The 47,981-nt window shown below is 69.9% G+C and carries 32 protein-coding genes; 7 read left to right on the top strand and 25 right to left on the bottom strand.

The features are described from left to right. Window positions 1-218 precede the first annotated feature (218 nt). The gene (locus ABZ098_RS29425; protein ID WP_356596216.1) at window positions 219-2,342 is read right to left on the bottom strand and encodes a DNA topoisomerase IV subunit B; all 2,124 of its coding nucleotides are present in this window, start codon (window positions 2,340-2,342) and stop codon (window positions 219-221) included. A 442-nt stretch (window positions 2,343-2,784) separates the two neighbouring features. On the opposite strand from ABZ098_RS29425, the gene ABZ098_RS29420 reads away from it, so the two are divergent. Further along, the gene (locus tag ABZ098_RS29420; RefSeq protein WP_125189096.1) at window positions 2,785-3,015 is read left to right on the top strand and encodes a hypothetical protein; all 231 of its coding nucleotides are present in this window, start codon (window positions 2,785-2,787) and stop codon (window positions 3,013-3,015) included. A gap of 122 nt (window positions 3,016-3,137) precedes the next feature. On the opposite strand, the gene ABZ098_RS29415 is transcribed toward ABZ098_RS29420, so the two are convergent. The 7 genes from ABZ098_RS29415 to ABZ098_RS29385 all read right to left on the bottom strand — a co-directional run bounded on the left by ABZ098_RS29415 (window position 3,138) and on the right by ABZ098_RS29385 (window position 14,783). After that, window positions 3,138-4,001 (bottom strand): serine protease, encoded by an 864-nt coding sequence (locus ABZ098_RS29415; RefSeq protein ID WP_356596214.1) that lies wholly within the window; start codon window positions 3,999-4,001, stop codon window positions 3,138-3,140. A gap of 119 nt (window positions 4,002-4,120) precedes the next feature. After that, window positions 4,121-5,659 carry an RNA polymerase sigma factor gene (locus tag ABZ098_RS29410; protein ID WP_356596212.1) on the bottom strand — a complete coding sequence of 513 codons (1,539 nt, stop codon included), beginning with the start codon at window positions 5,657-5,659 and terminating at the stop codon, window positions 4,121-4,123. A 421-nt stretch (window positions 5,660-6,080) separates the two neighbouring features. Then, window positions 6,081-6,968, bottom strand: a complete 888-nt coding sequence (locus ABZ098_RS29405; protein ID WP_356596210.1) for an FCD domain-containing protein — start codon at window positions 6,966-6,968, stop codon at window positions 6,081-6,083. Between the two features lie 162 nt (window positions 6,969-7,130). Further along, window positions 7,131-9,290, bottom strand: a complete 2,160-nt coding sequence (locus ABZ098_RS29400; protein WP_356596208.1) for an ABC transporter ATP-binding protein — start codon at window positions 9,288-9,290, stop codon at window positions 7,131-7,133. 40 nt (window positions 9,291-9,330) lie between these two features. Further along, window positions 9,331-10,089, bottom strand: coding sequence for an NUDIX hydrolase (locus ABZ098_RS29395; RefSeq protein WP_356596206.1), 759 nt, complete (start codon window positions 10,087-10,089; stop codon window positions 9,331-9,333). A gap of 129 nt (window positions 10,090-10,218) precedes the next feature. Next, a complete protein-coding gene (locus ABZ098_RS29390; protein WP_356596204.1) occupies window positions 10,219-12,129 on the bottom strand; it encodes a glycogen debranching N-terminal domain-containing protein in 1,911 nt (636 codons plus the stop codon). A 686-nt stretch (window positions 12,130-12,815) separates the two neighbouring features. Further along, the gene (locus ABZ098_RS29385; protein WP_356596202.1) at window positions 12,816-14,783 is read right to left on the bottom strand and encodes a DUF4192 family protein; all 1,968 of its coding nucleotides are present in this window, start codon (window positions 14,781-14,783) and stop codon (window positions 12,816-12,818) included. Window positions 14,784-14,924: 141 nt separating this feature from the next. On the opposite strand from ABZ098_RS29385, the gene ABZ098_RS29380 reads away from it, so the two are divergent. Both ABZ098_RS29380 and ABZ098_RS29375 read left to right on the top strand, forming a co-directional pair. Then, window positions 14,925-17,096, top strand: coding sequence for a RecQ family ATP-dependent DNA helicase (locus ABZ098_RS29380; protein ID WP_356596200.1), 2,172 nt, complete (start codon window positions 14,925-14,927; stop codon window positions 17,094-17,096). A 296-nt stretch (window positions 17,097-17,392) separates the two neighbouring features. Further along, window positions 17,393-18,025, top strand: a complete 633-nt coding sequence (locus tag ABZ098_RS29375; RefSeq protein WP_356596198.1) for a hypothetical protein — start codon at window positions 17,393-17,395, stop codon at window positions 18,023-18,025. 418 nt (window positions 18,026-18,443) lie between these two features. On the opposite strand, the gene ABZ098_RS29370 is transcribed toward ABZ098_RS29375, so the two are convergent. From ABZ098_RS29370 to ABZ098_RS29360, 3 genes are all read right to left on the bottom strand, one after another. Further along, window positions 18,444-19,094: a hypothetical protein gene (locus ABZ098_RS29370; RefSeq protein ID WP_356596196.1), complete on the bottom strand. Its 651-nt coding sequence runs from the start codon at window positions 19,092-19,094 to the stop codon at window positions 18,444-18,446. Between the two features lie 68 nt (window positions 19,095-19,162). Continuing rightward, entirely contained in the window at window positions 19,163-19,864 is a 702-nt protein-coding gene (locus ABZ098_RS29365) for a ribonuclease HII (RefSeq protein ID WP_356596194.1), read from the bottom strand. An 82-nt stretch (window positions 19,865-19,946) separates the two neighbouring features. Next, window positions 19,947-20,570 carry a TetR/AcrR family transcriptional regulator gene (locus tag ABZ098_RS29360; RefSeq protein ID WP_356596192.1) on the bottom strand — a complete coding sequence of 208 codons (624 nt, stop codon included), beginning with the start codon at window positions 20,568-20,570 and terminating at the stop codon, window positions 19,947-19,949. 187 nt (window positions 20,571-20,757) lie between these two features. Between ABZ098_RS29360 and ABZ098_RS29355 the strand changes: the two genes are divergently transcribed. Beyond that, complete coding sequence (locus tag ABZ098_RS29355) at window positions 20,758-22,305, top strand: MFS transporter (protein ID WP_356596190.1); 1,548 nt, start codon at window positions 20,758-20,760, stop codon at window positions 22,303-22,305. Window positions 22,306-22,584: 279 nt separating this feature from the next. On the opposite strand, the gene ABZ098_RS29350 is transcribed toward ABZ098_RS29355, so the two are convergent. The 3 genes from ABZ098_RS29350 to ABZ098_RS29340 form a co-directional block, all read right to left on the bottom strand. Then, window positions 22,585-23,490, bottom strand: coding sequence for an ADP-ribosylglycohydrolase family protein (locus ABZ098_RS29350; protein ID WP_356596188.1), 906 nt, complete (start codon window positions 23,488-23,490; stop codon window positions 22,585-22,587). A 12-nt stretch (window positions 23,491-23,502) separates the two neighbouring features. Beyond that, window positions 23,503-24,162, bottom strand: coding sequence for a histidine phosphatase family protein (locus tag ABZ098_RS29345; RefSeq protein ID WP_356596186.1), 660 nt, complete (start codon window positions 24,160-24,162; stop codon window positions 23,503-23,505). A 119-nt stretch (window positions 24,163-24,281) separates the two neighbouring features. Continuing rightward, the gene (locus ABZ098_RS29340; protein WP_351990707.1) at window positions 24,282-24,887 is read right to left on the bottom strand and encodes a YdbC family protein; all 606 of its coding nucleotides are present in this window, start codon (window positions 24,885-24,887) and stop codon (window positions 24,282-24,284) included. Window positions 24,888-25,035: 148 nt separating this feature from the next. On the opposite strand from ABZ098_RS29340, the gene ABZ098_RS29335 reads away from it, so the two are divergent. Then, a complete protein-coding gene (locus ABZ098_RS29335; RefSeq protein WP_356596184.1) occupies window positions 25,036-25,560 on the top strand; it encodes a TerD family protein in 525 nt (174 codons plus the stop codon). 4 nt (window positions 25,561-25,564) lie between these two features. Here the strand turns inward: ABZ098_RS29335 and ABZ098_RS29330 are convergent, their stop codons facing one another. The 3 genes from ABZ098_RS29330 to nrdR all read right to left on the bottom strand — a co-directional run bounded on the left by ABZ098_RS29330 (window position 25,565) and on the right by nrdR (window position 30,051). Beyond that, entirely contained in the window at window positions 25,565-26,272 is a 708-nt protein-coding gene (locus ABZ098_RS29330) for a DUF6215 domain-containing protein (protein WP_356596182.1), read from the bottom strand. Between the two features lie 140 nt (window positions 26,273-26,412). Then, window positions 26,413-29,313 carry a vitamin B12-dependent ribonucleotide reductase gene (locus ABZ098_RS29325; RefSeq protein WP_356596180.1) on the bottom strand — a complete coding sequence of 967 codons (2,901 nt, stop codon included), beginning with the start codon at window positions 29,311-29,313 and terminating at the stop codon, window positions 26,413-26,415. A gap of 162 nt (window positions 29,314-29,475) precedes the next feature. Next, a complete protein-coding gene (gene nrdR, locus ABZ098_RS29320) occupies window positions 29,476-30,051 on the bottom strand; it encodes a transcriptional regulator NrdR (RefSeq protein WP_356596178.1) in 576 nt (191 codons plus the stop codon). 561 nt (window positions 30,052-30,612) lie between these two features. Here nrdR and lexA point away from each other — a divergent pair. Beyond that, window positions 30,613-31,392 carry a transcriptional repressor LexA gene (gene lexA / locus ABZ098_RS29315; protein WP_352382363.1) on the top strand — a complete coding sequence of 260 codons (780 nt, stop codon included), beginning with the start codon at window positions 30,613-30,615 and terminating at the stop codon, window positions 31,390-31,392. A 143-nt stretch (window positions 31,393-31,535) separates the two neighbouring features. Here the strand turns inward: lexA and ABZ098_RS29310 are convergent, their stop codons facing one another. From ABZ098_RS29310 to ABZ098_RS29295, 4 genes are all read right to left on the bottom strand, one after another. After that, window positions 31,536-33,554, bottom strand: coding sequence for an ATP-dependent DNA helicase (locus tag ABZ098_RS29310; RefSeq protein WP_356596176.1), 2,019 nt, complete (start codon window positions 33,552-33,554; stop codon window positions 31,536-31,538). 340 nt (window positions 33,555-33,894) lie between these two features. Continuing rightward, on the bottom strand, window positions 33,895-34,869 hold the full coding sequence (locus ABZ098_RS29305) for a GNAT family N-acetyltransferase (RefSeq protein WP_356596174.1): 975 nt from the start codon (window positions 34,867-34,869) through the stop codon (window positions 33,895-33,897). A 39-nt stretch (window positions 34,870-34,908) separates the two neighbouring features. After that, entirely contained in the window at window positions 34,909-36,900 is a 1,992-nt protein-coding gene (locus tag ABZ098_RS29300; RefSeq protein ID WP_356596172.1) for an IucA/IucC family protein, read from the bottom strand. Between the two features lie 451 nt (window positions 36,901-37,351). Then, window positions 37,352-39,007 (bottom strand): diaminobutyrate--2-oxoglutarate transaminase family protein, encoded by a 1,656-nt coding sequence (locus ABZ098_RS29295; RefSeq protein WP_356596170.1) that lies wholly within the window; start codon window positions 39,005-39,007, stop codon window positions 37,352-37,354. 396 nt (window positions 39,008-39,403) lie between these two features. On the opposite strand from ABZ098_RS29295, the gene ABZ098_RS29290 reads away from it, so the two are divergent. Further along, the gene (locus ABZ098_RS29290) at window positions 39,404-40,633 is read left to right on the top strand and encodes a hypothetical protein (protein WP_356596168.1); all 1,230 of its coding nucleotides are present in this window, start codon (window positions 39,404-39,406) and stop codon (window positions 40,631-40,633) included. Between the two features lie 122 nt (window positions 40,634-40,755). Here the strand turns inward: ABZ098_RS29290 and hflX are convergent, their stop codons facing one another. From hflX to dapF, 4 genes are all read right to left on the bottom strand, one after another. Beyond that, window positions 40,756-42,252 (bottom strand): GTPase HflX, encoded by a 1,497-nt coding sequence (hflX, locus tag ABZ098_RS29285; protein ID WP_356596166.1) that lies wholly within the window; start codon window positions 42,250-42,252, stop codon window positions 40,756-40,758. Between the two features lie 134 nt (window positions 42,253-42,386). After that, window positions 42,387-43,940 (bottom strand): M1 family metallopeptidase, encoded by a 1,554-nt coding sequence (locus tag ABZ098_RS29280; RefSeq protein WP_356596164.1) that lies wholly within the window; start codon window positions 43,938-43,940, stop codon window positions 42,387-42,389. A gap of 433 nt (window positions 43,941-44,373) precedes the next feature. Next, window positions 44,374-46,599 (bottom strand): RelA/SpoT family protein, encoded by a 2,226-nt coding sequence (locus ABZ098_RS29275; protein ID WP_356596162.1) that lies wholly within the window; start codon window positions 46,597-46,599, stop codon window positions 44,374-44,376. 287 nt (window positions 46,600-46,886) lie between these two features. After that, a complete protein-coding gene (dapF, locus tag ABZ098_RS29270; RefSeq protein WP_356596160.1) occupies window positions 46,887-47,756 on the bottom strand; it encodes a diaminopimelate epimerase in 870 nt (289 codons plus the stop codon). Window positions 47,757-47,981: the final 225 nt, after the last annotated feature.

Below are 47,981 nucleotides of genomic sequence, written 5' to 3'. Positions count from 1 at the left end.
GCTTCTGCCGTCTGCTGCCTGCCGCCTGCTGCCTGCTGCCTGCTGCCTGCTGCCTGCTGTGAACGGTCAGCCGTAACGGCCAGCCGGGCTCGGCGGGTGGGGTGACGGGTGGGGGTGACGGAACACGAAGGCCTCCGTGCGGTGAAGATTCAACACATCTCCACACGGAGGCCTCAAGCCCAGGCCGACCAAGCCCTTCGCCTGGGCTCAGCCCAGCGCTACGCGTCGATGCGCGACCGGTCCAGCGTCGCCGCTGAGCCCGAGATGAACTCCTTCCGCGGCGCCACGTCGTTGCCCATCAGCAGATCGAAGACCTGCTCGGCGGCCTCGAGATCGGCGAGGTTGATCCGTCGCAGAGTCCGGTGCCGCGGATCCATCGTCGTCTCGGCCAACTGGTCGGCGTCCATCTCGCCGAGACCCTTGTACCGCTGGATGGAGTCCTTGTACCGGACCCCCTTGCTCTGGAACTCCAGGAGCGTCTCGCGCAGCTCCCGGTCCGAGTACGTGTAGACGTACTTGTCCTGCCCCTTCTTCGGCTGGACGAGCTCGATGCGGTGCAGCGGCGGCACCGCCGCGAACACCCGGCCCGCCTCGACCATGGGGCGCATGTAGCGCTGGAACAGGGTCAGCAGCAGGCACCGGATGTGAGAGCCGTCGACGTCGGCGTCGGTCATCATGATGATCTTGCCGTAGCGGGCCGCGTCGATGTCGAAGGTCCGGCCGGACCCCGCTCCTATGACCTGGATGATCGCACCGCACTCGACGTTCTTGAGCATGTCGGTGACGGACGACTTCTGGACGTTGAGGATCTTGCCCCGGATGGGCAGCAGCGCCTGGAACTCGGAGTTCCGGGCGAGCTTCGCGGTACCGAGCGCGGAGTCGCCCTCGACGATGAACAGTTCGCTGCGGTCCACGTCGTCGCTGCGGCAGTCGGCGAGCTTGGCGGGCAGCGAGGAGGACTCCAGAGCCGTCTTGCGGCGCTGTGCGTCCTTGTGCTGGCGGGCCGCGATACGCGTGCGTGCCGCTGCGACCGCCTTCTCCATGACGACCCGGGCCTGGGCCGCGGCGTCCCGCTTCGTGGACGTCAGGAACGCCTTGAGCTCCTTGGAGATCACGGTGTTCACGATGCGGCGGGCCGCCGAGGTGCCGAGGACCTCCTTGGTCTGGCCCTCGAACTGCGGCTCGGCGAGGCGCACGGTGACGACCGCGGTCAGCCCCTCCAGGGCGTCGTCCTTGACGATGTCGTCCTCGGCGACACGCAGCAGCTTCTTGGCTCGCAGCACCTCGTTCATCGTCTTGGCGACGGCCTGCTCGAAGCCGGCGACATGAGTGCCGCCCTTGGGCGTGGCGATGATGTTGACGAACGACCTCAGGGTCGTGTCGTAGCCGGTCCCCCAGCGCATCGCGACATCCACGCCGAGTTCGCGGGTGACCTCGGTGGGCGTCATCTGGCCGTGCTCGTCGAGGACCGGAACGGTCTCCTTGAAGGTGCCCTGGCCGGAGAAGCGGAGGACGTCGTTGACCGGCTTGTCGGTGGCCAGGTACTCGCAGAACTCGCTGATTCCGCCGTCGAAGCGGAACGACTCCTCGCCCTTGCTGCCACCCTCGCCCAGGCCGTACTCGTCACGGACGACGATGGTCAGGCCGGGCACCAGGAACGCGGTCTGGCGGGCCCGCTGGTGGAGGTTCTCCAGGGAGAGCTTGGCGTCCTTGAGGAAAATCTGCCGGTCGGCCCAGTACCGCACGCGCGTGCCGGTCCGGGTCTTGGGGATCCGCTTGGCCTTGCGCAGGCCGCTCGCGGCCTCGAACTTGGCGTCGGGGCCGTTGCCCGCGAAGGCACCCGGCACGCCGCGCCGGAAGCTGATCGCGTGGGTGTTGCCGGCGCGGTCCACCTCGACGTCCAGCCGCGCGGACAGGGCGTTCACCACGGAGGCGCCCACGCCGTGCAGGCCGCCGGAGGCGGCGTAGGAGCCGCCGCCGAACTTACCGCCTGCGTGCAGCTTGGTCATGACGACCTCGACGCCGGACAGGCCCGTCTTGGGCTCGACGTCGACCGGGATGCCCCGGCCGTTGTCCCGGACCTCCACGGAGGCGTCGTCGTGGAGGATCACCTCGATGTGGTCGCAGTACCCGCCCAGGGCCTCGTCGACGGAGTTGTCGATGATCTCCCACAGGCAGTGCATCAGGCCACGGCTGTCGGTCGATCCGATGTACATACCCGGGCGCTTGCGTACGGCCTCGAGCCCCTCGAGGACGAGCAGGTGCCGCGCGGTGTAGTTGGAACCGTCCCGGTCTGCTCCTGCCAGCAGAGCTGTGGACGGCACGGACGTCTCGGCGGTCACGCGGTTCGCTCCTCGCTGAATTTCAGATGGGGCCCTTGTGGGTAAGGGCGCGGCTTCGGTAGCCGCCATGAGGGTACCGAGGCCTGGTAGAGCCGTTGTAACGCCACCCTCGTGCGGAAACACAGAGTAGTCCAGAGTCGCATACCTGTTCGATCCCTCGATGGGGTGAAGTACATATCACGTTCCCTTGGGGGCATGAACCATTTAGGCTCCGGGCACGTCCTCATGAACAACCGGCAACCCAGCCGGGAGGACAGACCTTGACCGACAGCGCGAACCCGTAAGACACACAGACACGCAATACGGCACATTCGCCGCCAAACCGGCAGCAGCCAGCCGTCCGGAAAATTTCTCTCTGGGAGAAGCCTCGAGCGGGAACGTTTTGGGGCTGGTTGGATGTTGACCCTGGTACGACAGCTCGTCGAGCTAGAGAAGAGGCGACGTGACTACTGTTCTGACCCCCGCGAGCCCGCTGACGGCCGCTGACCGCTGCGACCGCTGCGGCGCCCAGGCGTACGTGCGCGTCGTCCTGCTCAGCGGCGGAGAGCTGCTCTTCTGCGCCCACCACGGTCGCAAGTTCGAGCCGGAACTCAAGAAGATCGCCGCTGAGATACAGGACGAGACGGAGCGGCTCACGGCCGTTCCCGCATCCGTCGCAGAAGAAGAGCGCTGACACTTCGCGTCGACGACGAGCCAGCTCCGGCATAGGCCGGCACAAGGGCGGCTGCCCCTGTCCCCAGGGGCAGCCGCCCTTGCTCTTGACTCTGTGAGGTCGCTCAGCGCTCTCAGGCGCCGTCACGCGGTCCTTCGGCCTCCGCCGACCGCGTTGCGACCGTCCCGGTCCAGCGTCCGCATGACATCGGACACACGGGCATACACACCCGGTCGGCCCGCTCGCCCACAGCCGCTCCCCCAGGACACCAGCCCGATCAGCTTCCCCCGGGCGACCAGCGGCCCGCCGCTGTCTCCCTGACAGGCGTCACGGCCACCCCAGTCCTCCCCGGCGCACAGCATGCTGTCGGCCCGGAAGGTGCCGTCGGCGCCGCCCGGATAGGCCTTGCCGCAGTCCGCGTCCGCCAATACGTGCACGCTTGCCGCCCGCAGACTGCGTGCGTAGTCGCCGCCGCCCGTGACGTCACCCCAGCCGTACACCGTGGCTCCGGTTCCCGGCTCGTACGCGGCGTCGCCCGCGCCCGCCATGGCGATGACCGCGTTCTGCGGCAGCGGCTCGGCCAGGGTGAGGACCGCGAAGTCCCCGGCGTTGCTCTGCGGGTCGTAGTCAGGATTCACCCAGGCCTCACGTAGGGCGATCTCCTTGCCCTGGGCCGAGAGCAGATCCGTACGGCCCGTGATGACACGGAAGTCGCTCACTTGCTCGGGCGGGGCCCCGAGGACGTCCTCGCCCATGCAGTGAGCCGCGGTGAGCACCGTGGTCCGGTCGACGGCGACACCGCCGCAGAACTGCCCGGCGCGCGTACCTCCGAACCGGTCACGGCTGGACAGGGCCACCGTCCAGGGCGCCTTGGAGACATCGACCGGGAATCCCCCGACGACGATGCTGTCTGCGGCCACGGGGGCGGCCGACGCCAGCGGTATGGCCGCCGCCACGGCCGCCAGAACCAGCGGCCGGGCCAGCGCCCGGGCAATGGGATGACGCATGCATGCTCCTCACTCCGGGTGGTGATCGGAAACCCAGAGTCATGCAGGGCGCCTGCGCGCGCAGCACGAAGGCCCGGTTCCTGAATGGGACCGGGCCTTCGGTGTCGTACGACTACGACCTAGTCGAGGTAGTCGCGCAGCACCTGCGAACGCGAGGGGTGACGCAGCTTCGACATGGTCTTCGACTCGATCTGGCGGATGCGCTCGCGCGTGACGCCGTACACCTTGCCGATCTCGTCGAGGGTCTTCGGCTGACCGTCGGTGAGGCCGAAGCGCATGGAGACGACGCCCGCCTCGCGCTCGGACAGGGTGTCCAGGACGGAGTGCAGTTGCTCCTGGAGGAGCGTGAAGCTGACCGCGTCGGCCGGGACGACGGCCTCGGAGTCCTCGATGAGGTCACCGAACTCGCTGTCGCCGTCCTCGCCGAGCGGGGTGTGCAGCGAAATGGGCTCGCGGCCGTACTTCTGAACCTCGATGACCTTCTCGGGGGTCATGTCGAGTTCCTTGGCCAGCTCCTCCGGGGTGGGCTCGCGGCCCAGGTCCTGGAGCATCTGGCGCTGCACGCGCGCGAGCTTGTTGATGACCTCGACCATGTGCACCGGGATACGGATGGTGCGGGCCTGGTCGGCCATGGCGCGCGTGATCGCCTGACGGATCCACCAGGTGGCGTACGTCGAGAACTTGTAGCCCTTGGTGTAGTCGAACTTCTCGACCGCGCGGATCAGACCGAGGTTGCCCTCCTGGATGAGGTCCAGGAAGAGCATGCCGCGACCGGTGTAGCGCTTGGCCAGGGAGACCACCAGACGGAGGTTGGCCTCCAGGAGGTGGTTCTTGGCGCGGCGGCCGTCCTCGGCGATGATCTCGAGCTCACGCTTGAGCTTGGGGGCGAGCTTGTCGGCGTTGGCGAGCTTGTCCTCGGCGAACAGACCGGCCTCGATGCGTTTGGCGAGCTCGACCTCCTGCTCGGCGTTGAGCAGCGGGACCTTGCCGATCTGCTTGAGGTAGTCCTTGACCGGGTCGGCGGTGGCACCGGCCACGGCGACCTGCTGGGCCGGGGCGTCGTCCTCGTCGTCGTCGGAGAGGACGAAGCCCTTGTTCTCGGCCCCCTCCTCTTCCTCTTCGCCGGGCTTGATCTCTTCGAGGACCTCTTCCTCGATGGCCTCGGCGTCGTCCTTCTTGGCGGTCGTCTTCTTGGCCGCCGCCGTCTTCTTAGTGGCGACGGTCTTCTTCGCGGCCGCCTTCTTGGTGGCGACGGCCTTCTTCGCGGCGGGCTTCGTGGGCGCCTCGCCCTCGACTGCGGGCTCAGCGGCGGGAGCCGCCGGGGTGGCGGTGGCGGTGGCCTTCTTCGTGGTCACCGTCTTCGCCGCGACCGTCTTGGTGGCGGTGCGCTTGGCCGGACTCTTCGCTGCGACGCTCTTTCGGGTGCGCTTGGGCTCCGCGGCACTGACCATCAGCGTCACACCCTCTTCCTCGAGGATCTGGTTGAGGCTGCGCAGTACGTTCTTCCACTGAGTGGCCGGAATCTGGTCAGCTTCGAAGGCCCGACGCACGTCATCGCCGGCGATCTGCCCCTCAGCCTTTCCCCGCTCAATGAGAGCCATGACAGAGACGGACTCGGCGATCTCCGGCGGGAGCGTACGGGATGTGCTGGCCGACACGAACAACCTCTCGGAACGTTGGAAACGGCTTCCGGCCCCGTCCACAACGGACCGGAGCCGACCACCGGCCTGGGAGTGGCCGACGGCGCGGGCGGGGGGCCGGGAAGATGCACAGCGCCTGAAACGGCGTCCGTATTCCCTCCGCGGCTGTCACCTCTTAGGTCATCGCGCTGCTCCCGCGAGCGTTACGCCCAATCTGCGTGGCCCGAGTCACACCCCGTAAGCAAGCAAAAACGGTCAGACATGGACATACAAGGTCACCCGCCCGCCCGGACCGCGAAGGGCACCTGTCACCACGCGGCACCGTCGGACCCCGCAGGATCCCTGGAGATCCTGCGGGGTCCGACGGGGGCGGTTCGGCGGCCGAACGGTGCCGCAGGAGGGGAAGGACATCCTCGACCGCACCGCCCGCGGCGCGCGGTCAGTGTTCGCGCGGCGCCGGCACCACACGCTCCACCTCGGGATGGACGGTGAGCAGTTGCCGCATGGCCGCTTCGGCGGCCGCGGCATCGCCGGTGGCGAGAGCGTCGACGATCCGGCCGTGGTGCGCCAACGACGATTCGTTCGGCCGGTCACAGCCGGTGACCGGGCCGCCGGACACCTGGAGGGCGGCCGAGACGATCCCGGAGAGATGCTCCAGCATGCGGTTGCCCGCGAGCTGGATGAGCAGGGAGTGGAACTCGGCGTCGGCGCGGGAGAAGGTGAGCGCGTCACCCTGGCTCATGGCGTGCCCCATGATCTCGACCATGTCTCCGAGGCGCTGCTGGACGTCCTCCCGACCGTGTCCCGCGGCCAGGCGCGCGGCGAGCGGCTCGATCGTCCAGCGCAGCTCGCTGAGCTCACGGCGCTGATCGTCGCGCTGCGGTCCGAAAGCTCGCCATTCGATGATGTCCGGGTCCAGCAGGTTCCAGTCGCTGACGGGACGCACGCGCGTGCCGACGTTCGGGCGGGCACTGACCAGGCCCTTGGCCTCCAGGACACGGAGTGACTCACGGACGACGGTGCGGGAGACCTCGAAACGCTGGCCGATCTCCTCGGGGACCAGCGGCCGGTCGGCTCCCAGGTCTCCGGAGACGATCATCTGGCCGAGCTGCTGGACGAGTTGGCCGTGCAGTCCGCGCCCGCGGCTGCCCCCGGCCCGTCGGCCCACGCGGCCCAGCTCCGGGTCCGAGCCGTCCCAGACGGGGGCTCCGACTCGGCCTGCGGCGGGGGCCTCGGCGTAGGGGTAGCGGTCGAGATCGCCCGGGCCGGCCAGACCGGAGTCGGCGGAGCGGGCGGCGGTCATCATGGTGTGCGCAAGGGTACTCACGGATCCTTTGTCGGCGCCGCCCCCAACTCCCTTGAGGTCTTTGGTGAAAAGCACACGAAAGGGTGATCGCTCATCCCGTCGCAATTGACGCCTTATCGGAAACAAATGCGCTTTCATCGGGAAGTTGTGCGCAGGTCGGGACCGGAAGCGCACGAGCGGTTGTCATCGGGCCCTGCTCCGCAGGGTGGTGAGCAGATATGCGCACAGCAGAGCGGTCAGCGACAACGTCAGCGCCCCGCCCACGGGTTGGGAGATCACACGCACCACTCCGGCGAGATAGCGCTCTCCGCCGAAGGGCCACTGCAGCAGGAAGACCTCGCGCAGCCGCGCGGGTAGACCCGCCGCCGCCCTCACGGACGCCCCTTCCAACGCTTTTTGCAGGAGGGGTAGGACGAGAAGGGGCACTGCGACCACCGCGGCGAGCCCGGCCGTGGTGGAACGGAAGAGGCCGGCCGCCAGGACACCGGCCCAGGCGCACCCCACGACGAGCCCGACCCAACTCGCACCCAGCGACAACCAGTCCGCGGGAACTTCCGTGAGCTCCCGTCCGTAGACGAGATAGAGCACTTCGGCGTCGCAGCCCACCGTGAGCAAAGCCAGCCCCAGCGCGGTGACGGCTGTGACCACGAGTTTCGCGGTGAGCAGCCCCAGTCGGCGGGGGACGGTGCCGCGGTCCACGGCCAGTGCGGGGTGGCGGAACTCATCGCCGAAAGCGAGCGCGCCGAGCAGTCCGGCCCCGAGGGCGGCCGGGGGCAACGGCAGCTCTCTCGGCCAAGCGGCCAGCAGACGTGCCTGCGGAGTGTGACCGACTCGCGCCAGGAGTACGGCGGTGAGGGCGGACGTCACGAGGACGGCCGCGGCGGTGAGGAAACCGGCCCCGATCCCCGCCGCGCGCCGCAGTTCGTAGCGCAGGGGGCGCAAGGGGCTGGGGGCGGACCTGACGGAGATGGGGGGTGGGAGGGGGGGTAGGGGGGAGGGGGCCCTGGAGACGGTGGCGGGAGTCGGAGCGTCGTCACCGCGTCCCCCAGCTGGGCTGTTGTGGATGTCCGGACTGCCATGTGCCACTTGACCGCCGTGCGGGCTCTGCCCCTCAGCCGCCACCATGTCACCGTGCATGTCGGGCACCACCACATCACCGCGCATGCGCGAGCCGGTCCGCAATGGGAGCCCGTCGTGCGCATGGCCGGTCCGCGGTGGGAGGCCGTCGTGCGCATGGCCGGTCCGCGGTGGGAGGCCGTCGTGCGCATGGTCACTCTGCGACCCGGAGCCGTCATGCGCCTGGCCGCCCTTCGAGACGAGACCGTCGAGCGCTTGGTCGCCCCGCGATGCCGCTCCGGCCCTCTCGACAGCCCCCTTACGAGGAAGATCGACGGACTCCGAGCCGACGAGGGCCACCCGCGCACCTTTGATCGCTTCAGCAGCCTCCCCTGGGAACAGCCCCGCGCCGGGCCCCATGTCCCCGATCTCGTCGGCGAGTTGGTGGACCAGGATGCCGTGCCGGAATGCCGTCTCGCCGACGTCGGCACACGTACTGCCATACACGGACAGCCGGTTGCCGCCTTCCCGGACGACTTCGACGGAGCGGTGAGCCGTGCGGGCCTCCTTGGAGAGCACGGCGGCGAGGCGGGCGGCATGCGGGGTGCGGACGGCGACACGGGGGCGGAGTCTGGTGCGGGCGAACTCCTTGGCCGCCTGGTCCGCAACGAGCCTGCCTTGCTCGAGCGTGACGACGTGATCTGCGGCGCGTGCGGCCTCTTTGGGCTCGGACGTGGTGAACAGGACGGTGCCGCCCTGGGTGGCGTGCGCTCGCAGCATGCCGTGCAGCCAGTGACTCTCACGCACGGAGAGCCCGTCGGCGGGATCGTCCAGCACGAGTGTGTGCGGGTCCGGCAACAGCGCGCATGCCAGCCCCAGGCGGCGATCCATGCCACGCGACAGGGTGCCGAGCCGCTCATCGCGCAAGCTGACCAGGCCCACCACTTCGAGCACTTCGTCGGCACGCCGGACCGGGACGCCTGCCGCGGCACACAGCATGCGCAGATGGCCGCGGACCGTGCGTGCGGGATGGCCGTGCACCTCACCCATGAGTACGCCGACCTCGCGCGAGGGGTGCGCGATGCGATGCAGCGGGCGGCCTCTGAAGTAGGTGAGCCCACGGCCCTGTTGGAGTTCGAGCATCAGTCTGAGCGCTGTCGTCTTGCCCGCACCCGTCGCTCCGAGAAGCGCGGTGACGCGGCCCGCACGGGCTTCGAAGGACACGTCGTCGACCGCGGGCGGGAGGTCCTTGCGGGAATTGCTGGTCAGTCCGAACGCCTGGATCACCCGTAGCAAGATAGCGCGTTATGTCCCGATTTTGAGGGCGTCACACCTCGGGGCGCAACATCGGAGGGTTGAGAAGAGTGGCGCCGCCGGCCCGGAAGAGCTGGGCGGGGCGGCCGCCCTGTCGTGTGGTCGTCCCACCGGTCGGGACCAGGAAGCCCGGTGTGCCCGTCACCTTGCGGTGGAAGTTGCGCGGGTCCAGTGCCACGCCCCACACGGCCTCGTAGACCCGGCGCAGCTCTCCTACGGTGAACTCGGGAGGGCAGAACGCGGTGGCCAGCGACGAGTACTCGATCTTCGAGCGAGCGCGCTCCACTCCGTCCGAAAGGATCTGCGCGTGGTCGAAGGCGAGCGGCGCGACCGGTTCACCGTCCCGGACGTAGCCGCCCTGCTGCAACAGCTCTTCGACGGGCGCCCAGCGCGCGTTGCTGGCGTCACCGCCTGCCCGGGGGGCGGGCAGGTCGGGGGCGAGAGCGAGGTGGGCGACGCTCACCACCCGCATGCGGGGGTCACGCTTGGGGTCGCCGTAGGTCGCGAGCTGCTCCAGGTGTGCTCCGTTGTCCTGGACGGGGACGGCCGGGTCATGGGCGCGCAGCCCCGTCTCCTCGGCCAGCTCGCGGGCGGCGGCCTGCGCCAGGTCCTCATCAGCCCGCACGAAACCGCCGGGAAGTGCCCAGCGTCCCTGGAACGGCGGCTCGCCCCTGCGTACCGCGAGCGCGCACAGGGCGTGACGGCGCACGGTCAGTACGACCAGGTCCACGGTGACGGCGAACGGCGGAAAGGCTGACGGGTCGTAGGGCATGCGGCGATCATAGTCGTCTGCCTGACGATAAACACTCCATTCGTCGGTCGTATCGGTGGTCGAGCCACTGCCACCTGAACGGGTCCCGGCTCCCCCGCCCACCGTTGCCGAAGGGGGTGTCGTTCGAGGTCACGACCTCAGTTGCAGCCCTTCGGCGGCCTCCTCGACCATGGCGAGCCCGAGTCTGCTGACCCGTACCGAGAACGGGGCCCCGGCGATCCTGAGTCCGGTCAGACCGATCTCGCCGAGAGGCGCGCTGCGCACGGGGCGCAGTATGACCGTCCCCGCCGGGACGTCGGGACGGATGCCTGCCAGGGTGCTCAGGAGCAGGACTCCGGCCGCCGCCGCCGTGGCCGCCGGACGACAGGCCGCCGGGTGAGGAAGGGGCGCGCTCCCGTCGGTGCGTTGTTCACCCGCGTACATCTCGGGCAACCGGTGGCCGAAGGTCTCAGCGGCTGCCAGCAGACCGCGCAGGAGCGAGGCGGCCTCCTTCTCGTACCCGGCGGACGACAGGCCCGCGACTGCGATCGCCGTATCCTGGACTCTTACGGCACCAGTGCGGTGGCCGAACGGGTTGTAGCCCCCCTCTTTCGTGCCCAGTCCACGCAGCCCCCAGCCCGAGTCCATGCCCGGGCTTCCGAGCAGCCGGGCGAGCTGCTCGATCTGCACCCTGTCGAGCAGGCCGGGTGCCTGTTCCCCGCCGCCCAGCAATCCGGTGTCGAGGAGATGGACAGCGGCGGCGCCGAGGTGCGGCACGAGACGTCCGTCGGGGGCTCGCGCCGCCGCCGGCCGGCCACCGCTGCGGTCCTCGACCCAGAAGTCCTCACGGAAGGCCGTGCGCAGTTCGCGGGCCCACTGCCGCAGAGCAATCCCACCGGGTCTGTCGAACGCGTCGAGCAGCTCGGCACCGAGGACGGCCGCGCGATGCGCATGTGCCTGCGTCTCGCAGCGGACGGGACCGCCGGGCTGTGGGTCGCACAGATACGTCCCGTCCCCCACGGTTGCCCGCAACCAGCGCAGGCATCGCTCGGCTGCCGGGAGCAGTTCTTCCGTCTCCTGTGGCGAGAGCCCCCACCGGAAGGCCTCCGCGAGGAGGGTGGGGAAGAGCAGGGTCGCCTCAGTACCCGTACAACCGGCTGGAAGGTGTGCGCCCGCATCCCGGCGCGGGCCGGGGATCATGCCGGACTGCGCTGTCTGTCCACGGAGTTGGGTGCGCGCGAGGGTGTGAAGCGTCCCCGCGGCGAGCCGGGTGCCGAGCGGCAGTGCCATGCGGGCCGCTACCAGTGCGTCGGCCGGGGCCAGGCCGCAGCGCCAGGGGGCTCCGGCCGCGAGATGGGTGTCGGTGGGGTGTGCCGGGTCGCGCAGCAGCAGGGACTGGAGATCGTCGATGCTCGTGCTCAGGAGCGGCTGAACCGCGGAGTGGTCTCCCGTGGCGCGGGCGGGTGCCAGAGGGCTGGTCGCCGCGCGCCCCACAGGCCGGACCGGGCCCGCTCCCTCCGGACGCACGCGCAGCTCCAGGCCGACCGTGCCTCCGGGGGGTAGGTCAAACTCCCAGCGCAGCAGGCCTGCCGACGCGAGCGCGTCGGTGGGTGGTGGGTCGGCCGTGACCGACGCTCCGCCGGCCGCGCAGGACCAGCGCAGGCCGGAGTCGTGGACGATCGCGGGCAGCTCGAGTCCCGCTCGGCCCGACGCGATCGCACCCAGATCCGCCAGGTCAGTACCGAGTGCCACCTCCACAGGCAGTCGCAGTGGTCGAGCTGCGGCGCTGTGCAGCATGATGCGTTCGGTCCCGTCCGCGTGGCGGGTGCGCTCCACGACGAGGTCAGGGTCCGGGCCTGCGCCTTGGGAGACACGCGCGGTGGCCACGAAGCGTGCGCTGTCCGCCGCGGTCGGCCGAGCCTGGACCGCGAGTGGCTCTCGGCCGGCGACACGGATCTGACACCGGGAGAGCACACGTCGGCCCGCCCGGTAGAAGCCCTCCAGCCCCTGCCCCGTCAACTGCCCCTGATCCGTGGAGATGGCGAGGCCAGGAAGCGCCACACAGATGATGACGGAGTGTGCCGGGGGCAGTTCGGCTGGGCTTCGGGGAGCCGAGAAGGAGTTCTGTGGCGGCGCCCCGGACGGGGCGGGTGAGGGTGGGGGGGAAGGGCGGCTTGCCGTAGTGGGCGGAGTCCAACCCTGTCTCGTCGGTGTGGACGGGCGGCGTAGGGGCTCTGTCGGCGGAGACGGCTGACGGTCCCGGGTCAGCGAGGGAGTGGTGTCCTTCCGGTCCTGTTGCGGGGTCGGGTTCCGGCCCTGATATGGGGTCGGGTTCCGGCCCTGTTCCGCCGCCGTCGTGGTCTGCTGGGTGCCTCTCGGAAACCTCGGTTCAGACATCCCGGAGTCCGCGGCTCGCGGCGGCAGACCGGCGGTGCCTCTCCAGCCCGTCGTCGGCGCGCCGAGGGCGGGGCGGCCGTCGTCGGTGGAGGGCGGAGTCGGCTGATGCAAGGGACGCTTCCTCTGCGCTGTTCGCGGCTCGGGCGGCTTCGGTGCCCGGTGTGGGGCTCCTGAAGGGCATGGGCGGTGCGGCGGTGCGGTCCGGTAGGGGGTTCCGCCACTCAGGTGAACGGGAGGGGCCTGTTCAGGGTCACGCCCACGGGCCCTGAAGCCGACCGAATGGCGGCCTGAAGCCGCCACCCGGCGGCACAGGTGTGACCACCTGCGCGCGACCCGCTTCCAGCGGTCACTCATCCCTCCTCCTCGGCGGGACCGTCCACGGGCCGCGTGCCCTCGAGTCGGCGTGCGTCGTCCTTACCAGTGGTACGGCGGACGGCACCGGGGCGCGTACCGCGGGCAGACCGGGAGCGTGGGCGGGTTTCCTCGGCGCAGGGCTGTCGTCCCGCCTCATTCTCGAGTTGCGGGCGGGAATAGGCGCGGGCACCGGGACGCACGCGCTTGCGTCGGCGGGAAGTCGTGGTGGGCGGCCTCGTCGGCACAAGCGCGTCTGCACCGGACGGGCACGGCGGCAGCGCCGCCTCTTCGGTGCCGGGCGTGCAAGGCGACAGTGCGTCTTCGGTGCCGGACGGGCCCGTCGGCAGAACGCCTTCAGCACGGGGCGGAAGCACGGCCAAGGGGTTGCCGGGCAGCTCCATGACTCCGTCGGAACCGGGAGGGGACGACGCCTGACTCCCTTCAGAGCAGGGCGGGTTCGGCCGCGTCATGGCCTCGGTCGCCTTCGCGTCGCCGGACCGAACGGCCTCCGACCGCACGCATGGATCGCGCCCCTCGCGCCCCTCTCGCCCCTCGCGTTCCGCGCGCAGGCAGCGGCGGATGGATTCTGGGTCGAGTCCCTCGTTGCAGGCCTGGTGCAGGAGCCGGGCGAAGAGGTAGCTGGGATCTGCGCCCAGGGCCATGGCCAGCGCCTCCCTGGCCTCGATCTCGTCACCCGCGGACCAGGCAACCCAGCCGGCGAGGGTGAGCGGGGCTGCCGCGTGCTCGCCGTAGGGTCCGACGCACCGGCGAGCCAACGCGCGCCACAGACGCAGGGCCGGTCCGGCCTCCTCCGCCTCCATCCACTCGGCCGCGCGGTCCCGGGTGGTGCGGTCCTGCAGACCGAGGATGAGTTGCGCCGCGTCGTCGTGCCCGAGCAGTTCGTCGTCGCGCAGGTCGGCCTGGAGAGGGCCCGATACGGGCGCTGCCTCGGCGAAGCGTGTCATGGTGCGCCTGGCCAGGCGCAGCGTCTCCTCAGCCACGACGGCCCGGCTCGCCTCGTCGAGCATCCTGGGGACCATGGCCATGCCCGCTGTGTCCAGGGCGACCTCCTGCTCCAGCACGGCCGCGGTCTCCCAGGGCTGCAGCCTGGCCCGCAGCTCGCGTAGTGTGCCGCGCACCTGCAGTCCGGCGTACGTGGCCGCGGCGGCGAGCACCGATGTGCCGGGCAGACCCATGGGGAGTCCCTCCGCGGGACAGCATTCCTCGCTCGGACAGCAGTACGACCAGTAGCGACTGTCGGAAATGCACAACGCCTCGATCACGGGAACGTCGAGTCGGCCGCACTCCGTGCGCAGCAGCCCGGCGAGCGGGGCGAGCCGCTCCGTGATCTGCCTGCCCGTCTCACCCTGTCCGGGTTCCTGGCAGAGATAGGCGACCATCTGCTCGGGACGGCCGCCCCTGCGCTCGCTGCCGGTGATCAGTCCGTGGGCCAGCTGCCGGGCCACGGCCGGCCAGTCGTCCTTGTTCGCGGGGATGCCCAGCCGGGCCCGCCCACCGAACCGGCCGCGGCCGCCCCTGTCGTGCAGGGCGACCAGAACGATGCTGTCCTCGGGCCGGTATCCGAGCAGGTAGGGCAAGGCGTCGGCCAGTTCGCCCGGGGTCCGCAGGGTGACCTGGTGTTCGGCGCCATGCGCGTCGAATCCGACCCGGTCGCCGAGGCCCGAGCCGTCGCTGCCCCGCCCGTCGCTGCCCCGCCCGTCCTTACTCCGTCCGCCGCCGTTCCGTCCGCAGCTGCTCCGCCCTTCGCCGTTCCGCTGGTCGCTGTCCCGACCGCTGCTGCTCCGCCCTTCGCCGATCCGTCCGCCGCTGTCCCGACCGCTGCTGCTCCGCCCCTCGCCGACCCGTCCGTCGCTGTCCCGACCGTCGCCGGTCCGTCCGCTGCCGTTCCGTCCGCGGTTGTTGCCGTTTGCGGCGGGTCCCGTCGTTTCGCTGTGGTTCGTCATGCCCAGACGATCTCGCGGATTTCGACGTTCCGTTTAGACCTGTGGATAAGTCCGATCAGGGTCACGACAAGCTCTGTTCCCTCGTCCACAGCCGGACCGCCAGGCCGCCCCCTTGTCGGAGGCGTCCTGTTGTATGGGGGCATGACGCACATGAGCAAGACGGAGCTGCGCGAGGCTGCCGACGGAATCCTCGTCCGGCTCGTCGGGGACAGCACCGGGTCGGCGCGGCTGCGCGAGGACCAGTGGCGGGCGATCGAGGCACTGGTCGCCGACAAGCGCCGGGCTCTGGTTGTCCAGCGCACCGGATGGGGCAAGTCCGCGGTGTACTTCGTGGCGACGGCCCTGCTGCGCGAGCGCGGCGCCGGGCCGACCGTGATCGTCTCTCCGCTGCTCGCGCTCATGCGCAACCAGGTCGAGGCCGCCGCCCGAGCCGGCATCCACGCCCGGACCATCAACTCCTCGAACCCCGAGGAGTGGGAGACCATCCGCTCCGAGGTCGCCGCGGGCACGGTGGACGTGCTGCTCGTGAGCCCCGAGCGGCTCAACAACCCGGACTTCCGCGACAACGTCCTGCCCGAACTGTCCGCCACCACCGGCCTCCTCGTCGTCGACGAGGCGCACTGCATCTCCGACTGGGGCCACGACTTCCGCCCCGACTACCGCAGGCTGCGCACCATGCTCATCGACCTGCCTCCCGGCGTGCCGGTGCTGGCCACCACCGCCACGGCCAACGCCCGGGTCACTGCTGACGTGGCGGAGCAGTTGGGCACCGGCACCGGCTCGGACGCACTGGTGCTGCGCGGTCCGCTCGACCGCGAGAGCCTGAGCCTCGGAGTGCTCCAACTGCCCGACGCCGCCCACCGGCTGGCCTGGCTCGCCGATCATCTGGACGACCTGCCGGGCTCCGGGATCATCTACACGCTGACGGTGGCCGCCGCCGAGGAGATCACCGCTTTTCTGCGGCAGTGCGGCCACACCGTCGCCTCGTACACGGGAAAGACGGAGAACGCCGAACGCCAGCAGGCCGAGGAAGCCCTCCTCGCGAACAAGGTCAAGGCACTGGTGGCCACCTCCGCGCTGGGCATGGGGTTCGACAAGCCCGACCTCGGTTTCGTCGTCCACGTCGGCTCGCCCTCCTCCCCCATCGCCTACTACCAGCAGGTCGGCCGCGCCGGACGAGGAGTCGAGCACGCCGAGGTACTGCTCCTGCCCGGCCGCGAGGACGAGGCGATCTGGTCCTACTTCGCCTCCGTCGCGTTCCCGCCCGAAGAGGCCGTACGACGCACTCTGGACGCCCTCGCCCGCGCGGACCGGCCGCTGTCGCTGCCCGCGCTCGAACCGCTGGTGGAGCTGAACCGCACCCGCCTGGAGATCATGCTCAAGGTGCTGGACGTGGACGGCGCGGTCCACCGGGTCAAGGGCGGCTGGATCGCCACCGGTGCGCCCTGGTCGTACGACTCCGAGCGCTACGCCTGGGTCGCCAAGCAGCGCGCCACCGAGCAGCAGGCCATGCGTGACTACGCCACCACCACGAGCTGCCGTATGGAGTTTCTGAGGCGGCAGCTGGACGACGAGCAGGCGGCTCCCTGCGGTCGCTGCGACAACTGCGCCGGGCCCCGTTTCACCGCCGACATCTCCCCTGGCGCCCTGGAAACCGCGGGCGGCTCGCTCTCCCGCGCGGGTGTCGTGGTGGAGCCCCGCCGCATGTGGCCCACGGGCCTCCCGGCCATCGGTGTCGACCTGAAGGGGCGTATTCCGCCCGGCGAACAGGCCATGCCGGGCCGGGCCCTCGGGCGGCTGTCGGACATCGGCTGGGGCAACCGACTCCGGCCGCTGCTGGCGCCCCAGAATCCGGACGCTCCCGCCCCCGACGACGTGGCCAACGCCGTCGTGACCGTCTTGGCCGACTGGGCCAAGTCACCCGACGGCTGGGCCTCCAGCGCCCCGGACGCTCCAGCCCGCCCTGTCGGGGTGGTGACCGTTCCCTCGCGCAGCAGGCCCCAGTTGGTCCACTCGCTGGGCAGCCGGATCTCCGCCGTCGGACGCCTCCCATTGCTGGGGTCCCTCGCGTACACGGACCACTCCGACGACCTCTCCCTGCCCCGCTCCAACAGCGCTCAGCGACTGCGGGCCCTGCACGGGGCGCTCATCGTGCCTCCGCCTCTGCAGGAAGCCCTGCAGACGGCCGCAGGTCCCGTACTGCTCGTCGACGACATGACCGAGACCGGCTGGACCCTCGCCGTCGCCGCCCGGCTGCTGTTGCGGTCAGGAGCACAGGGGGTGTTGCCTCTGGTACTGGCCGTACGCGGCTGAGCAGGCACCGGAGGCGACAGCATTCCAGACCCGCCCCCGGTACAGGCCGACATTTGGCGCGCTCGGAGGTCCCAGGCGTCGCCCGGCAAAACACTGGGTAGGGATATAAGCCACGAACCATCTGATTCGGGTCGGCGAGCCCAATTGCTCGTTGCCGCAACCAAGTTCGACAGGAAGAATTGAGGTCCGCTCCCCGCACGGCCTCGTCCGTTGACCGGCAGGGCTCTGCTGCGGTGTGCGCACTCCCCCGAATCCGACCCCGCCCGCCGTATGGGCGCGTAGCCGAAGGGAGGACCGTGACCTTCGGATTCGCTCCGTCCTCCGCGGCGTCCACGTCGTCAGCCGACCTGTCCGCCGCATCCGCCAACCCTATGGCCCGTCTGCTCGAACCCGCCGAGTGGGCCGAGGCCGGCATCCCCCTGCTGCGCAACCCGCGCGAGGTCGTCAGCGGTCTGCACTCGCGGCACCGTCCCAAACCGGCGACCGCGATCGTGGCGGTCCTCGACCCGGACGAACGGCTGCGGGCGAGCGCCTCGTTCACGCGTCGCCCGGCACCGGCCGACGGCTGGATGTTCCGGAACACGCTGCTTGCCCAGTTGCGCCGGGTGATCCCGCACGACCTGCGGCGCCGCACCCCCGTGCGCACCGCCGTGCTGCTCTACTGCCGTGAGGGCGACGCGCGTTGGACGGAGGAGGACGGCGCGTGGATGTGGGGCTTGCGTGACGCCTGCACCCTGCACGGGCTGCGCTGCGGGGCGTACATCACGCTGACACGCGACGGATGGCAGGTGCTCGGCGAGGGACGCGGCGGACGCCGACCGAACGCGGACTCCGCGCCGGAACCCTTCGCCACGTCGGAATCACCGCCCCTGCTGCCCCGCACCGGTGGCGCCGCCTCGGAGGTCCTGCGTCGCGCGGCGGCTCGCTGAAGCCGCGCTCGTCCGTAACAAGCACCGTCGCTCGGCCGTACGTCGGTGACGTACGGCCCCTGGCGTGACGGTGACGCACGACCTCCGACGCGACACACGGCCCTGGTACGTGGGTGACGTACAACCTGGCGTGACAGTGACGCACGACCTCCGACGCGACACACGCCCCTGGTACGTGGGTGACGTACAACCCCTGGCGTGACGGTGACGCACGGCTCCGACGCGGCACACACGTCGGTGGCGGACGGCCCCTGCGTGGTGGCGCCGGGCACAGACGCTCCTCGAGCCGACACGGCGGGTGAAGTCCGGACCGCGCGTCCGCACAGACGCGGGCACGCCGAGGGACTCTCCGTGCAGGTGCCGCACAGGCGGCACCTTTCCTCACCCCCCGGCGTCCCTCCGGATCACCGAAACCGGCTCAGACCCCGGCGCTCAGCAGCGAGTTGATCTGCTGCGGGTCGCCGCAGACGATCAGCAAGGCACCGGCTCGGGAGTGAGCCAGAGGCAGGGCCTCGGCGACAGCCGCGGCGGAACCGCCGTTGACGGCGACCACGACCACCGGACGGGACACGGCACGCGAGGCCGCGGTGGCATCCGCGTAGAACACGTCGTCACCGGCGTCGTGCTGGGCCCAGTAGGCGGCTTCGCCGAAGGACAGCTCATGGGCGGCCCACGGATGCTGTTCGCCGGTGGTGATCACCAGCACTTCACCGGGGGCACGGCCCGACTCCAGCAGGAGATCCACCGCTTCCTCGGCGGCGTCGAGCGCACCGGCGGCCGAGGCCGGGATGAGCTGGATCTGCGGCGCCGCCGAAGCCGGGACCGGACTCGGGGCGGAGGTGACAGGGGCGGCAGGGCCCGGCACTGCGGGCTTGGCCACGGCCACGTCGTGCGGCATCCGCTGCACCGGCGGCCCGGGCCGGGGGCCTGGACGACCGGGGCGCGGCGGAGCCACGGGGCGTGGACCGGGTACGGGACGGGGGGTCGGCGCGATGCGGCCGCTGGCCGGAGTGGCGCGGGGACCCTGGGCACTCTCGTGAATCTGAGGCTCCTCGGGAATGAGAGGCATGGGCTGATTTTTATCAAACGTTGGTGCGGCTCGCGTCAGCGGGTGGCACATCAGTGCGAGCGGAATCGTCAGAAATCGAAGCCGAGCTGGCCCTCGATTCCCGGAACGCTTCCCTCCGCCCAGCTACGGGCTTTCTTGAGGTGCCGCCACTGGGGCAGCGCATCAAGATACGCCCATGACAACCGGTGGTACGGGGTGGGGCCCCTAACCTCCAGCGCGGCCTTGTGCACGGGTGAGGGATACCCGGCGTTGGCCGCGAAACCGAAGTCTGCATGGTCGATACCCAGTTCGGCCATCATTTTGTCGCGCTGAACCTTGGCGATCACCGAGGCCGCGGCGACCGCCACACAGGATTGGTCGCCCTTGATCACGGTCCGGACCTTCCAGGGCGTCCCGAGATAGTCATGCTTCCCGTCGAGGATCACCGCGTCCGGCCGGACCGGGAGTGCCTCGAGGGCACGCACGGCGGCGATCCGCAGGGCGGCCGTCATCCCCATGTGATCGATCTCTTCCGGAGACGCGTGCCCCAGGGCGTACGACGTCACCCATGTCCGCAGTTCTTCTGCGAGTTCGGTGCGGCGCTTGACGCTGAGCAGCTTGGAGTCGGTGAGGCCTTGGGGCGGTCGGCGCAGTCCGGTGACCGCCGCGCAGACGGTGACCGGGCCGGCCCAGGCACCTCGCCCCACCTCGTCGACACCTGCGATGATCTTCGCTCCGGTCGTGGCACGAAGAGAGCGCTCGACGGTGTGAGTAGGCGGTTCGTACGGCATGGCGCCCTTAGCGTACGCCGCTCGGATCACCCTGCGACACCCCGGTTTCCCCGGACGGTGCCGGGACGCCCACGAAGAGCACTCACGGCCCGCTCGACCGCAGCAGCGGCATCACGAACTGGTCGATCATCTCTTCGAGATCCTGGTCGCCCCATTCACTACCGCGCATCTTGGAGCGATACATCATCATGGCGGGGATGGCGTCGAAGACATAGTCGTTCGCCGCGTCGGGACGCACCTCACCCCGCTCCATTCCACGGGTGATGATCTCACGAAGCAGCTTGACGCTCGGCTCCACCACCCCGTTGAAGATCACGGCATGGAAGCGCTCCGCCTGAGCCTGATCGCATTCGTGAATGACAGAACGCAACGCGAAGCCGGGGCGGGAGAACATCGCCTCGCGCGCTTGGCGGCACAGGTGGAGCAGATCCTCGCGCACCCCGCCGAGATCCGGGGCCTCCTCGAAACGCGGCAGTCCGGCCCGGAGGGCGTCCGCGACGAGGTCCTCCTTGGACGGCCAGCGGCGGTAGACCGCGGCCTTGCCGGTCTGGGCTCCGGCGGCGACACCTTCCATCGTGAGGCCGTTCCAGCCGACCGTACTGAGCTGCTCCAGAGCGGCGTCGAGAATCGCACGCTCCAGCACGGCGCCGCGCCGACGGAGGGAGGCCGTCTGAGCGGGAGCGGCCGTCCAGCGCGAGGTAACCATCTGAATGTCTCCAGCGAACAAGGAAGCGGGGAATGCGGGGAGGGACGGAACACCGCGCGGCGACACAGGGGGACACGCCGCGCGCCAACAAAGTTAAGTGAACGCTTGCGTTCACTACTGGGGACTCACTACCGTTGACGCAACAGTGAACGCGACCGTTCACTAACGCGCTTGTGGGGGACCCATAGTGACAACCTCTCAGTTGATCAAGGATCAGAAACCAGGTGCGGCCCGCCGGGAAGGACGTCCCGGAATCGCGCTCGCCGTCATCGCGGCCTGCCAACTCATGGTGGTACTGGACGCGACGATTGTGAACATCGCGCTGCCGCACATTCAAGACGCTCTCAAGTTCAGCACCACCGACCTCACATGGGTCGTCAGCGCCTACACGCTCACCTTCGGCGGCCTGCTGCTTCTGGGCGGCCGCGCCGGTGACATCCTCGGCCGCCGCCGGGTCTTCATGACCGGCATCCTGCTGTTCACCTTCGCCTCGTTGCTCGGCGGTCTCGCCCAGGAACCCTGGCAACTGCTGGCCGCCCGTGTTCTGCAGGGCGTGGGTGGCGCGATCGCGTCGCCGACCTCGCTGGCACTGATCACCACCACGTTCCCCGAGGGGCCGGAGCGGAACCGTGCCTTCGGTGTCTTCGCCGCCGTCTCCGCGGGCGGTGGCGCCATAGGCCTCCTGGCGGGAGGCATGCTCACCGAGTGGCTCGACTGGCGCTGGGTGCTCTTCGTGAACGTGCCGATCGGTGTGCTGATCGCCGTACTCACCCCGCTGTACATCAGCGAGTCCGAACGGCACAGCGGCCGCTTCGACATCGCGGGCGCCCTGACCTCCACGGGAGGTATGGCCCTGCTGGTCTACGGCTTCATCCGCGCCGCCGACCAGGGCTGGCGGGACAACCTGACCATCGGTTCCTTCGGTGCGGCCGTGCTGCTCCTGCTCGCCTTCGCGTTCATCGAGTCGCGCGCCAAGGAGCCGATCACTCCCCTGCGGATGTTCGCCGACCGCAACCGCTCGGGCACGTACGTGATCATGCTGAGCCTGGCCGCCGCGATGTTCGGCATGTTCTTCTACATCGTGCTCTTCGTCCAGAACGTCCTGGACTACACCCCGATCGAGGCCGGTCTCGCCTTCCTGCCCGTGACGGTCGTCATCGCGCTGGGCGCGGGCCTGTCGCAGCGGTTCCTGCCGGTGCTCGGCCCCAAGCCGTTCATGCTCACGGGTTCGGCACTCGCCGTGACGGGACTCGCCTGGCAGGCCCTCATCAACTCCGACAGCACTTACGTGGGTGGAGTTCTCGGCCCGATGCTGATCTTCGGCTTCGGCATGGGCCTGAACTTCGTGACACTGACGATCACCGCGGTCTCGGGCGTCGCCCAACATGAGGCCGGCGCGGCCTCCGGGCTGCTCAACACCACGCAGCAGGTGGGTGGTTCGCTCGGTCTGTCCATCCTGACGACGGTGTTCGGGTCGGCAAGCAAGGACGAGGCGGAGAAGCAACTGCCGCACTTCATGGCCGACGGTTCGGCGGAGCAGAAGGCGGAGTTCGCCAAGACGCACCAGCTCCCCGCCCCTTGGGGACACGAGGTGCTTGCCCAGGGCATCTCGTCCGGGTTCGTGGCGGCCGCCTCGATAGCCGTGCTCGCCCTCATCAGCGCCTGGCTGGTGATCAAGGTCCGCAAGAGCGACCTGGAGGCACTCGCCGGCACGGCGGGTCCGGGCCTCGGCTGACGGAGCCGGGCTCTCGATGAGCCGCGGATGGCCGGACCGGATCCGGCGGATCGACCGCGAGGACGACGGTCCGGCCATCCGAACCAGCAGGACCGCGCACAGCAGAGGGAACAGCGGCAACCACCCCATCACCACACCCCGCCCCTCCCGCGTGCCTTCTGCGCGCACCGGCCCATCCGTCGCACGCAATCTGCCATGACAACGAGCGCATGGTTACGCAGAGTTCCCGACATGCACAGAGAGTTTCGACGATGTGATCGGCGGTCCGGTACGGGTCTTCTACTCCGACACCCGCAGCCACTCCGGAAACGCCTCGGTCCGTTGCACCCACTCGGCAGGCGGCGTCCCGGCCTTGCCCCCGGCGATCACACCTCCCACGATGGCGCAGGTCGTGTCCACGTCACCACCGACCTGGGCGGTCGTCCAGAACGCCTCTTCGAAGTCGCCCAGGGACCGGGCGGCGGACCAGAGGGCGAACGGAACGGTGTCGTGGGCGGTCGTACGGCGCCCGCAGCCCAGCACGGCCGCCACGGTGGAAGCGTCGCCGTAGTCGAGCATGTCGCGGGCCCGCCGCAGCCCCGCGCCGACGGCACTCTTCGGGACCAGCGCGATGACCCCGTCCAGGAGCGCACCGGGGCTGGGAGGACCGCCGGGGGCGGCGGCCAGCGCGGCGGCCGCGGCGACGGCCATGGCACCGACGACTGCCTCCCGGTGCTGGTGCGTGGGGTACGCCGAGATCTCCGCCTGGTGGGTCGCCTGCTCCGGATCGTCAGCGTAGAAGGCTCCGAGGGGTGGGATACGCATCGCGGCGCCGTTGCCCCAGGAACCCTGCCCGTTGAAGAGGGCCGCGGCGAGCTCACGCCAGTCACCGCCCTCGCGGACCAGCCGCAGCAACCGGTTGACGGCGGGCCCGTAGCCCCGGTCGAAGTCGTGGTGGGTGGCGAAGGACTGGGCCAGGGCGTCCTGGTCGACGCGGTGGTGGGCCGCCAGGACGGCCACGACCGAGCAGGCCATCTCGGTGTCGTCCGTCCACTGCCAGTCGCCGGGCGGCAGCTCGCGGTTCTTCAGCAGCGGGTAGTTCACCGGCACGAAGAACTGCGATCCCAGCGCGTCTCCCACGGCCAGGCCCCGCAGACTGGCCAGGGCACGGTGCAGGCGGCCGTCGGGTGAGGAGTCAGCGGTCATCGGTCTGCCACTCTAATCGGTGATCCCGTACGGCTCCGGCTCTCTCCAGCGGTTGAAGGGCCGGTCGAGGGCGTACTTGCCGTCGTCCCCGAGAACGAGCATCCGCATCTCCGCGTTCCCCGGATTCGACAGGGACTCGAACTCGGCGACCGTCCAGTGGAACCAGCGCATGCAGAACAGCCGCATGGCCAGGCCGTGCGTCACGATCAGGACGTTAGGCGGATGGTCGGGCGCCTCGAAGCTGCGGAACAGGCTTTCCAGGAAGCCGCCGACCCGGTCGTACACGTCGGCCCCGGACTCGCCCTGGGCGAACCGGTAGAAGAAGTGCCCGTAGGCGTCGCGGTACGCCTTCTGGAGGCGTACGTCGTCGCGGTCCTGCCAGTTTCCCCAGTCCTGCTCCCGGAGCCGGGGTTCCTCGCGCACCCGTATGAGCTCGGGGTCCAGATGGAAGGCGCGAAGGGTCTCGTGCGTACGGCGGTACGGAGAGACGTAGACGCTGACGCGTTCGCGGCCCAGTACCTCTCGCAGCCTTTTGCCGGTCTCCTCCGCCTGCCGCCAGCCCCGTTCCGTCAGGGCGAGGGCGTGGTCGGGCTCGCGCTCGTACACGGTGTCATCAACATTGCCCGTTGACTCCCCGTGTCGGACAAGGACGATTCTCCGTGGTCGTGCCATGCCAAGACCCTAGATCGGGTGAGGGCGTATCGAGCACTCGTACAGGCTCCATACAGCGTAGGTCACACATTTCCCGCACCCTCGGCCACGCGGAGGCGCACGTTCGGTGAGTCCGGATCTCAAACCGTCCAGGCCGGTTCGAGGTCCAGGATGTCGCCGGTGAGGGCGGCGACATCTGCCTCGGTCTGCGCCCTCAGGGCGAGTCGTTCCACCCTTTCGGTGCGGTACTTGCCGTGCTCTGCGGCCGACCGCCACATCGAGAGCACGAGGAACTCGTTGCCCGGAGCCTCGCCGAACAGGCCGCGGATCATGCCGGGCGAGCCGGCCATCGCCGGATTCCAGACCTTCTCCTGCATCAGGGTGAAGTGCTCCGCGCGCTCTTCATGGACGCGGCAGTGGGCGAACCGCACCAGATCGGCGTCGGTGAAGCGGGGCTCGAAGCCTGTCTTCACGTCGAAGCGGTAGTCGAACAGCTTGACCTGGATGTCCTTGAACGTGCCTGACTGGGCCGCCGCGAGCCGGTCGTGGGAACGCGCCATGAAGGAGTCGTAGAAGGAACGGCTCTCCCAGAAGGAGAAGATGTGCGCCACACCCTGCCGCCCCCGGCTCCAGCCTCCGCCCTGTCCCCGAAACCCCGGCTCTCCCAGAAGCCCCGCCCACTTTCGCTGCCCCCGCTCGAACCCGCGGCGGTCCACCACGGTGCAGCGAATCCACTTGACCAGCACCGCGCCATGGTAAGGCCACGGGGCGTGGCGCCGGTCACGCTCGACGGCACAGGTGACCCACGAGTGTCAGACGCGCGTGGCAGGATGGACAACCGGTCTTGCCTGACCGGCAGTTCGGGCCGCGGGCGCAGGGGGAAGGGGAAATCCGGTGAGCGGCATCAACAAGGGGATCCGCAAGGTCGAGGTCTCGCTCAAGTGGGATCCGAGTCCGGCGGGGCAGTCGGCCACCGACCTGGACATCGTCGCGGCGACCTACGTGGCGGGCGATCCGTACGGTGATCCCGCCTATGTGGTGCACTTCGACAGCCGTTCACCCGACGGCACGATCTATCTCAACCGGGACAGCAAGGACGGCAAGGGCTTCGGCTGGGACGAGGTCATGACCCTCGAACTCGACCGGCTGGACGCCCGGTACACGCGCGTGGTCGTCGGCACCGTCATCCAGCAGCGCTCCGCGCACCGCACCTTCGTCGGCGTGATCAACCCGGGCCTGCGCATACGAGAGGGCTACACGGTCCTGGCCGAGGACGACTTCGGCGGCGTCCTCGGCGCCACGGCTGCGAAGGTCGCGGAGTTCGTGCGCCAGGAAGACGGCACCTGGGACTTCCACCCCGAGATCAGCGGCTTCGAGGGCGACCCCGCGACGTTCACCCGGAGCATGGGCCGGGCGTGACGCGTCAGCCGGCGGTCCAGCCCGGGACCGTCGGCAGCACCGTCTCGGCGACGCGGAACAACGCGAGGTCATCGGGCAGGACGTCGTCCTGACGCCATATGGAGACCTCGTAGAAGCCGCCGCCGTCCTTGATGTCCTTGGCGACGAGCAGGTTGCGGGCGATGCCGCCGGGACCGGTGTCCACCTTGCCCCCACCGAGGTTGAACTTGAGGGCGATGGTCCGGTCCGAGTAGAGGACCGCCGGGTGCCCGCCCACCGTCCTGTTCTGCGCCGACCTCCCCAAGAAGCGGGCCATCTCGGCCACAGGGATGTCGTCGTCGGACGTCGAGAGCTTCACGGAGTAGGTGGAGAGCTGGATTTCGGCCTCGGGTGTGACGGTCTTGGTGCCGTCGGCCCACTTGCCCACGCTCTCGTTGCCGCTGGCGTTCATGGCGTACTCGGTCGGCGTGCCGAGCAGTGTGGGCAGGTCCGCCCGGTTCAGCGCCGTGCACAACTGCACCCCCGAGACGGGCTTCGACGGCCGGGCGTCGTCCGATGTGTGGCACTCGGCGGGCTCGGGATCAGCGGTCTTCTGCTGAAAGGTCCCTGACAACAGCAGAGCGGCGAGCCCCCCGACCACCACCAGTGCCGCCAGGACCTGTCCCCACACGCTAGAGGCCTTCTCGGGAGGCCTCACACCCTCCGCCACATCGGCGATCTGCTGCTCAGTCATGTTCCCCGCGTCCCCCACCCTGCCGTTCGCGCCGGTCGTGCGCTGGGGGAGCGTAACGTGTGATCGCCTCGTGGAGAAACGGAAAAACCGGAGGCGGTGCAGTCGATGTCCGACTGCACCGCCTCGACGGCTGACTCAGATCAGCTGCAACCGCTGGTCGAGCCGCAACCCTCGCAGATGTAGCAGGAACCGGCCCGCTGCATCTTCGTACCGCAGGAGAAGCACAGCGGGGCGTCGGCCTGGATGCCCAGCTGCATCTCCACCAGCTCGGCGCTGGTGTGGGCCTGCTGCGGAGCCGGCTTGGCCGCCTCGACCTCGGCCTTCGGCGTGGCGACCGCCTTCAGCTCCTGGGCGCGCGGCGCCGACTGGGCCAGACCCTCGACGTCGACCTCCTCCTCGGTCGGCTCGTACGAGCCGGTCTCGAGGTGGCGCTGCCGCTCCTCGGCGGAGTGGATGCCGAGCGCGGAGCGGGTCTCGAAGGGCAGGAAGTCGAGCGCCAGGCGGCGGAAGATGTAGTCGACGATCGACTGCGCCATCCGCACGTCCGGGTCGTCCGTCATGCCGGCCGGCTCGAAGCGCATGTTGGTGAACTTCGAGACGTACGTTTCCAGCGGCACGCCGTACTGGAGGCCTACGGAGACGGCGATGGAGAAGGCGTCCATCATGCCCGCGAGGGTGGAGCCCTGCTTGGACATCTTCAGGAAGACCTCGCCGAGACCGTCGTCCGGGTAGGAGTTGGCGGTCATGTAGCCCTCGGCGCCACCGACCGTGAAGGACGTGGTGATGCCGGGACGGCCCTTGGGGAGGCGCTTGCGGACCGGGCGGTACTCGATGACCTTCTCGACCGCCTCGCGGATGGTCGCCTCGGCCTTCTCCGTGACCTCGGTCTTCTCCTTCTCCTTGGTCTTCGCGGAGAGGGGCTGGCCGACCTTGCAGTTGTCGCGGTAGATGGCGAGCGCCTTGACGCCCATCTTCCAGGCCTCGAAGTAGACCTCTTCGACGTCTTCGACGGTCGCCGACTCCGGCAGGTTGACCGTCTTGGAGAGCGCACCGGAGATCCAGGGCTGGATCGCGGCCATCATGCGGACGTGACCCATCGCGGAGATGGAGCGCTCACCCATGGCGCAGTCGAACACCTCGTAGTGCTCGTGCTTGAGCCCGGGGGCGTCGATCACATTGCCGTGCTCGGCGATGTGGGCGACGATCGCCTCGATCTGCTCCTCCTGGTAGCCCAGGCGGCGCAGGGCCTGCGGGACGGTGCCGTTGACGATCTGCATCGAGCCGCCGCCGACCAGCTTCTTGAACTTGACCAGCGCGAGGTCGGGCTCGAGGCCGGTGGTGTCGCAGGACATCGCGAGACCGATGGTGCCGGTCGGGGCGATGACGGACGCCTGGGCGTTACGGAAACCGTTCTTCTCGCCGAGGCGCAGCACGTCCTGCCAGGCCTCCGTGGCGGCGGCCCAGATCGGCGTGTCCAGGTCGTCCATGCGGACGGCCTTGCCGTTCTCGTCGGAGTGCTGCTTCATGACCCGCAGATGCGGCTGCGCGTTGCGGGCGTAGCCGTCGTACGGGCCGACGACCGCGGCGAGTTCGGCGGAGCGCTTGTACGACGTGCCGGTCATCAGGGAGGTGATGGAGCCGGCGAGGGCACGGCCGCCGTCGGAGTCGTAGGCGTGGCCGGTCGCCATCAGCAGGGCGCCGAGGTTGGCGTAGCCGATGCCGAGCTGGCGGAACGCGCGCGTGTTCTCGCCGATCTTCTGCGTCGGGAAGTCCGCGAAGCAGATGGAGATGTCCATCGCGGTGATGACGAGCTCGACGACCTTGGCGAAGCGCTCGACCTCGAAGGACTGGTTGCCCTTGCCGTCGTCCTTGAGGAACTTCATCAGGTTCAGCGAGGCGAGGTTGCAGGACGTGTTGTCCAGGTGCATGTACTCGCTGCAGGGGTTCGAGCCGTTGATACGGCCGGACTCCGGGCAGGTGTGCCAGTGGTTGATGGTGTCGTCGTACTGGATGCCCGGGTCGGCACAGGCCCACGCGGCCTCGGCCATCTTGCGGAACAGCGCCTTGGCGTCGACCTCTTCGATGACCTCGCCGGTCATGCGGGAGGTCAGGCCGAACTTGCCGCCCTGCTCGACGGCCTTCATGAACGCGTCGTTCACGCGGACCGAGTTGTTGGCGTTCTGGTACTGGACGGACGTGATGTCGTCGCCGCCCAGGTCCATGTCGAAGCCCGCGTCGCGCAGGGCGCGGATCTTCTCCTCCTCCTTCACCTTGGTCTCGATGAAGTCCTCGATGTCGGGGTGGTCGACGTCGAGGATGACCATCTTGGCGGCGCGGCGCGTGGCGCCACCCGACTTGATCGTTCCTGCGGAGGCGTCGGCACCGCGCATGAAGGAGACGGGACCCGAGGCGTTGCCGCCCGAGGACAGCAGTTCCTTGGAGGAGCGGATGCGGGAGAGGTTCAGGCCGGCACCGGAGCCGCCCTTGAAGATCATGCCCTCTTCCTTGTACCAGTCGAGGATCGACTCCATGGAGTCGTCGACGGACAGGATGAAGCAGGCGGAGACCTGCTGCGGCTGGGGCGTGCCGACGTTGAACCACACAGGGCTGTTGAAGCTGAAGATCTGGTGCAGGAGGGCGTACGCCAGCTCGTGCTCGAAGATCTCCGCGTCGGCGGGCGAGGCGAAGTACTTGTAGTCCTCGCCGGCCTTGCGGTACGTCTTCACGATGCGGTCGATGAGCTGCCTCAGGCTCACCTCGCGCTGGGGGGTGCCGACGGCACCGCGGAAGTACTTGCTGGTGACGATGTTGACCGCGTTCACCGACCAGAAGTCGGGGAACTCGACGCCACGCTGCTCGAAGTTGACCGAGCCGTCGCGCCAGTTGGTCATGACGACGTCACGAAGCGCCCATTCCACCTCGTCGTACGGGTGCACGCCGGGGGTGGTGTGGATGCGCTCGATGCGCAGGCCCTTGTTCGCAGCCGCCTTGGTGCCCTTGGCACGGGAACTCCGTGCCGGACCGCTCGCCGTCTCTGTCATGCCGCCTCCCTGTACGGGCGTAAACGCCCTGAAGTGCCCCGTTGTTCCCGTGGCACGGTGTTCTGTCTGGTATTGCGGGCACCCACTCACTACCGCCCGCAACAGATCCTGGTTCGCCGCCGTCCGGCCGGCCCGGGGTGCTGGCCCGGTCCGGCCCGCCGATCAGTCGGCGGCGCGGGCGGGCTCGGGGACTTGAGCAGTCTCTCCGGGCCCGCGATCGTCTTCCTGGCTCCCCGCGACGGCCCCGTCGCCGTCCACAGCCTCTCCGCGGTCCTCGTCGTCCGCGGCGGGGGGCCCCGTCTCCCTCAGTTCCGCGATGGCCGCATCGAAGTCCTCGAGCGAGTCGAACGCCCGGTAGACGGAAGCGAACCGCAGATAGGCGACGAGATCGAGTTCCTGCAACGGGCCGAGTATGGCCAGCCCCACGTCATGGGTGGTCAACTCGGCGCTTCCGGTGGCCCGCACCGCCTCCTCGACCCGCTGGCCGAGCTGGGCGAGCGCGTCCTCGGTGACAGGCCGTCCCTGGCACGCCTTGCGCACACCGTTGATGACCTTGGTACGACTGAAAGGCTCGGTGACTCCGGACCGCTTGACCACCATGAGCGAACAGGTCTCCACGGTCGTGAAACGACGGGAGCAGTCCGGACACTGGCGGCGCCTGCGGATCGACGTGCCGTCGTCGGTCGTACGACTGTCGACGACGCGGCTGTCGGGGTGCCTGCAGAAGGGGCAGTGCATGAACTCCCAACCTCCTCACAGCAGACTCAATAGCCTCGCTGAGCCCCATGGGCCCCTCGAAGCAGCCCCAAGCATAGGCGATCGCTGCGGGCGCCGAGACCCGGGGGACCACAACTTCTGGGCTGCTGTAGCAATCCAAGCACTACATGTAGGGATTGGCACGGCATACACGCCGTACACGCGCGTCGCGCCTGTATGGGCGTGTGCCATACGACCGTCCCGGCGCCGGGCGAACACGACGCACAGCCGTATCCCTGCGGCGCATGCGGAGATACCGTGGGCGCCACAAGGAGGGGACGTGGGATTCCCGCACAGATGGGAGCCGTTACCCGGCCGACGGGGTACCGGATGGCAGACTGGGGCAACAACCCGCGAGGTCGCCGTCCGGCGGTGAAGAGTACAGCAATGGGCCCTTTTGTTCGGCAGGCGGCGCGTTAGCCATACACCCAGACACATGATCGCGTCAGACAATCCGCGATTTTTCACTCGAACGTGTGTTTGGCGCAACCTTTCGAAAGCAACTACCGTTGTCCAGCAGGGAGACCATCGAGAGGGGCCGACGTGACCACGACCGCAGACAGTGCCACCATCACTGCCCAGGACCGTTCCCAGGGCCGACTCGAGCCGGTGCATGCGATGAACGAAGCCGTGAATCCGGAGGGGCACAAGCGCTCCCTGCCGGGCCGACCTCCAGGCATCCGGGCCGACAGCTCGGGACTCACCGACAGGCAGCGCCGGGTGATCGAGGTCATCAGGGACTCCGTCCAGCGGCGCGGCTACCCGCCGTCCATGCGGGAGATCGGCCAGGCGGTCGGCCTGTCCAGCACCTCGTCCGTCGCACACCAGCTCATGGCGCTGGAGCGCAAGGGCTTCCTACGCCGCGACCCGCACCGCCCGCGCGCGTACGAGGTGCGCGGCTCGGACCAGGGTGCCTCGGTGCAGCCCACGGACACCGCGGGCAAGCCTGCCGCGTCGTACGTCCCGCTGGTGGGCCGGATCGCCGCCGGTGGCCCGATCCTCGCCGAGGAATCCGTCGAGGACGTGTTCCCTCTCCCCCGCCAGCTCGTCGGCGACGGTGAGCTGTTCGTGCTGAAGGTCGTCGGCGACTCGATGATCGAGGCCGCGATCTGTGACGGCGACTGGGTGACCGTGCGCCGCCAGCCCGTCGCCGAGAACGGCGACATCGTGGCCGCGATGCTCGACGGCGAGGCCACCGTCAAGCGCTTCAAGCGCGAGGACGGCCATGTCTGGCTCCTCCCCCACAACTCCGCGTACGAGCCGATCCCGGGCGACGACGCGACGATCCTCGGCAAGGTGGTCGCGGTTCTGCGGCGCGTCTGAGCACCGCGGAAGGCCTCGCCGATCCGACCGGGCCCCGGAACCCCTGCGCCGGTTCCGGGGCCCTGCCCTGTCCGGCGCCCGGTGACGGGCTGCTGCGCATCGACTGTTGGCCTGACCCGGCGCCGGGTCAGGCCAACAGTCGTTCACCCGAGCTCCGCCTGGGCTTTCTCGGCCTCGGCGGCGAGCGCGGCCGCTTCCGTGGCCTTCGCCGCGGCATCGATCGCCGCCAGCGACTTCCGTACCTGGTTACGGTCCGTGGTGTACCAGAAGTCGGGCAGTGACGCCTTGAGATAGCTGCCGTACCGCGCTGTCGCCAACCGCTGGTCCAGTACGGCGACCACGCCACGATCCCCCGAGGCCCGTACGAGGCGACCGGCGCCCTGGGCCATGAGCAGGGCGGCGTGCGTGGCCGCGACCGCCATGAAGCCGTTGCCGCCCGCCTCTTCCACCGCCTTCTGGCGGGCGCTCATCAAGGGGTCGTCGGGGCGCGGGAACGGGATCTTGTCCATGACGACGAGCTGGCAACTGGGACCTGGCACGTCGACGCCCTGCCAGAGCGACAGCGTGCCGAAAAGACAGGTCTTGGGGTCGGCCGCGAAGTTCTTGATCAGTTCGCCGAGGGTCTCCTCGCCCTGGAGGAGGATCGGAAACTCCGGGATACGGGAGCGCAGCTCCTCGGCGGCCAACTGGGCCGCCCTCATGGAGGAGAAGAGTCCCAGCGTGCGGCCGCCGGCCGCCTGGATGAGCTCCGTGAGTTCGTCGAGCATGTCCACTCGGTCGCCGTCACGCGCGGGGCGCGACAGGTGCTTGGCGACGTAGAGGATGCCCTGCCTCGGGTAGTCGAAGGGCGAACCGACGTCGATGCCCTTCCACTTCGGCACGTCTTCGCCCTCGGTGCCTTCCGGAGCGAGTCCCAGGGACGCTCCCACGCCGTTGAAGTCGCCGCCCAGCTTCAGGGTCGCCGAGGTCAGGACCACGGAGCGGTCCGCGAAGAGCTTCTCCCGCAGCAGGCCCGACACCGACATGGGGGCCACGCGCAGGGAGGCGCCGAAGCGGTCGTGTCGCTCGTACCAGACGACGTCCCACTCCGAACCGTTCGTGATCCGCTCCGCCACATCGTGCACCGACTCCACGGAGGCCAGCGCCTGCTTGCGGACCGCGTCCTCGTCCTGGACCGACTTGTCGCGTGTCGCTCCGATCGCGGAGATGACCGTACGAGCGGCGTCACGCAGGGCCATCAGCGCGTATCCCAGGTCTTCCGGGATCTCCTCCAGCCTGCCGGGCAGGGCCAGCTCCATCAACCGCTCGAAGCCCTCGGCCGCGGTCTGGAGCTGGTCGGCAGCCTTTTCGTTGACGAGCTTCGCGGCGCGGCGCACCGCGCGGTTGACCTGGCCGGGGGTGAGCTCGCCGGTGGCGACACCGGTGACCCGGGAGACCAGTTCGTGCGCCTCGTCGACGATCAGGACCTCGTGCTGAGGAAGGACGGGGGCGCCTTCGATGGCGTCGATCGCGAGCAGCGCGTGGTTGGTGACGACGACCTCGGCGAGCTTGGCGCGCTCGCGGGCCATCTCGGCGAAGCACTCGGCGCCGTAGGCGCACTTCGTCGCTCCCAGGCACTCGCGGGAGGACACGGAGATCTGCGCCCAGGCGCGGTCGGAGACACCCGGAGTGAGGTCGTCGCGGTCACCGGTCTCGGTGTCCTGCGACCAGTCCCGCAGCCGCAGCAGGTCCTGACCCAGCTTGCTGGTGGGCGCGGCGGCCTCGAACTGGTCGAAGAGGCCCTCCTCCTCGTCCTGCGGAACACCCTCGTGGAGGCGGTGCAGACACAGATAGTTCGACCGGCCCTTGAGCATCGCGAACTCGGGGCGACGCCGCAGCAGCGGGTGCAGCGCGTCGACCGTGCGCGGCAGGTCGCGCTCGACGAGCTGTCTCTGCAGGGCAAGGGTGGCCGTCGCGACGACGACCCGCTCCCCGTGCGCAAGCGCGGGCACGAGGTAGCCCAGCGACTTTCCGGTACCGGTGCCGGCCTGCACCAGCAGGTGGGAACCGTCGTCGATCGCGTCCGCGACGGATTCGGCCATGGTCACCTGGCCGGGGCGCTCCGTACCGCCGACGGCAGTGACGGCAGCATGCAGGAGTTCGGGGAGTGAGGGCTTCGTCATAGCGCGACCACCCTACGGCTCAGCACTGACAAAGGGGTGATCAAGGCGGGGACGAGAGGCGGGATCAAGGCCGGGACCTCGTCGGAGAAGGAACGGGGGGAGGCCGGATCGGATCGCATCGGTTCGGCTACGCCCGGGTTGGGTCCTGCCAGTTCCGGTCGGGACCAGTCGGGATCAGACAGGACCGACTTCGATCCGAGGACGTCCGCAATTGATCGAGGTCCGGTGGAGCGATGCCGGGGCAGATCGTCTGGTCCGCTCGCCGAAAAAAGTTTGGCCGTGGGTGGGAACCGACTCGGCACGAGCGGTGTACCAAAAGTGATTACACGATGACGCACGGCTACATCAGATCGCGCAGGGACCGGTCTCGGATCATGAGGGCCGCCCGCTTGGCGGGCAGATCCACCTCGGCGGAGAAGCGGAATCCTGCGCTCAGAAAGGCGGTGATGGACGGGACGTTGCGAAGGTCGGGTTCCGCGACGACGCGGGCACAGGCGGGTCGCCTGTCGAGTACGAGATCGGCTACAGCCCTGAGCAGAGTGCCGCCGAGACCGCGCCCTCGATCGGTGACGGTGCCGATGAGGAGGTGGATACCGGTGTCGTGCGGTCTTGCCGGATAGTGCCGGGCCAGCGGGTCCAGGTCTGCCCGGTAGATCTCCCAGTAGCTCATGGGGGTGCCCTCCAGCACCCCGAGGCAGGGAACGCTGCGTCCGTCGCCGTCCAGTTGGGACCGCAGGTGCTCCTCCGTCACGTTCTGGGGCCCGGCCAGCTCCCAGAACGCGGCCACGGCGGGGTCGTTCATCCAACGGCAGACGAGGGGGAGGTCCCGCTCGACGCATACGGGCACGAGATGGAACACGCCCGCCGGGGTCGTGATCGGCCGCCACTCGGCGACGCCGTCAAGCAGGTCGTAGCCGTGCGGGGTGAGTAAGGCGGGCGGTGCGGTGCCGTCGCGCCGGCTCGGCTGACCTTGCTCGTGCCCCTGCCCCTGCCCGGCTCCGGTATCGGTATCACCTGTGCCTGGGTCGGACTGGCCCATCTCGGTGAAGGCGACCAGTTCGTCCGGCAGACGCAGCTCCAGAGTGTCCTCGTGGTCAGTGCTCCGGTCAGCGCCCTGGGTGGAGTCGTCCTCTGCGGCCTCGTGGTCGGTGCTCCGATCAGCGTCCCCAGCTGTGCCGTCCTCCGGGGCCATGTGGCCGGTGTTTCGGTGAGCTCCCCCGGCTGTGCAGTCCGCGTCCTGGGTCGGACAGGTGCCGTCGCCGACATCGGGCACGGGGGCGGAAACGGCGTCGGCGGTCGCGTCGGTCGGAGACACGGGGACGCTCCTCTCAGAAGACGGGGCGGGTCATGTTCCTCAGGAGTGAAGGGGGTTGGTGATGGTGACGTAGACGGACTGTGTGTCGACCGGGCCGACGAGTTCATCCAGGCCGTGGACACGGGTCAGCAGGTTGGCCTTGCAGCGCAGGACGGGTGAGTCGAGCAGGCGGCCGGGCAGCGTGGTGCGCAGTCGGGTGGGTCCGGAGGCCACGTCGACGAGGAAGCGGCGGAAGGCGGCGAGCAGCAGCCGTTCGTCGGCCAGGCGCTGGGAGCCGAAGGCACCGATGAGGCCGAGGACATTGTTGATCGCGAGGTAGTAGGCGAAGCGCTCGTCAGTGACCTCGTCGGAGACAAAGGTGTCGCTGTGTGCGCCGATGCCGGGCAGCCGGGCGTCGAGTTCCGCCCTTCGGGACTCACGGAAGTAGTAGCCCTGGTTGTCGCGGTAACGGCCGCCGGCGGGCCAGCCGTCCCCGTCCAGCAGGACCAAGGTGTTCTGCTGGTGCGCCTCCAGCGCGATCCCCGCTTCCCCGTCGAGCCACAGCACCGGGCGGACGACGTGTTCGAGGTAGCGGAGGAACCACTCGGCGGCGACAGCTCCTCGCGGGCGGCCGGTGCGGGCGGCGAGGCGGGTGACGAGCTCGGCCAGCCGGGACCGCCAGGCCGCCTGGTCCGTCTCCGTGTGTCCCCTGTCCTGGCGGCTCCTGTCCGGATGGTCCCTGTCCGAACGGTGCTCCGTGGTGCCGGCTCGGGCGAGGGGGCGTGGTGAGACGAGTCCAGCGATGCAGGAGACGTCGTGAGAGGGGGTGAACGGATTGTGCCGGATCACCACGTCGATTCCAGGGACGGGAGTGCCGTCGAGCCCGTCGACCGCGAGCCAGGCGGGGTCGCGAACGATGTCGAACGCCGGATGGGCCGCCTGCCACTCCTTGTGCAGGCCGCTGCGAAGGAGCCGGTGCACTTCGACACCACGGTGGAGTTCCTTGCGGAGGTTCTCGCGGCGGGAGTTGGTGATGCGCAGGCCCAGCGAGAGCTTGAGCATGGCGGGGGCGCCGGAGCGATGGACGGTGCGTACAGAGGAGGTGGGGTGCCAGGGGGAGCCATGGGCGCCCAGGTCCTGGAGCAGACCGGTATCGAAGAGAGGGGCGGTCTCAGGGCGGTGTCGGACCTCGCGGAGTTGCCAGGGGTGCAGCGGCAGGGCTGTGCGTCCGTCCGGCAGCGCCAGGTCGGGGCCGGCCAGTCGCTGGGTGAGTCGGGCGGCGGCGACGGAACGGCCGCGTTCGGTCCAGGCCGAGTCCGTGGCGAGGAGGGAGGAGTCGACAGCGAGCCAGTGCAGGCGGAAGGAGCCGCGCAATTCCGGTGAGTACAAGGCTGCTTCGGCTTCGGAGAGGCCTTCGCGGCTCTTCGGGGCCGGGTGCAAAGGGTGGCCGAGGACGAGTGCCTGTTCGGCGGTGAGGAAGGGATCGGGGCCGTCGTCGTGGTCCTTGCGGCGCTCGCGGACGAAGGTGGCGGTGCGGTGGAGGGAGTCGGCCACGCGGGCCACGAGTTCGGCACAGCCTGCGGGGGCCGAGGTCTGTGTCGCCAGCGACTCTCGGGTGAGCAGTGCCGCGACGGTGACCGCGTCGGCGGGCGGGGCCAACTCCGGGGCGTTGGCGAGACGGGGGCGGCCGAAGCGGTGCCATCCCGTCGGGGACCAGTAGTGAACAGGGGTGAGGAGGGCTGTGCCACTGGCGGGGAGGGGGATGCGGAGGGTGCCGTCGATGGGGGCGGGCAGGTCGGTCTCACGGACCCAGCAGCGCAGCAGATTCTCCAGGGTCGCGGCTTCGGCGGTGGTGTGCGGGTCGGGGTGGTTCAGGGGATCGGGGTGGTTCCGGGGGTCGGTCGTGACGCCGCGCAGACGTTCCTGTTCGGGCGGTCCGCCTTGGGACGGGGTGTGGGCGGGGCTGGAGCGGTGCTGTGTGGAGGGGGCTGTGTCGGAGTTGTTGCGCGGTTGCGTGGGGGTGGCGTTGTGGGGGGTGGGGGTGGTGTTCAAGTTGGGGTGTTCCTCGGGGTGGTTCTGTCTGGAGTTCTGTCTGGGGATCTGTTTGGGGGTTCTGTTTGGGGGTTCTGCCTCAGGGGCTGCTGTCTCGTGCGGGGTGGATCGAGATGGTGCGCCGGTGTCTGCGACGGGCGGCTGTTTGGGCGCTTGGTGCGAGATGCGCGGTGGTGGAAGGGATTCGGTGAGCAAGGTGCGTGACGATGGCGGCCGTTCGGAGGTGTCGGCGAGCGGCGCACGGCTCGGCCTATGGCGCGAAGGGTGGTTAGGGCTGCGGGGGAGGCTCGGACGCAGGCTTCTGGCCTGGGCCCGAAGGCGATCCCAGCCTCGGCTCCAGCTCCAGTCCCGACCTGAGCCCAGTTGTGCTCCTCGCCCCCGACCCCAACCGCAGCTCCGGCTAGGGCTCCGACTCCGACTCTGGCTACGGCTCACGTCGCCGCCCCGTGAGCTACCCCGCCCCCTCGCTCTGGTCCCGTCCTCGATGCTGCCGCTGCCTCCCGCCGCCGCGCCCGTGACCGCGGGCCACGGTCGCCACGGCGTCGGCGAGGCGGTCGAGGACGGCGGTCGCCTGTTCGTCGGTGATCGTCAGAGGCGGGAGCAGCCGGATGACGCTCGCGTGACGACCGCCGAGTTCGACGATCAGGCCCCGCCGGAGACACTCCCGCTGGACGGCGGCGGCAAGTCCCGGGGAGGCAGGGTGAGGGGATGGGACGCCCCCAGGCATCACCTCGGCGCCGGCGCCACCCGCGCTGACCGTCCCGACCGTGCCCGACAACGCAGCGACCCCATCAACTGCACCCGCCTCATGGCTCTCGCTGAGCCCGCCGCCCCCGCCGACCCCACTGAGTCCGCTGAGTCCGCTGACCCCACCGAACCCAACAAGTTCACCGCCTTCACCGGACGCCCGCCCCGCACCCTCGCCCTCCCGCTCGCCGTCCGCTTCCACCATCTCAACCCCGATCATCAACCCCCGCCCCCGCACCTCACCGATCACAGGGAACTCCTCTGCCAACGAACGGAGTTGACCCAACATCCGTGCCCCCAGCGTTGCCGCACGCTCTGTGAGGCCGTTCTCGCGGACGTAGGCCATCGTGGCCGCGCCCGCGGCCATGGCGAGTTGGTTGCCGCGGAAGGTGCCGGCGTGGGCGCCGGGTTCCCAGACGTCGAGGTCGTCGCGGTAGACGACGACGGCGAGAGGCAAGCTGCCGCCGATGGCCTTGGAGAGGACCATCACGTCGGGGGTGATGCCGCTGTGCTCCACGGCCCAGAAGGCGCCGGTGCGGCCGACTCCCGTCTGGACCTCGTCGGCGATGAGCGGGATCGAGCGGTCGGCCGTGATCTGGCGCATGCGCCGCATCCACTCGTCCGGCGCGGGAAGGACCCCGCCCTCGCCCTGAACGGGTTCAAGGATCATCCCGGCGGGCAGCGGAACTCCGGATTTGGGGTCGTCGAGAACGGATTGCGTCCAGCGGGAGGCGAGTTCGGCGCCGTGCGGGCCACCGACGCCGAAAGGGCAGCGGTAGTCCTGCGGATAGGGCAACCGGGCGACCCGTACGTCGAAGGCGTCGCCGGACGCCTCGAGCGCGCCGGCGGTCATGCCGTGGTAGGCGCCGGCGAAGGCGAGGATGCCGTTGCGGCCGGTGGCGGCGCGCACGAGCTTGAAGGCGGCCTCCACCGCGTCGGTGCCGGCCGGTCCGCAGAACTGCACGCGTGCATGGTCGGCGAGTCCGGGAGGGAGGGTGCGGAACAGTTCGGTGGTGAAGGCGTCCTTGACCGGGGTCGCGAGGTCGAGGACGTGGAGGGGGGCGCCCGAGTCGAGGACCTTGCGGATGGCTTCCAGGACGACGGGGTGGTTGTGTCCGAGGGCCAGGGTGCCGGCGCCGGAGAGGCAGTCGAGGTAGCGGCGGCCGTCGGCGCCCTCGATGGTCAGGCCGCGTGCGCGTACAGGGACGATCGGGAGGGCGCGGGCGTAGGTGCGTGCCGCCGACTCGCGGGCCGACTGGCGTCGCAGGATCCCCTCGTGCGCGGAACGGGCGTGCGACGGTTCCGCGTCGGCCTCGGGCCCTGCCATGGCCTCCCCGGGTGCGGTCTCGGTCACGGCCATGGTTCTCCCGTCGTCGCGCTGCGCAGGGGCAAGCGGTTCCCTCGCGGACTCGCCCGCCCCGACATACGGAGCCCCGTGACCCTTTGCTCGACTTCTCGGCACATCGAAGCCCCGACTGTCGGGAAGTCGCCGTGGTTTGGGGCGTGGGGGACCGTGCCGTCCGCCGGTAGCAATCCCCCACCGCTACCAACCCCGGACTGTTCACCGGGTTACGGGTTGTCCGAGGATCTTTGGGTGACGAAACTGTTGCGGTTCCGTCGGAAGTCCCCCATAGCGGGCGCATAGTGTGTGGTGCCGTTCCGAGGCGCGGTGCCGGGGGGGGGCGAAGTCGCGGGGCGTTCGCGGGAGGTCCCCGGTTCCGGTGCCGGGTTCGTCCACACCAGGGGGAGGCAGAGCATGCGATCCGAACCGCTGTCGTTGACGGCTCGTGGCGAGGGCGGAAGGGGTACGCGGCGCAGAACCTCCCCCGTCCTGGGCGCCGTGGTTCTCGCCTCGGTGCTGGCGCTGACCGCCACGGGCTGCGGCTCGGGCGATGGGGACGCGAACGCGCAGGCCACCGCCTCCGCCGCGTCCGAGGGAGACGGCAAGATCACGATCCCGGACGACATCAGGGACAGGCTCAAGGAGCACGGGATCGATGTCGACAAGTGGAAGGATGGCGCCTGGAAGGACTGGGACAGGGACGACTGGCTGCGCGAGGCCCAGGACTACATCAACCCCGTCATCGAGGGCCTGTGGGATCCGGAGCGGATGCGGGAGGCCGAGGATCCCGACCGCGGTGTCCAGGAGAGCGACCTCTCGGATGACCAGGGTGTGACCGATCCGGAGCCGGCTCCCGTGGACGCGAAGGCCGTGTCGCCTACGTACCACGACAAGGTCCCCGCGGCGGGAAAGGTGTTCTTCGACTCCCCCGAAGGCACGATGGTCTGCTCGGCGACGGTCGTGGCGGACCCGGCCCACCCGGGCAGGTCCAACTTGGTGTGGACGGCGGGGCATTGTGTGCACGCGGGCAGGAGTGGCGGCTGGTACCGCAACCTCGCGTTCGTGCCGTCGTACAACGACCAGGCGCTCACGGGAGAGGAGTTGACTGGTGCGACCGAGGAGGAGCTCGCTCCGTACGGCGTCTGGTGGGCCGACTGGGCGGGGACCTCGGACCAGTGGATCGCGCAGGGCGGTCCGACGGGTGGGGATGGTGCACCGTACGACTTCGCCGTCATCCATGTGACGCCGGAGGAGGGCGGCACGGGCAAGTCGTTGGAGGAGACGGTCGGTTCGGCCCTGCCGGTGAACTTCGCCGCGCCGGCGGTACGGCGGGTGGAGAGCATCACGGCCAGCGGGTATCCGGCGGCGGCGCCGTTCGACGGGGAGAGGCTGTACCAGTGCGAGGACAGGCCGGGGCGGCTGTCGATCAACGCCTCGGATCCGACGATGTACCGGATCGGCTGCACCATGACCGGTGGTTCGTCGGGCGGCGGCTGGGTCGCGACCGGTGCGGACGGCGGGCCGGCACTGGTGTCCAACACCTCGATCGGCCCGGTGAACGCGGGCTGGCTGGCCGGGCCCAGACTGGGTGAGGTGGCCGAGGGCGTGTACGACTCGGTCAGCGGGAAGTTCGCGGGCCGGTGACGGCTTCCGGTCGCCCCGAGCACCCGGCCGACCGTCGACGCCGGTGACCTGAACACGCTGAAGGCCCGCCCCCTGTTGGAAAAGGGCGGGCCTCTCGGGCGAGCTACGGAGAGCTACGGCACTCAGGCAACGACCGGTGCCGGCACGTACGGCGCGAGCTCCGCGGCCAGCTCCTCGTGCACCCGCACCTTGAGCAGGGTGCCCTCCGCGGTGTGCTCCTCGGAGATCACCTCGCCCTCGTCATGGGCCCGGGCGACCAGCTTGCCGTGGGTGTACGGCACGAGCGCCTCGATCTCGACGGACGGCCGGGGCAGTTCGTTGTCGATCAGGGCGAGCAGTTCGGTGATGCCCTGGCCGGTACGGGCCGAGACCGCGATGGAGCGCTTCTCGATCCGCATCAGCCGCTGGAGCGTCAGCGGGTCCGCCGCGTCGGCCTTGTTGATCACGACGATCTCGGGCACGCCGGTGGCGCCGACGTCCCTGATCACCTCACGCACGGCGGCCAGCTGCTCCTCCGGGTTCGGGTGCGAGCCGTCCACCACGTGCAGGATCAGGTCGGACTCGCCGACCTCCTCCATGGTGGAGCGGAACGCCTCGACCAGGTGGTGGGGCAGGTGCCGTACAAAACCGACGGTGTCGGCCAGGGTGTACAGCCGGCCGCTCGGGGTCTCCGCCCGGCGGACGGTGGGGTCCAGGGTCGCGAACAGGGCGTTCTCGACCAGGACGCCCGCGCCCGTGAGGCGGTTGAGCAGGGACGACTTGCCGGCGTTGGTGTAACCCGCGATGGCGACCGAGGGCACCTTGTGGCGCTTGCGTTCTTGGCGCTTGATCTCGCGGCCGGTCTTCATGTCCGCGATCTCCCGGCGCATCTTCGCCATCTTCTCGCGGATCCGGCGCCGGTCCGTCTCGATCTTGGTCTCACCGGGACCACGGGTGGCGAGACCGCCGCCCTTGCCGCCGCCCATCTGACGGGACAGCGACTGACCCCAGCCTCGCAGTCGCGGCAGCATGTACTGCATCTGGGCGAGCGCGACCTGCGCCTTGCCCTCTCGGGACTTGGCGTGCTGGGCGAAGATGTCGAGGATCAGGGCCGTACGGTCGATGACCTTGACCTTGACGACGTCCTCGAGGGCGATGAGCTGGCCGGGGCTGAGCTCGCCGTCGCAGATGACGGTGTCCGCGCCGGACTCGACGACGATGTCGCGCAGCTCCAGGGCCTTGCCGGAACCGATGAAGGTGGCCGCGTCGGGCTTGTCGCGGCGCTGGATGACGCCGTCGAGCACGAGTGCGCCCGCGGTCTCCGCGAGGGCGGCGAGCTCCGCGAGGGAGTTGTCGGCGTCCTGCACGGTCCCCGTGGTCCAGACGCCGACGAGGACGACCCGCTCCAGACGGAGCTGGCGGTACTCGACCTCGGTGACGTCCTCGAGCTCGGTGGAGAGGCCGGCGACACGGCGAAGGGCCGCGCGCTCGGAGCGGTCGAACTGCTCGCCGTCCCGCTCTCCGTCGATCTCGTGGCTCCAGGCGACGTCCTCTTCCATCAGGGCATCGGCCCGAAGACCTTCGGCGTAGGTGTGCGCGAGGCGCTGCGTGTCCTGGGAAGGGGATGAAGAGGAGGTCATTGGATCCTTACGTCGATGGGGATTCCGATTCGGCGGTCATGTCTCTCAACGCACGAGCGTCCCGGGAGATTCCCGCGCCCCGTGCCGCGCCGACCTGAAGATGGTCGCACGGCACGGGGCGTCTCGTCATCGGCTTATTTCACCGGTGCGGCAGCGGCTGCCACGGCCTTCCAGTCCGGGTGCCCCGGCATGGGCGGGGTCTTCTCGCCGTAGAGCCAGTCCTGGAGGAAGCCGCCGAGGTCGCGCCCGGAGATCTCGGAGGCGAGGTGCACGAAGTCGGCGGTCGACGCCGTGCCGTCCCGGTGTTCCTGCACCCAGGCCCGTTCCAGGCTCTCGAAGGATGTGCGGCCGATCTCCTGGCGCAGGGCGTACAGGATCAGGGCGGCGCCGTCGTAGACGTTGGGCCGGAAGATGCTGATCTTCTGGCCGGGCTTGGGCGGCTTGGGCGCTGCGGGCGGTCCACCGGCGGCGCGCCAGCGGTCCGAGGCGCCGTACGCGGCCTTCATACGGGCGTCCAGGGTGTGGCCGCCCATCTCCTCCGCGTACAGGGCCTCGTACCAGGTGGCGTGTCCTTCGTTGAGCCACAGGTCGGACCAGGTGCGGGGGCTGACGCTGTCGCCGAACCACTGGTGGGCTAGCTCGTGGACCATGATCGACTCGACGTACCACTTGGGGTAGGCGGGCTCGGTGAACAGATCCTTCTCGAACAGGGAGAGAGTTTGGGTCTCCAACTCGAATCCGGTGTCGGCGGCGGCCATGAGGACGCCGTACGTCTCGAAGGGGTACGGCCCCACCTTGTCCTCCATCCACGCGAGCTGGGCCGGGGTCTTCTTGAGCCAGGGTTCGAGCGCGGCGCGGTCCTTCGCGGGCACGACGTCCCGGACGGGAAGTCCGTGCGGTCCGTCGCGGTGCAGCACGGTGGAGCGGCCGATGGACACCTGCGCGAGCTCGGTGGCCATGGGGTGCTGGGTGCGGTACGTCCAGGTGGTCGCCCGGCCGGCGCGGTCCACGCCCGCCGGCAGACCGTTGGCGACGGCCGTGTAGCCGTCGGGCGCGGTGACCCGGATGGTGAACATCGCCTTGTCGGACGGGTGGTCGTTGCAGGGGAACACCAGGTGGGCGGCGTCGGCCTGGTTGGCCATGGCGAGCCCGTCCGCGGTGCGCACCCAGCCGCCGTCCCGGTCCGCGGCGGAGACCGGGTCGCTCGTGTGCCGGACGGTGACGCGCATCCAGCTGCCACCGGGCAGCGGCTCGTCAGGGGTGACGACGAGGTCCTCGCCCGCGTCGGTGAAGGCGGCGGGCCGTCCGTCGACCTCGACCGACCGGACCTCGCCGTGCGCGAAGTCGAGGTTGACGCGGTCGAGCTCGGTCGTCGTCCAGGCGTCGATCGTGGTGACGGCCGTGAGGGGCTTGCTGTTGCTGCCGGAGTAGGTGAAGGAGAGGTCGTACGACGCCACGTCGTAGCCGGGGTTGCCGAGGTGCGGGAAGAGGCGGTCACCGACGCCGAGCGGTGCGGCCGGGGCGCTCGCGGCGAGCAGGCAGACGGAGACGGCGGAGGCGAGCAGCGCGACCGCCTTGCGCCGTAGGGCGCTTGCGGTACGACGACGGGGGGCGGCGGGGGCGGGCCGGTCGGCGTGGGTGGGGTGTACGGGGGCGGGGCCGGCATGAGTGTGGGAGGTGAGCGGCATGCACCACCGCTACCAGCGCGCGCCTGTGCCACGACGGCGACGCGCGACCGGCCCACTCGAACGGGGTCTTCCGCTCACGTTGAGGAGACGTTTGCGGTGGCTGAGGTGCGGCAGGGCGGCGGACTACGCGCGCGTGAGGGCGGGTCGAGCCAGGCTCACGCATCCCAAGGTCCGTGGACCGACGGTGCCCCACCCGGCAGAGAGCTCCCCCTTCGGGCATCAGCTACCTGCACCCGCACGGTACCGGACGCGGCGGCTCCCTGAGGGTGTCGGCACCACCAGGGACGCGCCTCTCAGGCGTCGGCACCGCATGCCGCTCGGTAGGACCTGAGGCGCCGATCCTGGTGCGCACCCTCGGAGGCCCTCTGCGGCGCCGGCCCCGCCCAGGACGTCACGACACCCCCCGCCCCCGCTGCCCCCGAACCGCTGCCCGTCACCCCCCGGGCCCCTGCGCCCTGCTCACGTCATAGACGCCCGCCACGTTCCGCATCGCCCTCATCAGTGCGGGCAGCAGGGCGGCGTCCGGGAGTTGGACCGTGTAGGTGTGACGAACCCGCTGCTGGCTGGGAGGTTCGACGGTCGCGGAGACGATCTCGGCGCCCTCGCCTGCCATCGCCTCGGTGAGGTCGGCGAGGAGGTGCGGGCGGCCGAACGATTCCGCGAACAGCGTGACCCGGCACTCGGCGGTGTCGCCCCAGCGCACGCCGACCTCCCTGCGCCCCACGCTCTTCATGGATGCCACCGCGGCGCACTCGACGCGGTGCACGGTGACCGCTCCCCCGCGCACGGCGAAGCCGGTGATCTCGTCGGGCGGCACGGGCGTGCAGCAGCCGGCCAGTCGTACCGTCGCGCCGGGCTGGTCGACGAGGGCGACGGCGGCGCCGGAGCGGTCGGCTGCCTGCTCGTCGGGGGTCCGTGGCTCGGCGAGGGTCCGACCCGCGATGTCGGGCGTGTCGGCAGTCGGCGACTCCGCGACGGAGGCCCGGAAGGGGTTCTTGCTCTCAGCCGTCACACCGCCCGTCCCGCTCCGCTCCTCGGCCTCCGAGACCGCCTCCGGTGCCTCGGGCGCTTCGGGCGAGGGGTGGGTCGCGATCCACCGCTGGATGGCGATCCGCGCGGCGGGGGTGTGGGCGTGCTCCAGCCACTCCTTGGAGGGCTCGGCGGCCGGGTCCTGCCCCATGAGGAGCTGGACGGTGTCGCCGTCCTTCAGGACGGTGCTCAGGGTCGCCAGGCGGCCGTTGACGCGAGCGCCCAGGCACGCGTGCGCGTCCTCGCCGTACTGCGCGTACGCGGCGTCCACGCAGGTCGCGCCCTCGGGCAGGCCCAGGGTGCCGCCGTCGGGCCGGAAGACGGTGATCTCGCGGTCCTGGGCGAGGTCCTCGCGCAGTGTGGACCAGAAGGTGTCGGCGTCGGGCGCGGCGGCCTGCCAGTCGAGGAGGCGGGAGAGCCAGCCGGGCCGGGTGGGGTCCACCCGCTCGCCGTCGGCCCCGCTGGGCTCCTCCGGAGGGCCCACGTACGGGTTGCCGAGCGCCACCACACCGGCCTCGGCGACCTTGTGCATCTGGTGGGTGCGGATGAGGACCTCGACGACCTGGCCGTCGCCGCGGGCCACGGCGGTGTGCAGCGACTGGTACAGGTTGAACTTCGGTACGGCGATGAAGTCCTTGAACTCCGAGACGACCGGCGTCATACAGGTGTGCAGCTCGCCCAGGACGCCGTAGCAGTCGGCGTCCTCGCCGACCAGGACGAGCAGTCGGCCGAAGTCGGCGCCCCGCAGCCGACCGCGTTTGCGGGCTGTTCGGTGCACGGAGACGAAGTGCCGTGGCCGGATGACGACTTCGGCCTGGATGCCGGCCTCGCGCAGCACCCCCCGCACCTCTTCGGCGATCTCGGCGAGCGGGTCGTCCGCGCGGGAGGCGTTGTCGACGATCAGCTCGCGCGTGTGCTCGTACTCCTCGGGGTGGAGGATCGCGAAGACCAGGTCTTCCAGTTCGGTCTTGAGGGCCTGGACGCCGAGGCGTTCGGCGAGCGGGATGAGGACGTCGCGGGTGACCTTGGCGATGCGGGCCTGCTTCTCGGGGCGCATCACGCCGAGGGTGCGCATGTTGTGCAGCCGGTCGGCGAGTTTGATCGACATCACGCGGACGTCGTTGCCGGTGGCGACGAGCATCTTGCGGAAGGTCTCGGGCTCGGCGGCGGCGCCGTAGTCGACCTTCTCCAGCTTGGTGACGCCGTCGACGAGGAAGCGGACCTCCTCGCCGAACTCCTCACCGACCTGATCGAGCGTCACCTCGGTGTCCTCGACGGTGTCGTGGAGCAGGGAGGCCGTCAGGGTCGTGGTCTCGGCGCCGAGTTCGGCCAGGATCAGGGTCACGGCGAGCGGGTGTGTGATGTACGGCTCACCGCTCTTGCGCATCTGGCCGCGGTGCGAGGACTCGGCCAGGACCCAGGCGCGGCGAAGGGGTTCGAGGTCGGCGTCGGGGTGGTGGGCACGGTGGGCCTCGGCGACGTGACTGATCGCGTCGGGCAGCCGGTCGCGGGCGGTGGGGCCGAGCAGCGCGGCGCGGCCCAGACGGCGCAGGTCGATCCGCGCCCGCCAGCGGGCGGCCGGGCCTGCTACCGGACCTGGGGTCGCGGGGTTCGTCGCCTCCGCACTCATGGGCACCTCCGGCTGCGTGGACCGGCGGACGGGGTGCCCCATGGCGGACACGGCTCAGGGGATGGCATCTTTCCCCCGTCCGGGCCGGTGCTTGATGCTACCGAGCCCATCACGCCCGGCTGACCGCCTCTCGGCGAGCGTGAAACGGATCACCCATTCGAGCGAAGGCTTCGAGGTTTACGATTTCGCGCCACCTGACCTGCAACTGGCTGCGGTTCTGAATCGCACAAAGGGTCGGAGGCTGCGGTTCCATGCCCCCGAGACCTGGATCGTTGCGATTCATATGGTCAACGGACCATGCTTTCAAGCCAGTCGGCGTCGATCTCGCCCTCGGCGACGATCACCGCGGGGCCGGTCATCTCGATCTCGCCGTCGGCTCGCTCTGTGATCACCAGGGTGCCGCCGGGCACGTCGACGGTGTACGTCGCCGGGCTGCCGGTGGCCGCCGGGTCGGTGCCGTCCCTGCGGGCCGTGGCCACGGCGACGGCACACGCGCCGGTACCGCAGGACCGGGTCTCGCCCACCCCGCGCTCGTGCACGCGCATGGCGACGTGGCGGGGGCCGCGGTCGACCACGAACTCGACGTTGACCCCGCTCGGGTAGGCGGCGGCCGGGCTGAAGGGCGGCGGGGAGTACAGGTCGCCGGCGTGGGCGAGGTCGTCCACGAAGGCCACGGCGTGCGGATTGCCCATGTTCACGTTCCGCGCGGGCCAGCTGCGGTCGCCGACGCTCACCGTGACGTCCCCTTCGAGCAGCAGCGCCTTGCCCATGCCGACGGTGACGTCGCCGTTCTTCGCGATGTGCACGCTCTTCACGCCCCCGCGCGTGGCCACCGCGAGGTCGCCCTCGGTGACGTGACCGGCGTGCTGGAGGTAGCGCGCGAAGACGCGTACGCCGTTGCCGCACATCTCCGCGATGGAGCCGTCGCCGTTGCGGTAGTCCATGAACCACTCGGCCTCCCCGGCCATGTGCTGGGCCTCGGGGTGCTCGGCGGACCGTACGACGTGGAGCAGGCCGTCACCGCCGATGCCTGCCCGGCGGTCGCACAGGGCGGCGACGGCGGCGGTGGGCAGGTCGAGGGCGTTCTCGGGGTCCGGGACGATCACGAAGTCGTTCTCGGTGCCGTGGCCCTTGAGGAAGGCGATCCGGGTGCTCATTCCTCGATCGTAAGGGAGCGCGGCTTTTGGGACCGCGGGCCGGTGGGGCTTCCGCCGCGGGCCGGGCGCTTCCGCCGCCGACCCACATGGCTTCCAGGGGCCGGTGGCGCATCCGCCCCCGATCCATGTGGCTTCCGCCGCGAGCCGATGGTGCTTGGCCCCCGACCCGTGTGACTTCCGCCGCCGGCCAGTGTGGCTGTCGCCGCGAGCCGGTGGCACTTCCGC

Source organism: Streptomyces sp. NPDC006335, from assembly GCF_040612795.1.
GTDB lineage: Bacteria > Actinomycetota > Actinomycetes > Streptomycetales > Streptomycetaceae > Streptomyces.
The sequence above is the reverse complement of the archived record's forward strand: the minus strand, read 5'-3'. Positions and strand labels throughout refer to the sequence as shown.

What these genes read in the sequence shown, in the direction of transcription:
- ABZ098_RS29415 (WP_356596214.1), bottom strand. Translation starts at nt 4,001, where the DNA reads ATGCGTCATCCCATTGCCCGGGCGCTGGCCCGGCCGCTGGTTCTGGCG.
- ABZ098_RS29395 (WP_356596206.1), bottom strand. Translation starts at nt 10,089, where the DNA reads ATGCCCTACGACCCGTCAGCCTTTCCGCCGTTCGCCGTCACCGTGGAC.
- ABZ098_RS29385 (WP_356596202.1), bottom strand. Translation starts at nt 14,783, where the DNA reads ATGACGAACCACAGCGAAACGACGGGACCCGCCGCAAACGGCAACAAC.
- ABZ098_RS29380 (WP_356596200.1), top strand. Translation starts at nt 14,925, where the DNA reads ATGACGCACATGAGCAAGACGGAGCTGCGCGAGGCTGCCGACGGAATC.
- ABZ098_RS29370 (WP_356596196.1), bottom strand. Translation starts at nt 19,094, where the DNA reads ATGCCTCTCATTCCCGAGGAGCCTCAGATTCACGAGAGTGCCCAGGGT.
- ABZ098_RS29365 (WP_356596194.1), bottom strand. Translation starts at nt 19,864, where the DNA reads ATGCCGTACGAACCGCCTACTCACACCGTCGAGCGCTCTCTTCGTGCC.
- ABZ098_RS29360 (WP_356596192.1), bottom strand. Translation starts at nt 20,570, where the DNA reads ATGGTTACCTCGCGCTGGACGGCCGCTCCCGCTCAGACGGCCTCCCTC.
- ABZ098_RS29350 (WP_356596188.1), bottom strand. Translation starts at nt 23,490, where the DNA reads ATGACCGCTGACTCCTCACCCGACGGCCGCCTGCACCGTGCCCTGGCC.
- ABZ098_RS29345 (WP_356596186.1), bottom strand. Translation starts at nt 24,162, where the DNA reads ATGGCACGACCACGGAGAATCGTCCTTGTCCGACACGGGGAGTCAACG.
- ABZ098_RS29330 (WP_356596182.1), bottom strand. Translation starts at nt 26,272, where the DNA reads ATGACTGAGCAGCAGATCGCCGATGTGGCGGAGGGTGTGAGGCCTCCC.
- ABZ098_RS29325 (WP_356596180.1), bottom strand. Translation starts at nt 29,313, where the DNA reads ATGACAGAGACGGCGAGCGGTCCGGCACGGAGTTCCCGTGCCAAGGGC.
- nrdR (WP_356596178.1), bottom strand. Translation starts at nt 30,051, where the DNA reads ATGCACTGCCCCTTCTGCAGGCACCCCGACAGCCGCGTCGTCGACAGT.
- ABZ098_RS29310 (WP_356596176.1), bottom strand. Translation starts at nt 33,554, where the DNA reads ATGACGAAGCCCTCACTCCCCGAACTCCTGCATGCTGCCGTCACTGCC.
- ABZ098_RS29295 (WP_356596170.1), bottom strand. Translation starts at nt 39,007, where the DNA reads ATGGCCGTGACCGAGACCGCACCCGGGGAGGCCATGGCAGGGCCCGAG.
- ABZ098_RS29290 (WP_356596168.1), top strand. Translation starts at nt 39,404, where the DNA reads ATGCGATCCGAACCGCTGTCGTTGACGGCTCGTGGCGAGGGCGGAAGG.
- hflX (WP_356596166.1), bottom strand. Translation starts at nt 42,252, where the DNA reads ATGACCTCCTCTTCATCCCCTTCCCAGGACACGCAGCGCCTCGCGCAC.
- ABZ098_RS29280 (WP_356596164.1), bottom strand. Translation starts at nt 43,940, where the DNA reads ATGCCGCTCACCTCCCACACTCATGCCGGCCCCGCCCCCGTACACCCC.
- ABZ098_RS29275 (WP_356596162.1), bottom strand. Translation starts at nt 46,599, where the DNA reads ATGAGTGCGGAGGCGACGAACCCCGCGACCCCAGGTCCGGTAGCAGGC.
- dapF (WP_356596160.1), bottom strand. Translation starts at nt 47,756, where the DNA reads ATGAGCACCCGGATCGCCTTCCTCAAGGGCCACGGCACCGAGAACGAC.